56 protein-coding genes, 1 tRNA gene, 3 pseudogenes and 1 other annotated feature (2 of these 61 cut by a window edge) are annotated in these 57,671 nt (G+C 30.6%); of the genes and pseudogenes, 45 read left to right on the plus strand and 15 right to left on the minus strand.

Features of this window, described 5'->3' with window-relative positions; all coding sequences use genetic code 11:
* Both MPTP_RS03190 and MPTP_RS03195 read right to left on the minus strand, forming a co-directional pair.
* Positions 1-488, minus strand: the 5' portion of a protein-coding gene (locus tag MPTP_RS03190; protein WP_013773626.1) for an ABC transporter ATP-binding protein. The gene continues 1,285 nt to the left of window position 1, outside the view; 488 of the gene's 1,773 nt are visible here — the first part of the coding sequence; it begins with the start codon at positions 486-488; the stop codon falls past the left edge of the window.
* Entirely contained in the window at positions 489-2,204 is a 1,716-nt protein-coding gene (locus tag MPTP_RS03195) for an ABC transporter ATP-binding protein (RefSeq protein WP_013773627.1), read from the minus strand. It abuts the gene before it with no gap.
* 650 nt (positions 2,205-2,854) lie between these two features.
* Here MPTP_RS03195 and MPTP_RS03200 point away from each other — a divergent pair.
* Both MPTP_RS03200 and MPTP_RS03205 read left to right on the plus strand, forming a co-directional pair.
* Entirely contained in the window at positions 2,855-4,054 is a 1,200-nt protein-coding gene (locus tag MPTP_RS03200) for a 3D domain-containing protein (protein ID WP_172956375.1), read from the plus strand.
* Positions 4,055-4,184: 130 nt separating this feature from the next.
* The gene (locus MPTP_RS03205; RefSeq protein ID WP_013773629.1) at positions 4,185-4,751 is read left to right on the plus strand and encodes a GNAT family N-acetyltransferase; all 567 of its coding nucleotides are present in this window, start codon (positions 4,185-4,187) and stop codon (positions 4,749-4,751) included.
* A 145-nt stretch (positions 4,752-4,896) separates the two neighbouring features.
* Here MPTP_RS03205 and MPTP_RS03210 read toward each other — a convergent pair whose 3' ends face one another.
* Positions 4,897-5,409, minus strand: a complete 513-nt coding sequence (locus MPTP_RS03210) for an LURP-one-related/scramblase family protein (RefSeq protein ID WP_013773630.1) — start codon at positions 5,407-5,409, stop codon at positions 4,897-4,899.
* A gap of 53 nt (positions 5,410-5,462) precedes the next feature.
* Complete coding sequence (locus tag MPTP_RS03215) at positions 5,463-6,332, minus strand: Cof-type HAD-IIB family hydrolase (RefSeq protein ID WP_013773631.1); 870 nt, start codon at positions 6,330-6,332, stop codon at positions 5,463-5,465.
* 127 nt (positions 6,333-6,459) lie between these two features.
* On the opposite strand from MPTP_RS03215, the gene MPTP_RS03220 reads away from it, so the two are divergent.
* Both MPTP_RS03220 and pta read left to right on the plus strand, forming a co-directional pair.
* Positions 6,460-7,155 (plus strand): uracil-DNA glycosylase, encoded by a 696-nt coding sequence (locus tag MPTP_RS03220; RefSeq protein ID WP_013773632.1) that lies wholly within the window; start codon positions 6,460-6,462, stop codon positions 7,153-7,155.
* A 139-nt stretch (positions 7,156-7,294) separates the two neighbouring features.
* Positions 7,295-8,275, plus strand: coding sequence for a phosphate acetyltransferase (pta, locus tag MPTP_RS03225; protein ID WP_013773633.1), 981 nt, complete (start codon positions 7,295-7,297; stop codon positions 8,273-8,275).
* Positions 8,276-8,486: 211 nt separating this feature from the next.
* Here the strand turns inward: pta and trpS are convergent, their stop codons facing one another.
* On the minus strand, positions 8,487-9,494 hold the full coding sequence (gene trpS, locus MPTP_RS03230) for a tryptophan--tRNA ligase (protein WP_013773634.1): 1,008 nt from the start codon (positions 9,492-9,494) through the stop codon (positions 8,487-8,489).
* Positions 9,495-9,818: 324 nt separating this feature from the next.
* Between trpS and spxA the strand changes: the two genes are divergently transcribed.
* The 4 genes from spxA to pepF all read left to right on the plus strand — a co-directional run bounded on the left by spxA (position 9,819) and on the right by pepF (position 14,355).
* On the plus strand, positions 9,819-10,217 hold the full coding sequence (spxA, locus tag MPTP_RS03235) for a transcriptional regulator SpxA (protein ID WP_015695165.1): 399 nt from the start codon (positions 9,819-9,821) through the stop codon (positions 10,215-10,217).
* Positions 10,218-10,461: 244 nt separating this feature from the next.
* Positions 10,462-11,115, plus strand: coding sequence for an adaptor protein MecA (locus MPTP_RS03240; protein ID WP_013773636.1), 654 nt, complete (start codon positions 10,462-10,464; stop codon positions 11,113-11,115).
* Positions 11,116-11,317: 202 nt separating this feature from the next.
* The gene (locus MPTP_RS03245; RefSeq protein ID WP_013773637.1) at positions 11,318-12,496 is read left to right on the plus strand and encodes a competence protein CoiA; all 1,179 of its coding nucleotides are present in this window, start codon (positions 11,318-11,320) and stop codon (positions 12,494-12,496) included.
* A 41-nt stretch (positions 12,497-12,537) separates the two neighbouring features.
* Positions 12,538-14,355: an oligoendopeptidase F gene (gene pepF, locus MPTP_RS03250; protein WP_013773638.1), complete on the plus strand. Its 1,818-nt coding sequence runs from the start codon at positions 12,538-12,540 to the stop codon at positions 14,353-14,355.
* Between the two features lie 99 nt (positions 14,356-14,454).
* Here the strand turns inward: pepF and MPTP_RS03255 are convergent, their stop codons facing one another.
* The 3 genes from MPTP_RS03255 to MPTP_RS10210 form a co-directional block, all read right to left on the minus strand.
* Complete coding sequence (locus MPTP_RS03255) at positions 14,455-15,105, minus strand: DsbA family protein (RefSeq protein WP_013773639.1); 651 nt, start codon at positions 15,103-15,105, stop codon at positions 14,455-14,457.
* 102 nt (positions 15,106-15,207) lie between these two features.
* A complete protein-coding gene (locus tag MPTP_RS10205) occupies positions 15,208-15,531 on the minus strand; it encodes a CYTH domain-containing protein (RefSeq protein ID WP_013773640.1) in 324 nt (107 codons plus the stop codon).
* Positions 15,524-15,802 carry a CYTH domain-containing protein gene (locus tag MPTP_RS10210; RefSeq protein WP_013773641.1) on the minus strand — a complete coding sequence of 93 codons (279 nt, stop codon included), beginning with the start codon at positions 15,800-15,802 and terminating at the stop codon, positions 15,524-15,526. Before MPTP_RS10210 ends, MPTP_RS10205 begins: the two co-directional genes overlap by 8 nt.
* A gap of 180 nt (positions 15,803-15,982) precedes the next feature.
* On the opposite strand from MPTP_RS10210, the pseudogene MPTP_RS03265 reads away from it, so the two are divergent.
* The 5 genes and pseudogenes from MPTP_RS03265 to MPTP_RS03285 all read left to right on the plus strand — a co-directional run bounded on the left by MPTP_RS03265 (position 15,983) and on the right by MPTP_RS03285 (position 19,547).
* Positions 15,983-16,656, plus strand: a pseudogene (locus MPTP_RS03265) (GTP pyrophosphokinase).
* Between the two features lie 20 nt (positions 16,657-16,676).
* Positions 16,677-17,474 (plus strand): NAD kinase, encoded by a 798-nt coding sequence (locus MPTP_RS03270; RefSeq protein WP_013773645.1) that lies wholly within the window; start codon positions 16,677-16,679, stop codon positions 17,472-17,474.
* A gap of 9 nt (positions 17,475-17,483) precedes the next feature.
* A complete protein-coding gene (locus tag MPTP_RS03275; RefSeq protein ID WP_013773646.1) occupies positions 17,484-18,380 on the plus strand; it encodes an RluA family pseudouridine synthase in 897 nt (298 codons plus the stop codon).
* Positions 18,381-18,550: 170 nt separating this feature from the next.
* Positions 18,551-19,036, plus strand: coding sequence for a tRNA (adenosine(37)-N6)-threonylcarbamoyltransferase complex ATPase subunit type 1 TsaE (gene tsaE / locus MPTP_RS03280; protein WP_013773647.1), 486 nt, complete (start codon positions 18,551-18,553; stop codon positions 19,034-19,036).
* Complete coding sequence (locus MPTP_RS03285; RefSeq protein ID WP_013773648.1) at positions 19,029-19,547, plus strand: GNAT family N-acetyltransferase; 519 nt, start codon at positions 19,029-19,031, stop codon at positions 19,545-19,547. The genes tsaE and MPTP_RS03285 overlap by 8 nt, the downstream gene beginning before the upstream one ends.
* Positions 19,548-19,704: 157 nt before the next feature.
* Here MPTP_RS03285 and MPTP_RS03290 read toward each other — a convergent pair whose 3' ends face one another.
* Both MPTP_RS03290 and spx read right to left on the minus strand, forming a co-directional pair.
* Entirely contained in the window at positions 19,705-20,163 is a 459-nt protein-coding gene (locus MPTP_RS03290) for a DUF441 domain-containing protein (RefSeq protein ID WP_080580425.1), read from the minus strand.
* A gap of 241 nt (positions 20,164-20,404) precedes the next feature.
* Entirely contained in the window at positions 20,405-20,809 is a 405-nt protein-coding gene (spx, locus tag MPTP_RS03295) for a transcriptional regulator Spx (RefSeq protein ID WP_013773650.1), read from the minus strand.
* Positions 20,810-21,224: 415 nt separating this feature from the next.
* Between spx and MPTP_RS03300 the strand changes: the two genes are divergently transcribed.
* The 4 genes from MPTP_RS03300 to rpmA all read left to right on the plus strand — a co-directional run bounded on the left by MPTP_RS03300 (position 21,225) and on the right by rpmA (position 23,313).
* Positions 21,225-21,298, plus strand: a tRNA-Arg gene (locus MPTP_RS03300).
* A 931-nt stretch (positions 21,299-22,229) separates the two neighbouring features.
* Positions 22,230-22,309 (plus strand) — a sequence feature (ribosomal protein L21 leader region).
* 16 nt (positions 22,310-22,325) lie between these two features.
* Entirely contained in the window at positions 22,326-22,634 is a 309-nt protein-coding gene (rplU, locus tag MPTP_RS03305; RefSeq protein ID WP_013773651.1) for a 50S ribosomal protein L21, read from the plus strand.
* A gap of 31 nt (positions 22,635-22,665) precedes the next feature.
* On the plus strand, positions 22,666-23,013 hold the full coding sequence (locus MPTP_RS03310) for a ribosomal-processing cysteine protease Prp (RefSeq protein WP_013773652.1): 348 nt from the start codon (positions 22,666-22,668) through the stop codon (positions 23,011-23,013).
* Between the two features lie 12 nt (positions 23,014-23,025).
* Complete coding sequence (gene rpmA / locus MPTP_RS03315; protein ID WP_013773653.1) at positions 23,026-23,313, plus strand: 50S ribosomal protein L27; 288 nt, start codon at positions 23,026-23,028, stop codon at positions 23,311-23,313.
* A gap of 96 nt (positions 23,314-23,409) precedes the next feature.
* Here the strand turns inward: rpmA and MPTP_RS09920 are convergent.
* Positions 23,410-23,589: pseudogene (locus tag MPTP_RS09920) on the minus strand (tyrosine-type recombinase/integrase); the annotation flags it as partial.
* A 1,838-nt stretch (positions 23,590-25,427) separates the two neighbouring features.
* Between MPTP_RS09920 and MPTP_RS03320 the strand changes: the two are divergent.
* The 12 genes from MPTP_RS03320 (at position 25,428) to recN (ending at position 36,055) form a co-directional block, all read left to right on the plus strand.
* Positions 25,428-25,871 carry a phosphate-starvation-inducible PsiE family protein gene (locus tag MPTP_RS03320; RefSeq protein ID WP_013773655.1) on the plus strand — a complete coding sequence of 148 codons (444 nt, stop codon included), beginning with the start codon at positions 25,428-25,430 and terminating at the stop codon, positions 25,869-25,871.
* Between the two features lie 136 nt (positions 25,872-26,007).
* The gene (locus MPTP_RS09695) at positions 26,008-26,163 is read left to right on the plus strand and encodes a hypothetical protein (protein ID WP_013773656.1); all 156 of its coding nucleotides are present in this window, start codon (positions 26,008-26,010) and stop codon (positions 26,161-26,163) included.
* 894 nt (positions 26,164-27,057) lie between these two features.
* Positions 27,058-28,119 (plus strand): M24 family metallopeptidase, encoded by a 1,062-nt coding sequence (locus MPTP_RS03325; protein ID WP_013773657.1) that lies wholly within the window; start codon positions 27,058-27,060, stop codon positions 28,117-28,119.
* A gap of 439 nt (positions 28,120-28,558) precedes the next feature.
* Positions 28,559-28,984, plus strand: a complete 426-nt coding sequence (locus tag MPTP_RS03330) for an Asp23/Gls24 family envelope stress response protein (RefSeq protein ID WP_013773658.1) — start codon at positions 28,559-28,561, stop codon at positions 28,982-28,984.
* Positions 28,977-29,453 (plus strand): transcription antitermination factor NusB, encoded by a 477-nt coding sequence (gene nusB / locus MPTP_RS03335; protein WP_013773659.1) that lies wholly within the window; start codon positions 28,977-28,979, stop codon positions 29,451-29,453. Before MPTP_RS03330 ends, nusB begins: the two co-directional genes overlap by 8 nt.
* 174 nt (positions 29,454-29,627) lie before the next feature.
* Positions 29,628-30,479 carry a bifunctional methylenetetrahydrofolate dehydrogenase/methenyltetrahydrofolate cyclohydrolase FolD gene (gene folD / locus MPTP_RS03340; RefSeq protein WP_013773660.1) on the plus strand — a complete coding sequence of 284 codons (852 nt, stop codon included), beginning with the start codon at positions 29,628-29,630 and terminating at the stop codon, positions 30,477-30,479.
* A gap of 6 nt (positions 30,480-30,485) precedes the next feature.
* Entirely contained in the window at positions 30,486-31,832 is a 1,347-nt protein-coding gene (gene xseA, locus MPTP_RS03345) for an exodeoxyribonuclease VII large subunit (protein WP_013773661.1), read from the plus strand.
* A gap of 3 nt (positions 31,833-31,835) precedes the next feature.
* Positions 31,836-32,069, plus strand: a complete 234-nt coding sequence (locus MPTP_RS03350) for an exodeoxyribonuclease VII small subunit (RefSeq protein ID WP_013773662.1) — start codon at positions 31,836-31,838, stop codon at positions 32,067-32,069.
* Positions 32,066-32,956 carry a polyprenyl synthetase family protein gene (locus MPTP_RS03355; protein WP_013773663.1) on the plus strand — a complete coding sequence of 297 codons (891 nt, stop codon included), beginning with the start codon at positions 32,066-32,068 and terminating at the stop codon, positions 32,954-32,956. The genes MPTP_RS03350 and MPTP_RS03355 overlap by 4 nt, the downstream gene beginning before the upstream one ends.
* Before the next feature lie 12 nt (positions 32,957-32,968).
* Entirely contained in the window at positions 32,969-33,784 is an 816-nt protein-coding gene (locus MPTP_RS03360) for a TlyA family RNA methyltransferase (protein ID WP_013773664.1), read from the plus strand.
* A gap of 116 nt (positions 33,785-33,900) precedes the next feature.
* Positions 33,901-34,350 (plus strand): arginine repressor, encoded by a 450-nt coding sequence (locus MPTP_RS03365; RefSeq protein ID WP_013773665.1) that lies wholly within the window; start codon positions 33,901-33,903, stop codon positions 34,348-34,350.
* A gap of 25 nt (positions 34,351-34,375) precedes the next feature.
* Positions 34,376-36,055 (plus strand): DNA repair protein RecN, encoded by a 1,680-nt coding sequence (gene recN / locus MPTP_RS03370; protein ID WP_013773666.1) that lies wholly within the window; start codon positions 34,376-34,378, stop codon positions 36,053-36,055.
* 209 nt (positions 36,056-36,264) lie between these two features.
* Here recN and MPTP_RS09245 read toward each other — a convergent pair whose 3' ends face one another.
* Together MPTP_RS09245 and MPTP_RS03380 are read right to left on the minus strand one after the other, a co-directional pair.
* Positions 36,265-36,375: a DUF4044 domain-containing protein gene (locus MPTP_RS09245; protein ID WP_064483989.1), complete on the minus strand. Its 111-nt coding sequence runs from the start codon at positions 36,373-36,375 to the stop codon at positions 36,265-36,267.
* A 72-nt stretch (positions 36,376-36,447) separates the two neighbouring features.
* Complete coding sequence (locus tag MPTP_RS03380) at positions 36,448-37,404, minus strand: magnesium transporter CorA family protein (protein ID WP_013773667.1); 957 nt, start codon at positions 37,402-37,404, stop codon at positions 36,448-36,450.
* Between the two features lie 186 nt (positions 37,405-37,590).
* Between MPTP_RS03380 and MPTP_RS03385 the strand changes: the two genes are divergently transcribed.
* From MPTP_RS03385 to ileS, 16 genes and pseudogenes are all read left to right on the plus strand, one after another.
* Positions 37,591-37,962, plus strand: a complete 372-nt coding sequence (locus MPTP_RS03385; protein WP_013773668.1) for a DUF3397 domain-containing protein — start codon at positions 37,591-37,593, stop codon at positions 37,960-37,962.
* Positions 37,963-38,233: 271 nt separating this feature from the next.
* Positions 38,234-38,665, plus strand: a complete 432-nt coding sequence (gene mraZ / locus MPTP_RS03390) for a division/cell wall cluster transcriptional repressor MraZ (RefSeq protein WP_013773669.1) — start codon at positions 38,234-38,236, stop codon at positions 38,663-38,665.
* Positions 38,666-38,686: 21 nt separating this feature from the next.
* Positions 38,687-39,637, plus strand: coding sequence for a 16S rRNA (cytosine(1402)-N(4))-methyltransferase RsmH (gene rsmH / locus MPTP_RS03395; RefSeq protein ID WP_013773670.1), 951 nt, complete (start codon positions 38,687-38,689; stop codon positions 39,635-39,637).
* 18 nt (positions 39,638-39,655) lie between these two features.
* Positions 39,656-40,054, plus strand: a complete 399-nt coding sequence (gene ftsL / locus MPTP_RS03400) for a cell division protein FtsL (RefSeq protein ID WP_013773671.1) — start codon at positions 39,656-39,658, stop codon at positions 40,052-40,054.
* A complete protein-coding gene (locus MPTP_RS03405; RefSeq protein WP_013773672.1) occupies positions 40,054-41,910 on the plus strand; it encodes a peptidoglycan D,D-transpeptidase FtsI family protein in 1,857 nt (618 codons plus the stop codon). The genes ftsL and MPTP_RS03405 overlap by 1 nt, the downstream gene beginning before the upstream one ends.
* Positions 41,911-42,052: 142 nt before the next feature.
* Positions 42,053-43,017 (plus strand): annotated as a pseudogene (gene mraY / locus MPTP_RS03410) (phospho-N-acetylmuramoyl-pentapeptide-transferase).
* 22 nt (positions 43,018-43,039) lie between these two features.
* Positions 43,040-44,407 carry a UDP-N-acetylmuramoyl-L-alanine--D-glutamate ligase gene (murD, locus tag MPTP_RS03415; RefSeq protein WP_013773675.1) on the plus strand — a complete coding sequence of 456 codons (1,368 nt, stop codon included), beginning with the start codon at positions 43,040-43,042 and terminating at the stop codon, positions 44,405-44,407.
* Between the two features lie 9 nt (positions 44,408-44,416).
* Positions 44,417-45,502, plus strand: a complete 1,086-nt coding sequence (murG, locus tag MPTP_RS03420) for an undecaprenyldiphospho-muramoylpentapeptide beta-N-acetylglucosaminyltransferase (protein ID WP_013773676.1) — start codon at positions 44,417-44,419, stop codon at positions 45,500-45,502.
* Positions 45,492-46,574 (plus strand): cell division protein FtsQ/DivIB, encoded by a 1,083-nt coding sequence (locus tag MPTP_RS03425; protein WP_013773677.1) that lies wholly within the window; start codon positions 45,492-45,494, stop codon positions 46,572-46,574. Before murG ends, MPTP_RS03425 begins: the two co-directional genes overlap by 11 nt.
* Positions 46,575-46,727: 153 nt before the next feature.
* Positions 46,728-48,053 (plus strand): cell division protein FtsA, encoded by a 1,326-nt coding sequence (ftsA, locus tag MPTP_RS03430; RefSeq protein WP_013773678.1) that lies wholly within the window; start codon positions 46,728-46,730, stop codon positions 48,051-48,053.
* Positions 48,054-48,080: 27 nt separating this feature from the next.
* Positions 48,081-49,325 carry a cell division protein FtsZ gene (gene ftsZ / locus MPTP_RS03435; RefSeq protein WP_013773679.1) on the plus strand — a complete coding sequence of 415 codons (1,245 nt, stop codon included), beginning with the start codon at positions 48,081-48,083 and terminating at the stop codon, positions 49,323-49,325.
* A 617-nt stretch (positions 49,326-49,942) separates the two neighbouring features.
* Positions 49,943-50,533, plus strand: a complete 591-nt coding sequence (locus MPTP_RS03440; RefSeq protein WP_013773680.1) for a cell division protein SepF — start codon at positions 49,943-49,945, stop codon at positions 50,531-50,533.
* A 4-nt stretch (positions 50,534-50,537) separates the two neighbouring features.
* On the plus strand, positions 50,538-50,822 hold the full coding sequence (locus MPTP_RS03445) for a YggT family protein (RefSeq protein WP_013773681.1): 285 nt from the start codon (positions 50,538-50,540) through the stop codon (positions 50,820-50,822).
* A 30-nt stretch (positions 50,823-50,852) separates the two neighbouring features.
* Positions 50,853-51,635, plus strand: coding sequence for a YlmH family RNA-binding protein (locus MPTP_RS03450; protein ID WP_041363296.1), 783 nt, complete (start codon positions 50,853-50,855; stop codon positions 51,633-51,635).
* A gap of 136 nt (positions 51,636-51,771) precedes the next feature.
* Positions 51,772-52,500: a DivIVA domain-containing protein gene (locus MPTP_RS03455; RefSeq protein ID WP_013773683.1), complete on the plus strand. Its 729-nt coding sequence runs from the start codon at positions 51,772-51,774 to the stop codon at positions 52,498-52,500.
* A gap of 293 nt (positions 52,501-52,793) precedes the next feature.
* The gene (ileS, locus tag MPTP_RS03460; protein WP_013773684.1) at positions 52,794-55,580 is read left to right on the plus strand and encodes an isoleucine--tRNA ligase; all 2,787 of its coding nucleotides are present in this window, start codon (positions 52,794-52,796) and stop codon (positions 55,578-55,580) included.
* Between the two features lie 177 nt (positions 55,581-55,757).
* On the opposite strand, the gene zwf is transcribed toward ileS, so the two are convergent.
* Both zwf and efaR read right to left on the minus strand, forming a co-directional pair.
* Positions 55,758-57,269, minus strand: a complete 1,512-nt coding sequence (gene zwf, locus MPTP_RS03465; protein ID WP_013773685.1) for a glucose-6-phosphate dehydrogenase — start codon at positions 57,267-57,269, stop codon at positions 55,758-55,760.
* Positions 57,270-57,295: 26 nt separating this feature from the next.
* On the minus strand, positions 57,296-57,671 hold the 3' portion of the coding sequence (gene efaR, locus MPTP_RS03470; protein ID WP_013773686.1) for a transcriptional regulator EfaR. Its footprint extends 272 nt past the window's final position; only the last 376 of its 648 coding nucleotides appear in the window; its start codon lies off the right edge, out of view; its stop codon occupies positions 57,296-57,298.

Genomic DNA, 57,671 nt, shown 5'->3' on the forward strand with positions numbered 1-57,671 from the left:
AAGTAAATCATAAAGATTAAAGAAATAATAACAATTGATAATCCTGAAAATAATTGATTAAATATTTGAACACAAGCAATTGAAATATTATCAATATCATTTGTAAAACGACTAACAATATTTCCATGAGAGGTTTGATCAAAATAACTTAAAGGTAACTTATTTAAATGTGCAAATGTGTCTTTTCTTAATGCCGTTGTTGATTCATAAGCAATTCGGTTTCCTAATAGCTGAATTAACCATTGACTGATTACTGTAACAAGTAAGATTCCTCCTAAAAGGATGAGTAAATGTATAAGTTTATCGAAATTAACATGTCCTTCTTTAACCATTATATCCACCGATTTACCAATATAGTAGGTCATTAGAACAGTGGTTAACCCGCAAATAATACCTAAGATAATGGCACCTGTCAGCTCAATCGGATAAGCAAGTAGGTAAGGAATAAAACGTTTAAAGATAGTAGAATTTTTTTGTTTTGCTTTCACCTAATTTTTGCCCTCCTCTTGTGATGCTACAATTTCTTGGTATTCTTTTGAATTTCTCATTAGTTCTTCATGCGTTCCAAGTCCAACTTGTTTTCCGTTATTTAATACTAATATCTGCTGTGCTTGTGAAAGCGAACGAATACGTTGGGAAATTAGAATAATCGTGATATGTTTTAATTCTCTCTTTAATGCTGTTCGTAATGCCAAGTCTGTCTGATAATCTAGTGCACTGAGTGAGTCATCCAAAATTAGAAGATCCGGTTTTCCAACCAAGGCACGTGCAATCGTTAATCGTTGTCGTTGCCCACCTGAAAAGTTTTTTCCTCCTTCATAGATTGGTGTATCCAATCCATGAGATAGTTGTGCAACAAAATCTTTACATTGAGCAATTTCCAATGCTTGCCAACATTCTTCATCAGAAGCATCTGATTTCCCCCATTGAAGATTTTCACGAATCGTTCCTGTAAATAAAACTGCTGTTTGAGGAACTAAACGAATTTTACTTCTTAAGGAATCAATTGACCAATCACGTACGTTTTTTCCACCAACGAATAAATTACCGTCACTTACATCATAAAAACGAGGAATTAGCTGAGTTAACGTACTTTTTCCACTGCCTGTTGGTCCTGTAATTCCTAAAACTGTTCCCTTAAAAATGGTTAAAGAAATATCATCTAATGTAAGGCCAGCTTCTTTTTCATAACGAAATGATACATGATCAAATTGAATGGCTTCAATAGAATGAATAGGTAGTTTTTTATCGATGGTTTGAGTAGGAATAACATCTAATACCTCATTAACACGTGAGGCAGAAGCAGAAGCACGGGTAAAAATAATGACTAGATTCGAAACAACAATTAATGCTAACAACATTTGATTCATATAATTTATCAAAGCTAAAACTTCACCTTGTTTGAGACTACCTGTATTTACTTTTATACCACCCATATAAAGTAATAATAAGATGCCCAAGTTTAATATAAGTGTTGTTATAGGAGTTAATAAAGCTGAAATATTGGCAACACGTGTATACACTTTGGAAAGATCATTTGAAATATGATCTACTTGTTGCTGCTCGGTTTTTTTTTGTGCAAAAGCACGAATAACACGAACGCCACTTAAGTTTTGTTGGATTTGCAAGTTTAAACGATCTAGTTTCCCTTGAACCTTTTTATACAGGGGAACAGTTGTTTTTATGATAAAAAATAAAAGAATACAAAATATTGGTAACATAACTAGGAAAATCAATCCCATTTGAAAGTTAATATAAAAAGCCATAATGACTGAACCAATACTCAAAAAAGGTGCACGGATAACCAAGCGGATAAGCATAGCAAGTGCATTTTGTAATTGATTTACATCATTTGTTATTCGCGTAATTAATGTATCAGTACCAAAACTATTTAATTCAGAATAGGATAATTGATTGATTTTTTTCATCAACTGGTAACGTAGTTCTGTACCAAATCCTTGTGAGGCAATAGAAGCAAAATATTGGCAGACCAAAACACAGGAAAGGCCGATAACTGACATACCTAGCATCCAGCCAGCAGTTTGAAAAATATAAGCACGATCATTGTGAACAATCCCTTGATCGACTAAACGTGACATAAATAAAGGTAAAACCAATTCAAAGCAAACCTCCAAAAATTTAAAAATTGGCCCCAAGATAATTTGTTTTCGATATTTTTTTGCATAAATTAATAAACCAAACATAAATTTCCTCCTTATCCCTTTTATTATACGTTAAATTTCCTGACAATTAAAGTTGCTGAATCTATTTAAAAAGATCCATAAAAAATTAAATTTTATTCTTTATTCTATTTCATGTTGCTAAATATTTAATTAAAGAACCAAAAGATAATTCTCTTCATTGGTTGTTTTAAAAGACCTAGCAAATCAACAATTTCATAGAGATGGGTAATCCATTAATTTTACTGATGCTTTATTTTTTCAAACAGATGAATATCTAGGAAAATCAAATTTTAAAATTAATTATAAAAGCTGAAAGACCTGATTATTACTAATATATATATATATTTATTAAATAAATAGTAGATAAATTAAAGAATATTAAATAAAAATTACTATTATATTACATTAAATAAATTGAAATATTTGTTATATCTTTGTCTAGTTTATTACAAAATATTAAAAAATTATCGATACATAAAGCGCTTAAATATAGATGCAAAAAATTTTAAGTAACAATTTTATTAAAAATAAGAAAAAGAATATTACAATTATGATATTTTAAAATTTAAATTGTAATGAACTGTAACTATATTGAAATAAAAAATGCTTGTCAAATTAGTATAATAGATTATGTTAGGTGACATGCATAATATTGAATATTGTTAGGAAGGATGTTGGATATAGTGCAAATGAAAAAGTTACTACCCGTTTTAGTAACATTTATATCTCTTCAACTTATTTTCCCTATAACAACTTTAGCGGAATCATTAGATTCTTTAAAGACAGAAGAGAAAAAAGCAACAGAGAATACACAATCAATTACTCAAAATATCAACACAGCATTAACAGAAGTAAATAAAAAATATGCTGAAGTTGAAAAACTCAAAAAAAATATTTCGAAATCTGAAGCAACCTTGAAAACTTTACAAAAAGAAATGGAAACGACGGAAAAAAATATTGATCGCAGAAAAAAAGCCGTTGGAAATCGAATGAAGGATGTACAGTTGAGTGGTTCACAACGTACTTGGCAAGCCTTATTAAATTCAGAAAATTTGACAGACTTTTTTAATAGAGCGTACGCCATGTCCATTTTACAGAATGCAGAAAAAGAAAAGGTAAATCGGTTGATCGATGAAAGAACAAAATTAACTAACTTACAAATTGAATCCAAAAAAACAAAAGATCAATTAAAAGCAAATGAATCGAAAGCGCAAGACGAAGCATCTAGCATGAATGAACAGGTGACGGATTTAAAAGATCAACTCGCCAAAAACCAAAATTTACTTACACAAATTGCTAGTAAAAAACAGCAAGAACAAAAGAAGTTAGCTGAAGAAAAAATTAGACATGATGAATCAATGAAAAAAGTCGCTAAAAAGACAGAAACTGTAAAGCAGGAAGTAGTAAAAAAATCACTAATAAAAGAAGAACCTATGAAAAAAACACCAGAAATTGAACATAATAAAAAGACCGTTGATAAAGAACCTGTCCAATCAAATGCAAAAAAGGAAACAGGGCAACCAACAGATCAAGAAAATATAAAAGAAAAACCAGAGTATAATAACCTGCCAACTGAACATGGAAATAATCACCAAATTATTGTACAAGCAACTGCCTATTCCTGGAGAGAGTCAGGCGCTAGTCCATTTAGTGCTACTGGCATTGATTTAAGAAAAAATCCAAATGTCATTGCTGTTGATCCTAGTATCATTCCACTAGGATCATTGGTAGAGGTAGCTGGCTATGGATTTGCCATTGCTGGGGATACCGGTGGTGCTATTCATGGAAATATTATTGATGTTCATTTTGATACAGTAGATCAATGCCGATTATGGGGAAGAAAATCTAATGTACAAGTAACTATACAATAAATGATTCCTAAACAAATACTTAACTTTAGTTTGATAATTAAAGTTAAGTATTTTTGCTAATTATTTATTTAAAGATGCATTTGAAGTTAAAAAATGATAAACTTTTATATAGGAAAATGGAGGAGATAAAATGATTCGTTTTGCAAGAAAAGAAGACGCTGCTGAGATTGCACCACTTATTTTAGTCATTTTAAAAGATATGGAATTGCCATTATTAGATGAACATTCTGAAAGAGAAGTACTAGATATTCTAGAAGAAGCAATTGCTGATCCAGATTATCGATATGGATACAAGCGTGGTCTTGTATATGAACAAGAAGGAAAAGTTGCCGGTATTGCTTTTGGTTATCCGGAAGAAGATGAACCAATTATTGATAAACCACTTAGAAATGTCATGAAAAATCATGGTTTAAATGAAAATACACAATTATTTATTGATCCAGAAACATTTGAAAATGAATGGTACTTGGATTCTATTTCTGTCAATGAAAAATATCGGGGACTAGGCATTGGTTCTAAACTTTTAAATGCGTTACCACAACTAGCTATGAAAGAAAATAAAAAAATTATTGGTTTGAATGTTGATAAGGTAAATAAAGAAGCAAAAAAACTTTACTTAAGACAGGGATTTAAAGATGTAGATGAAATTATTATTAGTGATCATACTTATGATCATATGCAAAAACCTGTAGATTAGCAAGCTAACTATAGAAAAGCTTAATTATTTTAATTTGTTATTTAATAAAAAACCAATAAACCTAGTTTATTGGTTTTTTATTAAATCATATCTTTATCATCCATTTAAATGACCCAAAACTATAGGTTACGTGACTTTAATACTTTTAGGTAACTTCCCATCCAATAGAAGAAGGGTTAGGTTGTTTTTTCTTATTATACAGCCAATAATCCAAAATAACAGCAATACAAATACAAAGTGGAGCGTTTTCATCTTGTTTTATATCAAGATGAAAATAGTCTCCTGAGAAGAGGATTACCCGATCCATCTTCATGATTTGATGATTCATATGATAAATAGTATAACAGTGATTTTTAATATCACCAATAACTGTCCAATGAAGTTGCTCAATGTAATAAAAATCGGCATATATACTTAGTAATTTTCTTAATACACCAACTTTTTTAAATTCTTTATATAAATCAAAACGTGTACCGAATATAAAAGAAACCTGTCTAATACTTGCAACTAATTCACCATTCATCTGGTAAAGAGATAAGACATCTCCCTTTGTACCCCAATGACCAATTAATAAAAATATAGATTTACCGTTTATATCTTTGACAACTGTACGGGTTAAATTTACTAATTGTTGTTCTTGTATAAAGTATTCAGACATTACGTTCCCTCCTTTCATTGGTAGTAACGAATAGATATCTATATGTAATACGATTATAAATCTTCTTGAATAGCACGTAAAATAGCGACACCTACACCGTTGTCTAAATTGGTCGTTGTTTGATACTTTGCATAATTTTTGACATCTAATTCTGCATTATCCATTGCAAAACTGACACCTGCCCATTTAAGCATACTTATATCATTAAAATTATCACCAATTGTCATTACTTCATCGGTCGTTAGGTTCATATTTTTAGCCAATCGGGAAACAGCAATTCCTTTTTGGGCATTTTTATGATTAATCTCAATGTTATTTTTAGAAGAAGAAGTAACAATTAGATCTGATGATTGTTCAATTTCTGAACCAATTGGACGAAGAACTTTACTGCCATGAATACTAAATCCAATAATTTTTAGTATTTCAATTTTTTCTTCAGAGATTAGAGAATGGATATCCTCAACATAATTAATGTTCAAAAGTGAGAGATGTGCTGCCGCCATTGCAATAGCCATTTTATAAGTTAAATGAGGCATATTAGTTGAAATGTAAGAAGCAACATTTTCAATACGTTTTTCTCGTTGTTGTGAGTAGACACCTGTATTGGTTGAGATTTCAAAATAGATATCATGAGCATCCAAAATATCTAGGGTTTTATGAGCTAATTGTTTTTCAATGCCAGCAGTTAAAATAGATTCTCCTTGTTTATTAAAAACCTGTGCACCATTTAATGTAATCATGGCACAATTAATTCCTGCTTCTTCTAATGGTGGTTTTGCTTCTGAATAAGCACGTCCAGTAGCTACTATAAATTCAATTCCTTGGTGCTCTGCTTCTCTAATCGCTGAAGCATTGTCTGTTGAAATACTCATCTTATCATCTAGTAATGTTCCATCCATATCTGAGGCGATTAATTTTATCATAAATTTCAACCTTTCATTTATTAATTCTTAATTATAGTGTATCACGTTTTCCGCTGTTCATAATAAGAAAAATTGCTTGTTTTGTTAATAAATATTCGCTATGCTATTGATGAGGAGGAAGATAAGAATGAAAACAATTATTCATAATAGCTGGCAAAGCGTTTTAGAAGATGAATTTTCTAAAGAGTATTATATAGCATTACGTCAATTTTTAAAGGAAGAGTACACGCATAAGAAAGTTTACCCAGATATGTATCATATTTTTTCTGCATTAGAGTTAACACCTTTTGAGAAAGTAAAAGTTGTTATTTTAGGTCAAGATCCCTACCATGGACCAAATCAGGCACATGGATTAAGTTTTTCTGTTCAGCCATGCGTAAAAATTCCACCTTCATTAATGAATATTTATAAAGAATTGGAAGCTGATCTTGGATATGCGCCTGTTTCTCATGGTTTTTTAGAAAGCTGGGCAAAACAAGGAGTTTTGTTATTAAATACCGTTTTAACGGTCCAAGCTGGTCAAGCATACTCCCACCAAGGAAAGGGATGGGAAAATTTAACAGATGCAATTATTAAAAAATTGAATGAACGAGAAAAGCCAGTTGTATTCATTTTATGGGGTAGACCTGCTCAAGAAAAAATAAAAATGATCAACACACAAAAACATATTATCATTAAGTCTTCTCACCCAAGTCCTTTATCTTCTCACCGTGGCTTTTTTGGTTCTAAGCCATTTTCAAAGGCAAATCAAGCATTAGAAAAACTAGGAGAAACACCAATCAATTGGCAACTACCTGAAACAGTACAACAAAACAGACCTTAACTGTTACACCTCAGATGAGAAAAAAATTAAAAACAAGACTATATAAGGAATTTTTTATTAATACAGTCAAAAATAACTGTTGTTTTTTCTATTTTTGGTGTATGATTGGAAAGTAAATATTGATATTGGAGGGTATATCGTGGAATTATTCGATAGCTTAAAATTTAAAGTTGTACGCCGTAATATTAGGGTTGTTTTTCCAGAAGCAACTGACCCAAGAATTTTGGGAGCAGCTGCTCGTTTAAAGGCTGAGGAATTATTGGATCCTATTCTAATTGGTAATTCGGACGAGATTGTTAAAGCTGCTCATGCACGTGGAATTAAAACATCCAATTTTACAATTATTGATCCAGAAAGCTATGAAGATTGGGATAAAATGGTTGCTGCTTTTGTTGAACGCCGTAACGGAAAGGCAACAGAAGAAGATGCACAAAAAATCTTAAAAGATGTAAATTATTTCTGCACAATGCTAACCTATATGGGAATTGCAGACGGAATGGTTAGTGGAGCAATCCATGCAACTGGTGATACTGTTCGTCCAGCACTACAAATCATTAAAACAAAACCAGGAATTAGTCGAACAAGTGGTGCTATGATTATGGTTAGAGGACGTGACCAAGAAAAATATTTATTCTCTGATTGTGCAATCAATGTTAACCCGAATGCTCAGGAATTAGCAGAGATTGCGGTGGCCAGTGCTAACACTGCTGAATTATTCGACATAGATCCAAAGGTTGCTATGATGAGTTTCTCAACGAAAGGTTCAGCCAAGGCACCAGAAGTGGATAAAGTAAGAGAAGCAACAGAATTAGCAAAAAAAATGGCACCAGAATATGAAATTGATGGAGAGTTACAATTTGATGCTTCTTATGTTGCATCTGTTGCACAATTGAAAGCACCAGATTCAAAGGTTGCTGGACAGGCAACAGTGTTTGTTTTCCCTGAATTACAATCTGGTAATATTGGTTATAAAATTGCACAACGTTTAGGCAATTTTGAAGCAATTGGTCCAATTCTACAAGGATTGAATAAACCAGTTTCTGATTTATCACGTGGTGCAAATGAAGAAGATATTTACAAGTTATCAATTATCACAGCTGCCCAAACATTAATGAATTAAAAAATATCGAATTGGGTTAAGCTAAAAAATAAGAAGTTGAGAAATTTTTTCTCAACTTCTTATTTTTTAGCTTAACAGTTGGTTGATTAACACAATATAGGAATTGTTCAATCTTTTGAATATTGAATGCTCTTTATAAATAAAACATAAGCAAGATTTCGATACCTAATTTAGTTAATTAAGTAAATTTAATCAATTGAGGTATTTTTAATTAGTTACCATGTCTACCTAGTCCAACAGCATCTTTCATTTTTTGTAGTGTTTTATTTGCGACTTTTCTTGCTCTTTCTGCACCTTCATCAAGAATTTCATCTAATTCATTGGTTTGAAGTAGCTTATAGTATTTTTCTTGAATTGGTTCAAGAGTTGCAACTACTTGTTCGGCCAAATCACCTTTAAACTTTCCATAACCTTGTCCTTTGTAAATTTCGCACAATTCTGCAATAGACTGATCACCTAGAGATGAAAAAATAGTCAATAAATTAGAAATGCCAGGTTTATTTTCTGGATCATATTCAATAATACCCGTTGAATCAGTGATAGCAGATTTTATTTTCTTTCTAATCACAGCTGGTTCATCTAATATAGAAATATATCCCTTATTATTTTCATCTGATTTACTCATCTTTTTTGTAGGATCTTGTAAACTCATAATCCGACTACCATATTCTGAAATTTTAACTTCAGGCATAACAAGAATATTTTCTTCTGATGAAGCATAGCGTTTATTAAAGCGTTCAACAAAATTACGAGCAAGTTCTAAATGTTGTTTTTGATCTGCACCAACTGGAACAAATGTTGTATTATATAAGACAATATCACCTACCATTAGTGGTGGGTAGGTTAATAAACCTGCACTAACACCAGTACGTTCGTTTTTTTGTGATTTATCCTTAAATTGGGTCATTCTCTCTAACTCCCCAATAGAAGTATTGCATTGAACAATCCAGGCAGCTTCTGCATGCGCACTAACTTCAGATTGAATGAATATAGTAACCTTTTTTGGATCTAAACCAATAGCCAAATAAAGCGCTGCTAGGCTTTTAATTTGTTTCTTCAATTCATGTGGGTCTTGTGGAACCGTGATTGCATGTTCATCAACAATACAAAAATAACAAGAATAATTTTCTTGAAGTTCAACAAATTGCCTCATCGCACCAATATAATTACCAATTGTTGGTGTACCACTTGGTTGTATACCTGAAAAAATAGTATCCATTAAATTAATCATCCCTATCTATTAAAATCAATTATTAAAACTATTATACAATTAAATTTCGAAAAATTCACCATCCCATTCGTTTAATAGTTATAATAAAAATACCTAAATAAAAAAGAAATAATATTATTATGTAATTGTTATCATTTATTCATAAAGTTTATTAATATAATCATAATGTTAAATAAAAACGGATAATTAACAAAAAAAATAAAAAAAAGAACTAGTAATTTTATTTGAATTTCGTTATACTAATGTTGAATGGAGTAACAGTAAGCTACTCTATTTTAAATGTGTAATAATTTAAATAAAGGAGTGATGCACATGTTAATACTTTATACTTCCCCAAGTTGTACCTCATGTCGAAAGGCTCGAACGTGGTTACAAAATCATAATATTCCGTTTAATGAACGAAACATTTTTTCAGAGTCCCTAAGTATTACGGAATTAAAAACTATTTTACGAATGACTGAAGGTGGGACAGAAGAAATTATTTCAACCCGATCGAAAGTTTTTCAAAAAATTGGTATTAATTTAGGTGAATTATCATTGCTTGAACTCTTAAGCTTGATTAAAGAAAATCCTGGTTTATTACGTCGACCTATTATGATTGATGAGAAGAGATTACAAATTGGATTTAATGAAGATGAAATTCGTCGCTTCTTACCTCGAAACATTCGTCAGCTTGAACTACGTCAAGCACAATTAATGGCAGGTTTATAATATAAAATAGTTATTATAAAATTTATTTAGAGAAGATAAATATTAATTTTTATCTTCTCTCTTTTTTGATCGGTATACTTTTATATTTAAATAAATTCAGCTAGAATAAATATAGAGTGAGTAATCCAAATATAAAGTTTGAACTATTTGTAATTATTTGAATTTTTTCTTTACTTTTAAAAAGATTTCGTTACAATAAACGTAAGCAAGTTTCCTGAACGAAGCATAAGCGAGGTGTAGCTACATGAAAATGGAACACATCAATGAAAATACAATTCGAGTTTTGATTGGTAATGAAGATTTAGCAGATAGAGGAATTACATTTTTAGATTTGCTTGGTAATCATAAAGAAGTTGAAAATTTCTTTTACAGTATTTTAGAAGAAGTTGATGTAGAAGATGAGTTTCAGGGAAGTGAAGCAGTAACATTTCAAGTTTTACCAAAAAATGATGGGTTAGAACTATTTATTAGTAAAAATGCCTCTATGGATGAACTATCTTCCTTAAATGTAGATGGATTAAATGAGATGAATACTGAAGATACTGAAAGAGTACAAAAGCAATTGATGACAGAATATGATGAAGAGGAAGATTCTAAAGATACCTCTTTGAAAACAATGGTTTTTAAAGCATGTAGTTTTGATGAATTGATTCAATTAGCTGATAACATTGATTTATCGACTGCTTGGACAAGCCTTTATAGTTATAATAATAATTATTATTTACAAGTAATTTTCTCGTTAGAAAATACGGATGAAATAATGTTAAATACAGAGATTTTGCAAATTCTTGAATTTGTTAATCATGCAAAAGTATCACCAGAGATTTTGGGTGAATATGGTAAATGTCTAATCAAGCAAAACGTTTTAGAAACTTTGAATTGCTATTTTAATCACTAATTAAGGCAAATTAATTATTAAAATAGGTGATCAAGCAGAATAAGATTGTTTGTTTTTCGGGTTATGTTATTCATTATAATTCTTATTTATTAAGCATTGAATGTTGTTTTGTTCAATGCTTATTTTTTATTGTCTATATAAAACATGAATAGTAAGAGAAGTAACCAAAATATGCGTAATTAATGATAGGAGGTGATTTTCCTTGTTTCAAGCCTACGATAAAGCAAATCACTCATTAGTATCGCTGATGTTTTTAAATAAGGAAGAAATTAACAAATTAAAGCAAAAGCATTATTTATGTTTAGCTTGTAAGCAACCTGTGATTATTAAAAATGGTTCTGTAAAACTTGCCCATTTTGCCCATCAATCAAAGAAATTCTGTGAATTTTTTAGTGAGCGAGAAACGAAAGAGCATCTTTTACTGAAAGAAATAATGGTAAGATGGTGTAAAAAAGAAGGATTAATCTATCAATTAGAATGTTATTTACCAACAATAAAACAACGTCCTGATTTGTTAATCGGCAATATTGCTGTTGAAATTCAATGTAGTCCATTATCGATTGAACGGCTAAAAGAGAGAACAAAAGCCTACCAGGAAAATGGCTATATTCCATGGTGGATATGTGGTGAAAAATTACTACCAAAAGGCAAACTTCCAATATTAATAAAACATTTTTGTTCATTTTCTAGAAATTTTGGTTTCTATTTTTGGGGAATTGACTGGAAAGAAAAAAACTTAATTTTATATTTTCATATTGAAGAAAGTTATACAAAAAAACTATATTACGAGAAAAAAACTTGGCCATTGTACTCTTTTTCTTTATTAACTATCTTTTTTTATCCAATATTATCAACTTTTTCTCATCAACGTGTCCATAATACAGCAGATTTGATAAAAGATTATATCCAGAATTTAACGAAAAAATTAATGACAAATGATAAATGTATCTATAAATTACAACAAGAATTATATAGTAATCACTTGCATTTGCTAGAATTACCTTATTGGTTTTATTATCCAGGAATTTCCCTATTTTGCTGCAAAGAATCTGAGATACTTATAAAATATTTGGTTTGGAAGATTATTGATAAACATGTAGATCAAAAAATAACACATCATCAATTATTAAAATTAATTAGTCAACAATTAAGAAAACATTCATCTGTATTCTATGCATTTCCATGTATTTCATTGAAAGTCTGCATAGGTTATTGTTCTTATCAATTATATCGTTGGTTGATAGATAGTCAGATTTTATTGCCAACTACCAATGATGAAAGTTGGATGGTTAGACAAGCAGAAAAAAGAAATTTAAAGGTAGATCAATCAATTAGTAAAAAAATGAAAAGCTATATCAGTGCTACTCCGTATCAAGTATGATAAAATTACCTTGTTCAATTCAATGATAGGAGAGAAATGATATGGAGAAAATAAAACAATTACCTAACAGATCTGAGATACCTAAGGAAATGACTTGGGATTTAACAAAAATATTTATGGATGATTCGGAATTTGATCTAGCTTGTCGACAGTTAATAGAAAAACTAAAAGAAGCAGAAACAATTAAAAATACGTTAAAAAATAATGCAACAACATTTTTAAATGGAATTCATTATCTTTTAGATATTTATCGAAAAATTGAAACTATTTATGTATACGCACATTTAAAAAATGATCAAGATACAGCAAATACGACTTATCAAGAATTGGATGCTAAAGCAGGAAATTTATATGCACAAGTAAGTGAAGCTGTTTCGTGGTTTGAACCTGAAGTATTATCAATGCCAGATACACAAATTTGGCAATACTTCAAAGAGGAGCCTCAATTAGAAGAATATAGACATTTTATTGAAGATATTTTAGACAATCGAACTCATGTCTTAGCTGCTGATAAAGAAGCATTACTTGCTGGAGCCAGTGAAATTTTTGGTGCACCTAGCAATATATTTTCTATTTTAAATAATGCAGATTTGGTTTTTCCAGTTATTAAAAATGAAGAAGGTAAAAGTATTCAATTATCCCATGGCATCTATAGTCAACTAATGGAAAGTGTTGATCGTAATGTTAGAAAGGCGGCCTATGAAGGATTTTATAGTGTGTATCGTCAATTTAGAAATACATTTGCATCGACATTAGGAACTCACGTTAAAACTTTTAATTATAAAGCAAAAGTAAGAAATTATTCATCAGCTAGAGAAGCAGCGTTAAAGAGCAATCATATACCTGAAAGTGTTTATGATACATTGGTAAAAGTAGTTGATAAAAATTTACCATTGCTGCACCGATACGTTCAACTGCGCAAGAAATTATTAAAAGTAGATAAACTGCATATGTATGATATGTATACGCCTATTTTTTGTGAGGCACCGATTAAATTTTCATATGAAGAAGCAAAAAATGAAGCATTAGCTGCATTACAACCGCTTGGCAGTGAGTATCTTGATATAGTAAAAGAAGCATTTAGTCATCGCTGGATTGATGTAATGGAAAATAAGGGAAAACGAAGTGGTGCTTATTCATCTGGTTCTTATGATACATTTCCATACATTTTACTTAATTGGCATGATAGTTTAGACCAATTATATACGTTGGTTCATGAGATGGGTCATAGTGCACATAGCTATTTTACAAGGAAAAATCAACCCTATGTGTATGGTGACTATCCTATCTTTTTAGCAGAGATTGCTTCAACAACCAATGAAAATATTTTAACAGAATATTTATTAAAGACAGAGACAAAGCCGCAGGTACGCGCCTATATATTGAATCATTATTTAGATGGCTTTAAAGGGACAATTTTTAGGCAAACTCAATTTGCTGAATTTGAACAGTTTATTCATGTCGCAGATGCAAATGGAACACCATTAACAAGTGAATATTTAAGTGAAAATTATAAAAAATTAAATAGAAAATATTATGGAGACGCTGTTGAACCAGACAATGAAATTGCATTAGAATGGACACGAATTCCACATTTTTATTACAATTATTATGTTTACCAATACGCAACTGGATTTTCTGCAGCATCCACTTTAGCAAATAAAATTATGACACAAGAGCCACATGCCTTGGAAAACTATCTGAATTATTTAAAATCAGGTAGCAGTGATTATCCAATAGAAATAATGAAAAAAGCAGGAGTTGATATGACAAGACCAGATTATATAGAAAATGCTATGTTAATATTTGAAAAACGTCTTACCGAGTTAGAAGAAATAACAGATGAGTTAATAAAATAAACGACAAAATCTACCTCTATTATTTATTTTTGTATAGTATCAAATCTTGTTAAAATAAATTAAAGCAGTTAAAGAATTTTAACTGCTTTAATTTATTTCTTAGTTAATTAGATGGAGATGTCTAGTTGCACATATTTTCTTTTTCTGACTATGTAAAAAAGGATAATGGAAGGATGATAACGATGAGTCTTTTATTTCACATAGACGATTGATCTCTTCAATTGATGAGCAATCTTCTAGTAACACACCAAAGTCTCGTTCACAAGCATAATTATAGATGACGATAGTAGGATGCTTGGCTATTTTCATTTCTTGAGCGATTTTTTGATCTGCTTGAAAAGATTCTTTCACAAATTCAGATTGTCGATCTGCTTTATACATATCCAAGTCAATACCTATTTCGGTTAAAAGCTGTTCAGATAACTTTGTTGAATAAGGAATATGTTTTTGTGTAACCATTTCTTGTAGATGAAGTAAAAAGTAACAACCTTTTTTCTTACCTTGCAATTGTGCTGCTTTATAATCTAATGAAGCTGAATAGATATCCTCAGATAATTTGTTATGTTTATCAATATCATTAAGCGGTATTTTTAAGCGTTTCATCAAATCGTTGATCGTTTTTAAGTTTAATAAAGGAATAATGCGAAATTGTATTTTTGTATTGTTTTCTTCCATTAAACATAAAATATTTTTTTCAACATCTAGGCAAATATCACCTAGGGGATTCACAAAAAGATAAATTTCAACCATTAATATTCCTCCGGTTAGCTATTTTCCAGTCTAGAGCAATTTCTCTAGACCAACATCCCATATGATAACAAAAAAGAAAGAAAAAATGAAATAATTTGCATTTCAGTTATTTAAATTCTGAAAATGGGAAGTAAGCATCATCCGCTCTATCTTATTTGGTGTCTTTTTTTTATGAATATTTAGCTCATTTAGAAAATCATTAAAGGCTTTTTCACCAGTTCTTTCATTTTCTACTTCAATTTCTATTTCATAATCATGATGATTGTTGTACCAATTCTCATCAAGAGCGAGCAACCCAGCAGCTATTTGTTTTTCGGCTCGTTTTGTTGTTAGGTATCCTAGGCAATGAAATTGTCTAGCATCTAGGTTTAGAGCTTGTAATTTATTATGAACTGCACCATAGGTAGGTAATTGGTCATTAGACAATAACTTTTTTTGCTTTCTGGGTAGACAATTTGTCTGTCACCTCAAGGAGACCAGAAGTGGCAGGTAGTTTTAAAGTTAATTCTGCCTTATTGGCAAAACATCTGATTCTCAATCCCATGTTCTGTTTTTTTAAATGAAAATCTTTTGTATCAAAATAATAGTTTGTTTGTATGAAAAATTGTTTTTCAGTTATATTAAAATGGGCAATTAATTGTTGAAATGTTTCTTTATTTATCAAGGTTTTAAATTCTATTTCTCTTGTTTCACTCATAATAAATTTTCTACTTCCTTTCAATCAAGTTAGTTTTTGCATATATTCAAGAGGCTTGTCAATTAAATAAAATTCTATGTAAATAAATTTAAATAAATTGTTTAGCATTTTGTAGATATTTTATTTTCAATGTTTATGGTAAAATAATAAATGAGTAAAGTCTAGAAAATGGGGGATATGATGGAAAAGGAATGGGAACTGTTTTTAATGCCATATGAGCAGGCTGTTAGCGAGATGAAAGTCAAACTTAGAGGAATTAGGAAACAGTTTCATGAGCAAACGATGCATACACCTATTGAGTTTGTCACTGGGCGAGTAAAACCTATTGATAGTATTTTGACTAAGGCAAGGTTAAGACATATTGCAATGGATCATTTAGAATAAGAAATGCAAGATATAGCTGGACTTCGTATTATGTGTCAGTTCGTTGATGATATTTATCAAATTGTAGAATTGATAAGAAAAAGAAATGATATGGAGATTATTCAAGAAAGAGATTATATTACAAACAAAAAAATAGTGGTTATAGATCTTATCATTTGGTAATTGAATATCCAGTTCAATTAACTACCGGTGAGAAAAAAATATTAGCTGAAATTCAAATTCGAACACTTGCTATGAATTTTTGGGCAACCATTGAGCATTCATTGAATTATAAATACCAGGGACATTTTCCAGAAGAAATACAAGATAGATTACAAAGAGCAGCTGAGGCAGCTTATCAGTTGGACGAAGAAATGTCTTCAATTCGTGAGGAAATACAAGAGGCTCAACATTATTTTTCTCATGGCAGGAGGATAATCAAAAATGAATATTTTCCTTATTCAATAACAGACAATCAACAAAATAAGTAAGTATAGGAGTCGAGAAGCTTATGAAGGTTGCAATTGTTTATAATAATAATGATAAATCAAAGCAAATAACCACAAAGTTAATTAAGTTGTTAAAAGAACATGCGATAGAAATTGATGAACAGCATCCTGAATTAATCATTTCTGTCGGTGGTGATGGAACATTACTTTCAGCTTTTCATCGGTTTAACCATCGATTAAATGAGGTGCGTTTTTTAGGCATTCATACGGGGCATCTTGGTTTTTATACAGATTGGCGCGATTATGAAATAGATGAATTGATAGAAAGCTTAAAAAGGCCTCAAGAAAAGAGTATTAGCTATCCTTTATTAGACGTAAGAATTGATTTTTATAACAAACGGCCTTCACAACATTTTTTAGCGTTAAATGAATCAACCATCAAACGGGGCAATCGAACAATGGTAGCAGATATTTTTATTAAGGATGAATTATTTGAACGGTTTAGAGGCGATGGTGTTTCTATATCTACTCCAACGGGATCAACCGCTTATAATAAAAGTGTTGGCGGTGCTGTTTTACATCCGAGTATTAATGCTTTTCAATTAGCAGAAATTGCCTCATTAAACAATCGTGTTTTTCGAACATTAGGTTCACCAGTTGTTATTGCTCATACGGAATGGTTAGAGATTAAACTTCAGGAAAGTCATGATTATTCAGTTACAGTAGATCAATTAGATATTTTCCAAAAGGAAGTTTCCTCTGTCCATTATAAGATATCAGAAGAAAGGATTCACTTTGCTTCCTATCGTCATATGCATTTTTGGCATCGAGTAAAGGACGCATTTATCAGTGAAGATTAACGATTAGGCATGGAATTTAGTTGGATTTATGATGAAAATGAACCTAAGCAGATTAAATATTTTCTAAGAGAATTAGGAATCTCCAAGCGTTTATTGGCAAAGATCAAATTTCAAGGCGGAAAAATTAAAGTTAACCATCAAATTCAAAATGTCCTTTTTTATTTAACAAAAAATGATCAATTGCAAGTAGTTATTCCTAATGAAGCTGAACATGAAACAATGTTGTTAGACACAACACCTATTGATATTATATTTGAAGATGAACACTATTTAGTTGTCAATAAACCAGTAAATATACCTTCTATTCCAGCTCAATACCATCCAAATGGAACAATGGCGAATCGGGTAAAAGCTTATTATAAAGAGAAAAATTATGCTAACCAGGTCGTTCATATCGTTACTAGGTTAGATCGTGATACAACTGGACTAATGCTTTTTGCCAAACATGGCTTTGCTCATGCTTTATTAGATCAGGAATTAAGAAATAAACGAGTTGTCAAAATTTACCAAGCACTTGTTGGAGGTAATATTGCAAATTTAGATTCACATGGCCGGATTGATCTACCTATTGGTAGAGATCATTCATCTTTGATGAAACGTCAGGTGATTTCAACTGGCCAACAAGCAATAACGGAATATTGGATAGAAGAAAAATATACCGATTTTGCAGCCGTTCGTATTCAATTACATACTGGAAGAACTCATCAGATACGTGTTCATTTTTCAGCTATTGGTTGTCCATTGATGGGAGATGAATTATATGGAAGAGAAAAACAAAGGATAAAACGACAAGCACTTCACTGTAGTTGCTTGTATTTTAAGCACCCATTTACAAAGCAAGAAATTGAATTGAAACTTCCTCTACCTTTAGATATGAAAAATATATCTAGTGTCACAAATAATTGAAATGAATTTAGAAGCAAGAAGAAAGAATAGTTTTTTCTTCGCTTTGCTTAGTGATTTGTTATAGTTTTGTTGGTAAGATATTTATGAAATTATCTTTATAAGATAAAACTATAAGTTTATTCAGCTTTTATAGAAAAATACAAAAATTATTTATAGGATAGGTCAAAAATATGGAGATAAAGAATGCAGATCTTGAAACAGTTGAACAGTTGGCCAAATTAATTGGAAAACAAGTACAACCAGGAAACGTTATTTTTTTGGTCGGTGATTTAGGAGCTGGTAAGACTACAATGACAAAGGGAATTGCCAAGGGATTAGATATAAATCGTATGGTAAAAAGTCCAACTTATACAATTATTCGTGAATATGAAGAAGGTCGAATCCCTCTTTATCATATGGATATTTATCGAATAGGAAAAAATACAGAAGATTTATACCTAGATGAGTATTTTGAAGGAAATGGCGTATCCATTGTTGAATGGGGAAATTTATTAGGAGAAGACACAAAACCAGTTGACTATTTAATAATTTATTTAGAAAAGAAAGAAAGTAATCCTACTACTCGTCTTGTTAGGCTACAGGCAATTGGTAGATATTCTAAGCAATTACTTGAGCAAATTCAAGTGAAATGGAAAGAAGAACGATCTGATGAGTGAAGAAATTACTATCCGAGAAGCAATACCAACCGATGCAGCACAAATGCTTACCGTAATAAAAAAAATAAATGCTGAAACTTCTTATTTAGTGATGGATGAAAATATCCAACGTTTAACGAAAGAAGAAGTAGCAGATAATCTTGCTGCTCTTTACTCCTCTTCTAATAATATTACATTATTAGCTTTAAATAATGAAAAAATTATTGGTTTAGCATCTGTAAAAGCTTCATCTGAGCAAGGAATGTCTCATATTGGTGAAATTGGAATCAGTCTTTTAAGTGACTATTGGGGATTTGGGTTGAGTAGTATTTTATTAGAGGAAATTATACAATGGGCAAAAAATACCTATTTGATTCGAAGATTAGAGCTATCTGTTCAAAAGAGGAATCAACGTGCTTTCCATTTGTATAAAAAATTTGGGTTTAAAATTGAAGCTGAAATGCTAAGAGGTTTTCAAACGAAAGATGGAGAATTTTTGCCTGTTTATCTTATGAGTTTGTTAATCGATTAATAGTCATTTTCTAAACAAATAGAAAATGACTATTATATTATACAAAAAAAACAACAAACTAACTTGTTATTAATACATCCACCCATACATCGACCTATTGATAAAGTGATTTTAGTTTGAAATTTAGACATAAAAAATTAATGCTTAAGTGAATGAGTTACTTAACAATAAACTGGATGAACTGTATAAGACAATAGGTAATTCCCGAAGCAATGATTGGACCAGCAGCAACACCTCGAAAGAAAACCACACCAATAATAGTACCAAAAACTAAAGCAACAGTTACCTGTGGATCAGAAGCAATTAATCCTACACCTTTTGATGACAAAACAGCTACTAAAACACCACAAAAAATAGCAATCCAACCTAGTGGTGATTTAAATATAGTAAATAAATCTTTAATTCCAATTTGGCCAGTGGCAATCGGAATAAGAATACTGATAGTTATAATAATTACACCAAAATTTATTCCTTTTGTAGATAAGATAGGAAATATTTTCTTTGATAAGGGAAAAAGTTTAATGATAAGTACAACTGCTGTTGCAATGATTAGACTATTGTTTTTAGCAATTATAGCAATCATTAAAATTAATAATAGAAATAGCCAACTTTCAATGATGAAAAGCTCCTTTCAATAATATTTTATGTACCAAGATTGATATGTTATTTAATAAATAATAAAATGAATATTGTTTTATTTTGTCGTATAAAGAAAAAATTGTCAAATGTTTATTGTCTCTAAACTTTAAATAAATCGACCATTTTGTAAACAGCAGAAAGAAACTATTTATAAAAACTGAACTTATATATTAATCTCAGTTTCAACAAATAGTTTTATTTCTTTTTTATTTATTTTATTAATTATTCATGCCTGTAAATAGTAAGATGTGTGAAAGTTCTTGTTTCCTGACTTCTTTTGGTAAAAAGACTCTAATTTCATCTTCATTAAATCCAATATTTAAACATAATTCATCGATTAATAATGGTCGTCTAAGAAGTGAAGGTGTTTCTTTTAATAAAGTAATCAATTCATTTAAAGTTAGGGCATCAAAATCTATATCCAATTTTTGATAGGCAATTGAACGTGTAGAAATAATATCGGTTGTTCCATTTTCTGTTAGTTCTAATATATGTTTTAATTCATCATCAGACAGAGGTTCACGAAAAATATTTTTTTCAACAAACTCAATATCATGATCCATTAACCATTTTTTGGCTTTTCTGCAAGATGTGCAACTGGGCGTGGTATAAAGTTTTATCATAACAAATTAACCTCTTTCCATTAATTTTATTAATTAATTGTAATTGTAGAATTAATTAATAAAATATGCAATTCATAAGGTATACCAAAAAATAATTTTTTATAAAAAATCATTTTACTTATTAATATTTATCAATTTTAGATAGATTAAACAAACAATATATTTTATAATTAAAACCTAACAATAATTATTTTAATATAAAATTATTATTGTTTTAATAAATAGGTGGCAAGCGAACAGTATAAATGAATAAGATAGGTTTAATAAATTATTTTAATAGTTACTAGATTAATTAAATTTCAAATTAAGAATAAATTAAAAAAATTTTTCTTGCAACAAGGATAAATTTCTGGTATTATTTACCTTGTTACTGAGAGAGCAAAATTAGCTATCGCTTATTGTTTTAAGTACTATTGTCACAATAGCTCAGCTGGATAGAGCATCCGCCTTCTAAGCGGACGGTCGGGGGTTCGAATCCCTCTTGTGACGTAAAAAATTGTTGAATCATCTCTTACAAAGACCAATTTTTATGTGTCTTTATAAGAGATGATTTTTCTCTTGTTAAATAATTAATCTATTATTAACTAGTTAAACAAAAATGAAAACAAACCATATTTGTTTACAATTATAATGAAATAGCTGGTTAGCCATTGATTGACGGATTTAAGAATCTTAGCTAAATTTCTCAACAATTAAATTTATTTTAGTAGTATCGTTAATAATAACTGAACTGACAATGCTACTTGAATGCTATTCAATAGATATTCTTATTTTATATAACAAAATAACTATCAATCTATCCATTATTACCAATCAATAATAGACAAGCAATATTCTTAAAGATGCTAATTAATTGGTCTAATGATATGATTTATATTTTAAAATAGACATTTAATTCAATCATATAGTGTTTTTTAATAATCCGCTATCTCTTGTATTTAAAAAGGATACCGTTAAATTCTGAACAATTATTGTTATCTACCCGAATATTTTATGCTAGCTTATATGAAAAAATATTTCAGTTATTAAATATTACACTTTTTTAATTGACCTAAAAATGAAGCTAAAAATCTTTAATGTTGTTATATGTTAATTAGCTAAAGAGGATAATTTTGAAAGGAAACATCTAGTAAATTCAATTTTTATTTCTTATTTTATTTAATGAATCAATCAATAAAAAACATAAAGGTAGAGATAAATTTAAAAAAACTAAAAAAATAAGGTGACTTATTTTAGTAAACCAATCTTTATTTTTATTATAAATGGATTTCTTGTTTAACTGTGCTTTTCATTTTCCATGAATAAAATAATTGATTTATCAAGTGGATTAATGAAAATCAAAAGTAAAATATGTAATTTTTTGTTGACTCGTTTTTTTGCATTTGGTATGATGGTAGTGTTGTAATTGTGAGATGATTCTTTACAACTACAACCGCACAGAGTAAGTAATTAAGTGTAATAGGTCTATTACCGCTTAGGATGGCGAGTCTAAGTTTATGAAGGAGGTGCTCTAAGCATGTATGCAATTATTAAAACAGGTGGTAAACAATTAAAAGTTGAAGAAGGTCAAGCAATTTACGTTGAAAAATTAGACGTAGAAGCTGGCGAAAAAATTGTTTTTGATGAAGTAATCTTAGTAGGTGGCGATTCTACAAAGGTAGGCACACCAACTTTATCTGGTGTTACTGTTGAAGGAACTGTTGAAAAACACGGAAAACAAAAGAAAGTTGTAACTTTCCAATATAAACCTAAGAAACATTCACACCGCAAACAAGGTCATCGTCAACCATATACAAAAGTTATTATTGACAAAATTAATGCGTAGTCTTTAATTCTTTTTGGAAGAAGGCTTATGAATGATTAAAGGATTGTTTAAACGAAATAGTGCTGGTCAGATTGTTTCATTTAAATTAACTGGACATGCAGAAATGGATACATATGGCAAGGATATTGTTTGTGCAGCTGTATCTGCCTTAGCAATAAGTACAGTTAATGGCATTGATGCACTAGCAGGTTTTGAACCAATTATTGAAACAAAGGATGAGCAAGATGGCTATCTTTATGTTGAAATGATTACAAAAATGACACAAGAACAAGCAAATATTGCTCAAATTCTTTTGGAAAATTTGCTTTTAGGCTTGCAATCCATTGAACAAGAATATACAGAATTTATTCAAATACAAACATTTAATAATAAAGAGTAGGAGGTGTAGCTGATGTTGTTAACTATGAATTTACAACTATTTGCCCATAAAAAGGGAGGCGGTTCAACTTCAAATGGCCGTGACTCTGAATCAAAACGTTTAGGTGCAAAAAGTGCTGATGGACAAACCGTTTCAGGTGGTTCAATTTTATATCGTCAACGTGGAACTAAAATTTATCCTGGAGTAAATGTTGGTATTGGTGGCGATGATACTTTATTTGCTAAAGTTGATGGTATCGTTCGTTTTGAAAGAAAAGGTAGAGATAAAAAACAAGTATCTGTCTATCCAGTAGCTCAATAATCTTAGCAAAATTAAGGCTAGAATCCTTTATTTATAGGGGTTTTAGCTTTTTTTATTTTATGCATTATTTTTTTGACCATACTTTTGACCATACTTTTAAAAATTAACATATTTTATAAATTGCTCGGTCGTAGCTTCTTTTCTATTATCTGTAAGATGGGTGTAAGCGTTCATTGTTGTTTGTATATTCGCATGTCCAAGTCTTTTTTGCACATCCTTAAAATTAGCACCTGACTCAAAGAGTAGAGAAGCGTGTGTATGTCTGAATCCATGTAACCATGTAAGCCTATATTTATGGGTAATTAGTAAGGTGAACCAATTGGAACAGATAAGTAAACCTGGGGAAAGAATAATGATAGATACAATTAAGAAAATTATCAAAGAAAAAATCTGTCAAAATAGCTGATATTATTTATAGTTGCACAGGTTAATTAAAAATCTATGTACCAGTATTAACGTAAGAAATTTTTATTGCTATGCAGTCAGTATAAGTATTTATCTGTATGTTTGTAATTATTTTGTTTATTAGGTAACTATCAACCTAGTGTTTTGTTGAGAAATGAGTAAAATTTGAATTTAAAAGATAAAGCAATATTGCAACGTCGGTGAAATTACCTATATTTTCAGCAGAAAATTACTATGTATTTCCATATAATTGTTATAGCAATTTCATTATATTTAGAGCATATATCAAGGAAAAAGGCTATATTTGTTTGTAGTTAACAATATTGAGGAATTAATAAGGTACTAGCTAAAGATAATTAATCATTATTACAGTAAAATTGGTATTTTTTACAATCGTTGGTTATTTGATGATTTAAGAGACTTGGAAAATCAGAAGTAAAACTTTAGCTAATCGAATGTTTAAATTAGTTAAAATTATCAATGAAATGTTATCTTATGAAGGCTTGAAAAAAGACACAAGATAGTTTGTATCCTTTCGAATGCTATAGGATACATTCATTTACTGAGATTGTACCTACAGCCTAAATGATAAATAATTATTTACATATTTTTCTTAATAAAAATGAATAAATGTGAAAAGAAGTGTAAAGATATCATTTATAAGATAAGAATTTTATAAGATATGAGAAAATAGTAAACACAAATTTCGGAAAAAATATCATAGAAAATATTTTGGAAAAAACCACTTAGAAATTCATGTGATTAATTTCTAATAATTTTATATTTTAAAAGAAGATAATAATTTATAAATTAAAACATATTAATATTAGTGGTGAAGGTATTCAATGAAATGTCTTCACCACTATTTTTTGTTTACTAGTATTTTTGTATATTCCCATAGGAAGATGTAATAAGAATCTTTAAATTAAATTTAAATTTTTGATTAATTTGATAATGACACTACTTGGGTTTCAGCTTTAATAGCAGATATTAATGTTTGGGATACTTATCAATTTAAAAAACTTTTGTCATCAATGATACGAAATTTCTCTATCAATCAATATTGTTCAATACAACTTTTTATTGAAAGGTAATGTCATAGCTATGCAATCATATAGGTATCGGTCTGTCTAGAACAAAGTTAAACGAAATATCTAGTAGTCAATAAAATTTTATATTAAAGATAACATATTGCAAGTAATAATACACATCATTTGGATAGATGAATATTTGGAGATTAATTTAATGCGTTAAAATAAAACTATTCAATGAAATAGACAGTATAATTTTTCATAATCCATTTACTATAACTGATAGATAGCTTTTGATAAATCAATATTGAATTTTTTATCTAATAATCATTTATAATTATTTCTATAAAAGAATAAAAGAAAGTTTAGCTGATTAAAAAATTTTCTATAGTTAAGTTGTTTATTTAAGCTGCCGAGAATTCATTAATGCAAAATTTAAAAAATCAGAAATTGACTAATTCCAAACTCTTCTATTATATAATTGATTGGAGTTAGGAATAGAAGGGCCTAAAGACTAATTTAAAATGTACCTAATTTGTTAGGGATGAAGAATTATGTTGTTGTTCGTTTATTTTTAAGATTGAATTTTATGTTTTTTTTAAAACCCATGATATTATTACAAATAGAAAAAATTTTGAATGATAGATGTGTATTTATTAATAGATAGAAGAAATGATAATGCAAAAAAATTTTATTGAAATTAAAAGATATATTCAACCCTTATTAGATATTATTCTTAGTCTGTTATTTGGTTTACTTTTAATTTTTATGTTACGTTTTTTAATCGATATTGCTTGCTATGTATTAAAACCAATGACTATTAGTAATTTTACAATGATTATGCAAAAAGTGACATCATTTTTTATGTTGTTTGAATTTATGTTAATGATTTTGCGTTATATTCAAGAAGGCCACCATATTCCTATTCGGTATTTAATTTATATTTGTATTACAGCTATATTGAGACAATTAATGATCATTCATGGAGAAGCGGTTCAAACTTTATTGTTGGCTTTGGCAATTTTATTATTGGTGATTGTTTTATATATTCTGAATCTAACAAGACATAAATTTTCCTCTAAAATTGAAATAAACAATAAGGAAAATGAACGATTTAGATAGAAAAGGATATTAATAGCCAATTAATTACTTATTTGCTAGAATATAATTGTTAGATAATAATTTTTGATTGATATTAATAGGATTATTGATTTTTAATGTATTTAGTATAAAAAGAAAAATAAGAGGTGATAAATTTATGTACGCTGTGAAGGTATTCCACGGCTATATTAGTAAAAATGGACGACGTACTAGAGATAAAAATATGATCAAGCAATTTGAAAATCCACGTGAAGCTGAACGGTTTGCCGATAAAATCGGTGGTATGGTAAAAAAATTAGAGAATATTGAGTAAAAATATTCTATTGAAAAAACAGGATAAATAGAATATTAATAATAGATTAAACGATAAAGAAGAGAAAAGGATCTATTAATGTAGATTTATTTCTCTTTTTTATTCATAACAAATATCTGTTATATGTTTAATCGCTACTGAGTTATTTTTATAGAAATGTACTTTTTATCTTACCAATATTAGCAGGTGGTTTTATATTATTTAGAAATTTAAAAATAAAATAAAAAAGTTTAAATACAAGTCATTATAATGAAATACCATATATTTTGAAGATTTATAGGAAGATGGTATGATAAAAATAACCATAAGTTTTGCTTAAAATCAAGCAGATTAGAGTGGAAAGTAAATAGGTTTAGAAATGAATAAACAAAGAATACATCTCATATTTCCAACAGATAGTATTTTAAAGAGCTTAATCATCATTGCTAATTTAATATTAAATAAGGTTAATGTTTTAAAAATATTAACCAATTAATTTTAATTTAGCATTAAATGAAGGGAATATTGGATGACAAAATATACGAATTTATTTTCTTTATAGAAATTCAAATAGAAATAAAATTATATAAAATTTGCTGAATATATGGATATTTATTAAATATGAAAAATAGTCTCATTGTATAAGATATTTAAGCAAAAAAGCAATGGTTTGTGACTGTATAGAAAAGGGTAACTGGTATTTATTTGATGAAATAAATAGCACAAAACTGTTTTATATTTACTGATAGGTTTAATGATGAATAAACAGAACATCGAAATGGCTGGTTTGATTCATTAAATAAAATCGCTAATTTAAAATTAACCAAGCTTATTCATAGACTATTTATCCATTCAGCTCTGCTGTATAATAAAAAATACATATTAATCTATAATTGGAAAGAAGGAATAAATAGGATGATAAGAATAAATAGACTACGTCAATTGATGAAAAAAAACAATTTAGCTGGCTATTTTATTACAGATCCATATAACCTTTATTATTTAACAAATTTTACTGGCACAACTGGTGCAGCAATAATTACTATGGATCAAGCATTTTTTATCACTGATTTTCGCTACACTACTCAAGCACAAAAACAAGCATATGAATATACCATTATTGAAAATAAAGGGCATCTATTTGATGCAGTTACAGATCTCGCTGAAAAAGAAAATTTAGCGAATTTAGCATTTGAAGAACTTCACGTTAGTTTTGCAGAATACAGTATCTTAGAAGAGATTATTCCATGTGATTTGATTCCTGTTTCAGGATTAATTGAAGAATTAAGAGAAGTCAAAGATGAAGATGAAGTTGCTATGATTGAAAAAGCTTGTGAAATTGCAGATGCCGGTTATAAAAATGTATTAGAATTTATTCAACCTGGTATGACAGAAATTGAAGTGGCAAACCGACTCGATTTCTTTATGCGTTCTATGGGTGCTGCTGGTGTTTCTTTTGATACGATTGTTGCGAGTGGTTGGCGTTCGGCAATGCCACATGGAGTAGCTAGTGAAAAGGTAATTGAAAAAGGAGATATGATTACCTTAGATTTTGGCTGTTACTATAAAGGGTATGCATCTGATATGACCAGAACCTTTGCCATTGGAACGCCAGATAGTAAATTAAAAGAAATTTATCAAATCGTTTTAGACGTCCAATTAAAAGTATTAAAGGCGGCACAACCAGGTGTAATTGGCATGCAGTTAGATGAAATTGCAAGGGATTATATTGCTTCATTAGGATATGGTGAAAATTTTGGTCATTCCACTGGTCATGGAGTTGGATTGGAAGTTCATGAGGCACCTGCAATTTCCATGCGATCAGAACAGCAGTTAGTTGTTGGTAATATCGTTACTGATGAACCGGGTATTTATATTGATGGATTAGGCGGTGTACGTATTGAGGATGATTTATTAATCACCAAAGAAGGAAATCGATTATTGACACATTCACCAAAGAAATTAATCATTCTATAAAACTAAAATTTTTTAATTAAAACTTACAGCTAAAGATGAAGTTAAAAAATAGAAGAATTCTATTATTAAGCATAATAAGAGTATAAATATAAGTCAGCAACTATTTTTTATTCATGATTACAAAAATACTAAGTAAGCTAGCCGATATAAAATAATTATATTTATTTAAAAATGAACGATTTTTTCTTAAAATTGTTTTCAGGAGAATTGTTTTGAAAAAGATAGTTTAAATTATTTAATTTTACTAAGTAAAAGTTTTTGAAAATTATTTATTTGTTCTAATTTTTCTGGTGGCAAAACGACTTATTTAATGATACACTAAGTGAGAGAAAATTAGAATTGAATCATTTTCTCAATTTAAAGAATGAACGGCTCATTTTATTAACTGATTATTTGATATAACAGATGATTCTTCTCTATTCAGCAAGGAGGACAAAAGATGATTGATGAAAAAAACCTAGTAATCAATAATAAAGATCTATTAGGTGAAATTGTTATTGCACCTGAAGTTATTGAAGTAATTATTGGAATTGCTGTGTCAAAAGTAGAGGGTGTTTATGGAATGCGTGGTACTTTTACTAGCAATATTACAGAGTTTTTAGGACGAGCTGCACATGGAAAAGGGATTTATCTACATACGGAAGCAGACAAGTTGAAAGTAGATATTTATTGTTACCTAAATTATGGCGTTTCTGTACCTAAAGTTGCTTTAGCAATGCAAGACCAAATAAAACAGCAAGTATTATACATGACTGATGTTGATTTAGCTGAAGTAAATATTCATGTAGCTGCTGTTGTACCAGAGAAAATGCCAAAGCCAAATTTGAATGAATTATTTCCAGAAGATGAGGAAAGAAATGAATAAGCAAAAATTAACACGACGAGAAATTAGGGAAAAAGCATTACAAGCTTTATTTCCTTTGGACTTTAATACAGAATTAACAAAACAAGATGCGATTGACTATGCATTAATGCTAGATAATTATGAAGTAATAAGTGAAGATCAAGAAAATTTGATTCCCACTTATCTTGATTTTTTGGTTGATGGTGTATGTAGTCATAAGAATGAATTGGACCAAGTGATCAAAAGACTTTTAGGGAAAAATTGGACATTTGAACGTTTGTCTAAGATAGATACGGTTATTTTGCGAATGGCTGTTTTTGAAATGATGTATTCATCTGATGTCCCTGCACCGGTTGCATTAAATGAAGCATTGGAATTAGCCAAAAAATATAGCGATGATAATGCAAGAAAATTCACCAATGGTATTTTGGCAAACGTATTAAAAGAAATAGAAAAACATTCTGATAAATTATCTTTATTTGAAGAGTAATTTAGCTATTGTTCATTTTATAGAAATAGTTTAAGGCGAGAAAGTAAGGTTCCTAGGAGTGAACTTGCTTTCTTTTTCGTTTTTTCAGGTGTATCAAGAACCATTATTTTATGCTAAAATAAATGCATTATTATGTGGATACTTTAGTCATGAGAAATTAAAGGAGAAGTAACTGTGGGAATAAGAATGGATGGTAAAAAATTAGCAAAAGAGTTGCAATTAGAATTGACAACAGAAGTATCAGAGATAAAAAAACAAGGGATTCAGCCAGGCATTGTTGTCTTAATTGTTGGTGAAGACCCGGCTAGCAATATTTATGTTAAAAATAAACATATCACAGCTGAAAAAATCGGTATTTACTCTAAAATTGAAAGATTAGCAGAAACAATTACAGAAGAAGAGCTTTTAACATTGATTGATCATTATAATAAAAATCCTTTCTTTCATGGTATTCTAGTCCAACTTCCTTTGCCTAAACACATTAACCAAGAAAAAATTCTTCTTGCTATTGATCCTATTAAAGATATAGATGGCTTTCATCCTATGAATCTTGGAAAACTATTTATTGGAAAGCCAGTACAACTGCCTTGTACGCCTTATGGAATTATTAAATTACTAGAAGCTTATCAGATTGATTTAGTTGGAAAACAAGCAGTGGTTGTTGGTCGAAGTAACATTGTTGGGAAACCTATGATGCATTTATTAACGATGAAACATGCTACAGTTACTTTGGCACATTCGTATACTGAAAATTTAGCAGAAATAACAAAAAAAGCAGATATTCTTGTAGCTGCGATTGGAAAAGGTCATTTTATTACTAAAGAATTTGTCAAAAAAGGTGCCGTTGTGATTGACGTTGGCATGAATCGAACAGACACGGGAAAGTTAATTGGTGATGTCAAGTTTGATGAAGTTGAACCACTTGTTGATTATATTACGCCTGTTCCTGGTGGTGTTGGGCCAATGACAATTACAATGTTAATGAAGCAAACGATTGATGCAGCTAAAAATAGTGAAATAAGGTGAGAATTCATGACGCAACAATATTTAACGGTTACTGCTCTAACAAAGTATTTAAAACGTAAATTTGATGCTGATCCCTATTTAGGTCGTATTTATTTAACTGGTGAAATTTCTAATTTTCGTTTACGAGTAAACGCTCATCAGTATTTCAGCTTAAAAGATGATGGCGCTAAGATTTCAGCAATTATGTTTAAATCGGCCTTTCAAAAATTAAAATTTCAACCTAAAGAGGGAATGAAAGTCTTAGTCGTAGGCAGGATTTCTCTTTATGAAAATAATGGTGCCTACCAAATTTATATCGACCATATGGAACCTGATGGTATTGGAGCATTGTATCAAGCATTGGCAGAATTGAAAGAGAAATTAGCAAAAGAAGGATTATTCAATAAGGTAAAACGTAAACTCCCTTTATATCCTAAACGAATTGCTGTTATTACAAGTCCCAGTGGCGCAGTGATTCGGGATATTATCACAACGGTTCACAGACGTTATCCCATTGCCCAACTTGTTTTATTTCCTACATTGGTTCAAGGTGAACAAGCCGCTGATGATATTGTTAGGAACATTGAGCGAGCAGAAAAAATTGGAAATTTTGATACGATTATTTTGGGACGAGGTGGCGGTTCAATTGAAGATTTATGGCCGTTTAATGAGGAAAGTGTGGCACGTGCAATCTATCAATCAAAAATTCCCATTATATCTTCTGTTGGTCATGAAACCGATACAACGATTGCTGATTTGGTAGCAGATGTTAGAGCTGCTACACCAACAGCTGCTGCAGAAATGGCTGTTCCTGTTCTATCAGAGGAGTTACTAAAAATTAAAGAAAGACAAGAACGATTAGCTCAAGCATTTCTTTATCTAGTACAACAACAGGAGGAACACTTTAAACATTTGAAAAATTCCTATGTTTTTAAGCAACCTGAACGTCTTTATGAAGGGCAAACGTTGAAACTTGATCAAGTAACACAGCGTCTTCAACAACTAGCCGAGGCAATTTATCATCAAAAACAACTACAAACGCAATCTATACTTAACCAACTCTATCAACAAGCACCATTAAATCAAATAAAAGAGAAAAAACAATACACATCATTTTTAAATAAAAATTTAACAACAGCAACACAACAAATAGTGAAAGATAAACGCAAACAATTTATTTCACTGGTTCAGCAGTTAGATTTATTAAGCCCGTTAAAAATTATGGGACGTGGTTATAGTTATACAACAAAAAATGAAAAAGTTATTCGTTCGGCTCAGGAAGTAAAAGTAGCTGATCAGTTAACGATTCATTATACCGATGGTATGGTTAAAGCAGTTGTAGAAAGTAAGACATCTTTAGAAAAGGAGTTTTAATTTATGGCGAAAGAAGAAAAAACATTTGAAGAATCACTTAATATATTGGAAGAAATTGTCCAACAATTGGAACGTGGTGATGTGCCTCTAGAAGAAGCATTAACAGCTTTTCAAGAAGGAATGAAACTAAGTCGTCAATGTCAAGAAACTTTGGAAAAGGCAGAAAAAACCCTAACAAAAATGATGACAGAAACAAACGATGAAGTATTGTTTGAGGAAAGTGAAAAAGAACAATGAATGATTTTACAATTTTTAAACAAAAACATATAGATCGTATTGAAAAAGAGATGGCAAATTTTATTGAAAGTCATACATCTGATCAATCTTTAAAAAAAGCTATGTTGTATTCAATTCAAGCAGGTGGGAAACGATTACGACCACTACTTCTGCTGGCTACAATAAATTCTTTTAATTGTCCAATCGAACAAGGTGCCTATCAAACGGCAGCAGCACTTGAAATGCTTCATACCTATTCATTGATTCATGATGACTTGCCTGCAATGGATAATGATGATCTTAGAAGAGGAAAACCAACAAATCACAAGATTTTTGGTGAAGCTTTGGCTATTTTGGCTGGAGATGGTTTATTAACAGGAGCTTTCCAATTATTAGCACTAAGTACTATTGAAGCAGGTAAAAAAATTTTATTAACACAATTATTAGGACAAACTGCTGGAACTGAAGGAATGGTTGCAGGTCAATCTGGTGATTTACAAGGTGAAAAAAAGGCACTTAATTTGCAAGAATTAAGTGAAGTTCATAGGAAAAAGACCGGCGCATTAATTGAATTTTCTTTTATGGCTGGTGGAATTCTAGCCAATCAATCAGAAGAAATTATCTACCTTTTAAAGCAGTTAGCAAATGCTTTTGGACTTGCTTTTCAAATTCGTGATGATTTGTTAGATGTTATTGGTTCGGAAGAAAAACAAGGAAAAAAAATTGGTAGAGATCAATGTTTAAATAAAAGTACCTATCCAGCTCTTTTAGGAATTGAAAAAGCGAAAGAGGCATTAACACAACAAGTAGCAAATGCCAAAAATATTAGTGCTCAAATTGGGATAATCATTCCTGGTTTTCAACCAAAACTACTTGAACAAATGATTAGTCAACTGAAAATTACCTAGAAAGGTGTAACTATGAAAAAAGAACGGATAGATGTTTTGGCTTTAAATCAAGGCTTGTTTGATACAAGAGAACAAGCAAAACGAGGAATCATGGCCGGTTTGGTTTATAATGATAAAAATGAACGTTTAAACAAGCCAGGAGAAAAAATTTTAATTGAAACTAAATTGCATGTTAAGGGAACACTATCTCCCTACGTTTCCAGAGGTGGTTTAAAATTAAAAAAGGCATTGGCAGTCTTTAATTTACAAATAAAAGATCAAATCATGTTAGATATTGGGGCTTCAACTGGAGGTTTTACTGATGTTGGATTACAAAATGGTATCAAATTAAGTTATGCTCTAGATGTAGGCTACAATCAATTAGCATGGAAGATACGACAAGACAAACGTGTAATTGTAATGGAACGTACAAATTTTCGTTATAGTAAACCTGATGATTTTATATATGGACAACCTGATTTTGCTACGATTGATGTTTCTTTTATTTCTTTACAATTAATTTTACCTCCTTTACATGCCATTCTGAAATTAAATAGCTCTGTGGTTGCATTGATTAAGCCACAATTTGAGGCAGGAAAGTCACAAGTTGGAAAAAAAGGAATTATTAAAGATCCAAAAGTACATCAAGAAGTACTAGAAAAAATTGTTCATTTTGCCCAACAGCATGGTTATACTATCAAGCAATTAGACTTTTCACCAATTACAGGAGGAGAAGGAAATATTGAGTTTTTGATTCATCTAATTACTGTGGATCAATTAGGCACCTATGAAGCAGATAAAACAATAATAGAAGTAGTTCAATCCGCTCATGAACAGCTAGATAAATAAAAGAAAAAACAAGCAAAAATTTATAGTTTGTGTCTTAAGAAGTAGCGTTTTTATTTTTTATTAAATGGTGATCTTAAGAATCAATAAAGAGAAAAACCATAAGGAGAATGGTAAATTTGCGAAAAAAAGAAAGACATCAATTGATTAAACAATTGCTAATAGAAAAAGTAGTTCAAAAACAAGAAGACTTTGTAGTCTATCTTCAAGAGAAAGGCATTTCGGTTACGCAAGCAACAATTTCTAGAGATATTAAAGAGTTAAAATTAATTAAGGTGCCCGCTCAAACGGGTGGTTATCGTTATAGTATGCCTAATGAACAAGCTAAAAATACAGAAGCACGTTTAAAAAAATTGTTACAAGATGCATTAATTTCTGTAGATCAAATGGAAAAGTATGTTATTTTACATACAATACCAGGAAATGCTGCAGCCAGCTCAACATTGATTCAAAAAAACTTTAAACAAAAAATTTTTTCTGCTATTAATGATGATACTGGTGTCCTAATTATTGCACGTAGTGAGGTAGCTGCTGAATGGTTAAAACAAAAATTTATCCAGTATATATAAACATATAAATTTGAGGTGATCAGATATGTTGCAGGAACTTTCTATCAAGAATTTTGCAATTATTTCTTTTCTACAATTGGAATTTCAATCTGGCATGACCGTCTTGACTGGTGAAACGGGTGCAGGTAAGTCTATCATCATCGATGCTATGGCTTTATTGGTAGGTGGAAGAGGTTCTAGTGATTATATTAGGCAGGGAACGTCAAAATGTACGTTAGAAGGATTGTTCAAGATGCCTAAGAATTTGGAATTAATCCATTTATTAGAAGGATTAGGAATTGAAATTGAAGAAGATTCCCTACTCATTCAAAGAGATATTTCCAATACTGGCAAAAATGTTTGTCGTATCAATGGACGAATTGTTACTCTTTCTAATCTACGCAGAATTGGTGAATATTTGGTAGATATTCATGGCCAAAACGAGCACCAAGAATTAATGCAAAGTGATAAGCATATAGAAATGCTAGATGAATTTGGTGGTAAGGAATTAGAGCAAATTAAAAAGCAATATAAAGAATTATACAAAGAATATCGCTTGTTAGAAAAAAAGGTAAAAAATCATCAGAAAAATGAAAAAGAATTTGCACAACGAATGGACATGTTGCAATTTCAACAAAAAGAAATTGCCTCAGCAAAATTGGTTGTTAATGAAGAACAACAATTGTTGGAAGAAAAGAACAAATTAGCCAATTTTCAAAAAATAGCTGATACATTTTCTATTAGTTATGAAGCTATTAATGGTGAAGACAGTAGTTTAGATAAAATTGGATTAGCAATGAATGAATTAACAACAATTGAAACACTAGATCCAGCTTATAAAACAATCGCCGAAACAGTACAAAATAGTTATTATCTTCTCCAGGAAGCTAGTGGGGACATTGCTCATTTGATGGATAATTTAGAATTAAATGAAGAACGTTTAAATGAAGTAGAAAATAGACTTGAATTGATGCGACAATTAAAGCGAAAATATGGTGACTCTATTGAAGCAGTATTAGCTTATTATGAAGAGATTACTCATGAATTGGAAGAAGTAGGTCTACTAGAAGGTAGAGAAGATCAATTGGAAACTGCGTTAAATGAAAAACAGGCTAAGACAATCGAAAAAGGATTGGAACTACGTAAAATTCGCAAAGAAGTAGCTAAAAAATTAGGAAAAAGTATTTTAAAAGAGCTAAAAGAACTCTATATGGAACATTCAGAATTTAGTGTACATTTCACACCACTCTCACCAAATAAATTATCTGATGCTGGTTTAGATTTTATTGAATTTTATATTACAACAAATCCTGGTGAACCGTTGAAACCCCTAGTAAAGGTAGCTTCTGGAGGTGAATTATCTCGTGTCATGCTGGCATTAAAAACAATTTTTTCAAAATCACAAGGAATAACCAGTATTGTCTTTGATGAAGTGGATACAGGTGTGAGCGGACGTGTTGCACAAGCAATTGCAGATAAAATTTATCAAATTTCAAAAAATTCACAGGTCTTATGCATTACACATCTACCACAAGTCGCAGCTGTAGCAGACTATCAATATTTTATTGAAAAAAATATTATAGATGAAAGAACCGAAACGATAGTTAGGGTTTTGAAAAGTAATCAACGTGTGACTGAAATTGCCCGTATGCTTTCTGGTAGCGAAATTACTACCTTAACTTTAAAGCATGCACAAGAATTATTAAATATGGCTAACAAAAATTAAACAGTTAACCAAGAAAAAGAGAATTTTATTCAATAAAATCTATAATTAGTTAATTCATGGAATGAACAGAGATATTTAGCCAATTATTAATCAAATATAGTAATAATAAATGAATATTTTTTATCCACAAAAAAAGCAACGTTCTTAAAATAAGCAAAATTTTAATGTCTTATAAATGACTGCTTATTTTAAGTCGTTAACTCTTAAAATCATATATTTAGTATTGCCGTTAATAAAACAGAACCGACGGTCACAATTAGCATTAACCAGACAACAACTTTTGTTAGCTTAGAAAAAGTACTCTGCTGTTTTTTGTCCATAAAACACACGTCCTTTTTTATTGGTTATTTTATCTACAGTTTACCTCCTTTTTGAAAAATCATCAACCACAATTAAAGTAAATGTTTCTTTTTTAATCCTCGAATGGTTAAAATACATAGTACAACGGTAACTAGGAAGATCCACCAAAAGGTATTTTCACGATCAGCAAATGGAAGTTTAGCATTCATTCCAAAAACTCCACCAATAATTGTAGGAATTGTTAAGACAATAGTCAAGGAAGTTAAAATTTTCATAACGTTGTTAAGATTATTTGAAACAATGGCGGAGAAGGTATCACTAATTTTATCAACTAATTTTAATTGAATTCGAGTCGTTGTAAGTCCCTGTTTAATTTCTACGAGAATATCATGCAATTGTTGACTGTTGTTTTCAGGGTTACTAAATAATTGTTCGCCATATAGCATATTTATGACATGTAAGTTTGCAGATAAAGCTGATTCAAAATAAACGAGACTTTTTTGAATATCCATTATTTGATAAAGCTGTTTATTTTCGGTGGTTACTTTCAACTCACCTTCCAACTTGTCTGTTTGCTTAATCATTTCTTTTAAAAATGAATTATAAGTCAAAGAAATACGCCAAGCAATCTCTAGAAGAATTGCTTCAGCTAGAGGTAGCTGTGTGTTAAGGATTGGTTGACGCCAAATTTGTTTAAAAAAATCTGTTGAACTATTAATAACATTAATCAATTTGTTGTCTGCTGTTATTATTAAGGCAAAAGGATAGGTTTTTAATTGCATGTAACCACTAGGACTTTTTTTAGCATGTGGATATAGTAAAATCATTAGTTCAGTTTTTCTTAATTTTTCTTGTCGTTCTCCTTCGAAGCGAGGATCTTCTTCATTATCTAATATTCCTGTTACATAATCTTTAGGTAAATGATAATTATTGGTTATTTGTTGGATTTCTTCATCAGTAGGTGCTTCAACATAAAGCCATTTAGTTGTATCAGTGCTTACTGGCTCTGATATAAAACTACCGTTCTCAAATTTTAAATAATTAATCATAAAAACACCTCATTGCATTTTTAATCTGCTTAAATATATTATAATTGACTTAAAGCTAAAATGCTTATAATTTAGCCGCATGTTTAAGGAAATTGCCATATTCCTGTAATGAATTTAACAAGAAAATAAGCTATAGTAGATAGAATGTAAAATTAAATCAGGTAGATATGAAAGGATTTGTTGTGAATGAAAGCATTCTCGATTATTATGTTATTTTGGTATGTTTTTCCAGTTATTGTATTGTTTGCTGGAAAATTTATTGTTTCTTCTATTCCCTTATTGAAACGTTATAAAATTAAAGCACCTGATTTTTCTATTCCATTTTTATTTTTAGGGTTAAATGAATTATCAAAAGATACTTATGGGAAATCGATTCTTCCCTACTTAATTTTGTCTATTTTAATCTTGGGAATTATTACAGCTATTTTTCAAGCATTTTCTTATGGCGAACTTTTATACAGTAGATATTTTAAGACCTTTTGGCGACTAACTTTTCTATTTAGTTTATTGTTTTATAGTTTATTTGTTCTTTTAAATATTATTTATTACTTGAGTTGATCTTTTTTATTTTAGTCAGATAAAGCTAGAATGCAAATCACTATAAATATAATTTATTAAAAATATCATTTGCTAAGCTAAAATTATTTCGTGATATACAAATTTTTTCAATAAGTATTAATTTTTACTTATCCTTATACAAAAAAATTATAAAAGTTTACATTTTTTTTAAATCCTATTAAAAAAGAGAGAGATTTAGTTTTTTTAGTGGTAGAAAGTGGTGGATTATGGTAGACTAACTTTATTAAATGAAAAAGCGGGGAAACTATTTATGTTTATGGGTGAATTTCAGCATAACATAGATGTAAAAGGACGTCTCATTGTTCCATCAAAGTTTCGTGAGCGACTAGGTGGTCAGTTCGTTGTTACAAGGGGCATGGATGGTTGTTTATTTGGTTACCCGCAAAATGAATGGATTTTGCTAGAAGAAAAATTGCAAGAAATGCCACTTTCAAAGAAAGATGCTCGGACATTCATTCGCTTCTTTTATTCTGCTGCAACTGAATGTGAAATTGATAAACAAGGACGTATCAATATCCCAGCTAATTTACGTGAATATGCTTATTTGAAAAAAGAATGTGTGATTGTGGGCGTTTCAAATCGTGTAGAAATTTGGAATCAAGAACGTTGGCAAGAATTTTCAACTGAGGCAGCGGCTAATTTTGATGAATTAGCAGAAACAATGATTGATTTTGGTTTTTAATTTTTAGAGATGAGGAAAGAAATGACAGAAACATTTAACCATCAAACTGTTTTATTGAAAGAGACAATCAACGAATTAAATATAAATCCTAATGGTATTTATGTAGATTGTACATTAGGTGGCGGTGGTCATAGTCAGTATCTTCTTTCTAAGTTGTCTGAAAAAGGTCATCTTTATGTATTTGATCAAGATGAAATGGCGTTAACTGCTGCATCTAAACGCCTAGCGCCCTATGTTGAAAAACAAATGGTAACGTTTATTAAAGCAAATTTTCGTTTACTAAAAGAAAAACTTTTTGAGAAACATGTTTTTCAGGTGGACGGTATATTTTATGATTTGGGGGTTTCATCTCCACAATTAGATGAGGCAGAGCGTGGCTTTAGTTATCATCACGATGCGCCACTTGATATGCGTATGGATCAAACAAGTTCGCTGACAGCCTATGAAATTGTCAATCATTACAGCTATGAGAATTTGGTGAAAGTCTTTTTTCGTTATAGTGAAGAAAAATTTTCTAAACAAATTGCTCGTGAAATTGAACGTGTACGTTTAAACCAAACGATTCAAACGACAGGAGAATTGGTTGAAATTATAAAAAAGGTCATTCCTGCGCCAGCACGTCGAACAGGTGGACATCCAGCTAAACGAATATTTCAAGCCATTAGAATTGCTGTAAATGACGAACTAGGTGCCATTGAAGTTTCTTTAGAACAGGCTATTGAATTATTAAACAAAAATGGTAGGATAGGCGTTATTACCTTCCATTCTTTAGAAGATCGTATTGTAAAAAATATGTTTAAATCATATAGTACACCGAAAGATTTACCACCAGGACTACCAGTTGTACCAGAGGAGTATCAACCAATATTAAAAGTAATCACAAAAAAACCAATTATACCAAGTGAAGAAGAACAAAAACAAAATAATCGATCACGTAGTGCGAAATTACGAATTGCTGAAAAAATAATTTAAGTTAGAGGGGGAAAGCAAATGGCTGAGTTAAAGAAGATGAGACATAATCATTATGACGTTCCTGTAATGGACGAGCCAGTCATTGCATCACAAATTAAGAAAACAAATCAGAAAAAAGAATCTTTTCAACTTCCCCAAAAAAAATTAAATAAAATTTCAGTTTTTGAAAAGATCCTTTGTATTTTATTATTATGTTCTATTGTTGGTATTGTTGTTATAACGATTCAGATTAGAACGACTATTTCTGAAACAATGAATAATATTACTGAAGCACAGGTAAAAAATGAACGAAAAAAAGAAGAGATGTTAAAATTAGAGCAAGAAAAAAGTGAACTTTCTAAGGCAGATCGTATTAAATCAATTGGTAAAAAACAAGGCTTATCAGAAATTGATGGTAATTTGAGGAAAGTGAAATAATGAATGTAAAGAGTAAAATTAAGAAATATATTCAAAATAAAAATGTAAATCCGATGAACAATCGTAAAAAAGTAGGCATTATATTATTTGCTACGAGTATTGGATTGTTCTTTTTGTTTGCCTACCGATTGACCTATATCACTGTGACCGGTAAGGTTGCTGGAGAATCATTGGAGAAGAGAGCAAAAGAGTTATATCAGGGAAGCAATGTAATCAAAGCAAAAAGAGGAACAATTTTTGATCGTTATGGGAACCCAATCGCTGAGGATGCTACTTCTTATTCTGTTACGGCAATTTTATCTAAGAAATATTTGGGCGTAAATAAGAAAAAACTATATGTCGAAGAAAAAAATTTCCCAGAAATTGCTAAAATTTTAAATAAATATACCAAACTGACAGAAAGCGAAGTATTAGACTATTTAAATAACAATAAAAATACAGATGGAACAACTAAATATCAAGTGGAATTTGGTTCTCATGGTAAAAATTTAACTTTAGAAACAAAACAAGCAATTGAAAAAGAATTAAAACAAAAAAAGATTAATGGAATTTCTTTTATAGAATACCCGGCACGTCTTTATCCGAATGGTGTATTTTCTTCTCATTTTATCGGCTATACTACATTAACAAATCCAGATAAGGATAGTGAGGGTTTGGTTGGTAAAATGGGACTGGAAAAAATGTATAATGATATTTTAAGTGGCAAAGATGGTCGGCAATATTATCAAAAAGATTTATATGGGAATCCTCTCCCTGGAACTGTGGCCGAAGAAAAAAAAGCAAAAGATGGTCAAGATATTTATACAACTCTTGATAGCCGCTTACAAAGTCGTTTGGAATCTCTTTTAGATCCGATTATGAAAAAAATTGAACCAGAAGACATGACAGCAGTATTAGCAAAGGCAAAAACAGGTGAAATCCTAGCAATGGCCCAACGTCCGACTTTTAATCCAGAAACTAAAGAAGGATTAGATGGAAATACTACCTGGCGAAACATTGTCTCTGAAGATTCTTTTGAACCTGGTTCCACAATGAAAATATTTACAACGGCCGCTGCTATTCAAGAAGGAAAATTTGATCCAAATGCTACATATAGTCGGGATGGTGGTATAAAGGTAGGCGATGTAACGATTAATGATCATGATTATACAAGTCTAGGCAATAAGCATATACTTAACTACAGACAAGCACTCTCTTGGTCAAGCAATATTGGTATGGTACATTTAGAAGAAAGATTGGGTGGAAATAAGTGGAAAGAGTATATGCATAAATTTGGCTTTGGAAAAAGCACTAATTCTGGTTTAGAGAATGAAGGAATTGGTAGATTGCCAGGAAATAATTACGTTGATCAAGCAATGTCTTCCTTTGGACAGGCAACTTCAGTTACTTCACTTCAGATGATGCAAGCATATACAGCAATTGCTAATGACGGAACAATGTTAAAACCTCGTTTTATTAGTAAAATTGTTGATAAAAATACAAACCAAGAAAAAATAACACCTATAGAAAAAGTTGGAATGCCAATTGATGCTAAAACGGCAAGTACTGTTAGAGAATATATGGTTGATACAGTTGAAAATCCAGTTTACGGTATTGCTTATGATATTTTTAAAGTGCCAGGCTATCATATTTCTGCAAAAACAGGAACAGCTGAAATTACAGGTAGTAATGGTTATTTAGCCGGAAAAACAGATTATACTTATTCAGTAGTTGAAATGATGCCATCAGAAAATCCAGAATATATTTTTTATCTAACTATAAAACGACCTAAAACCTATGTTCAAAAAGATTTAGGTGATATTGCAAATCCACTCTTAAAACTAGCTACGGATATTCAAGAACCAAATAATAAATAAAATAATTAGAAATAAAAAACTCCTCTCTTATAATAAGAGAATTATAAGGGAGACAGTTGAATATAAAATTGAAGATGAACATTAACAATTGAAAATTAATTAGAATGAGTAGACTATATCGGAAAAAATTAGGAGAGATCGTATGGAATGGACACAAATTTTTATTCCCTTAGTGTGCAGTTTTGCATTAACAATTGTTATCATGCCATTATTTATTGGTTATTTTCTTATAAAAAAACAGGGACAGGTAACAAGAGAAGAAGGACCTACTTGGCATAATAGTAAAACAGGAACACCGACTATGGGAGGCGTTATTTTTCTGTTAGCTAGTATAATTACTGCACTAATGGTAGGAATTTGGCAAAAAGAAGTGACTCCTTCTCTTTTAATTCTATTATTTACTATAATACTTTACGGATTATTGGGTTTTTTAGATGATTTTATTAAAATTGTTAAAAAACGTAATCTTGGTTTAACTTCTACTCAGAAGATGATTGGACAAATTGCTGGTGCTATTATTTTTTATTTTGTCTTCTTAAAAGAGGGATATCCAAATACGTTAAATTTTTTGGTAGAATAGAAATTCCTTTTGGCTATTTTTATGGTTTATTTATTATTTTTTTATTAGTAGGTTTTTCCAATGCTATCAATTTAACAGATGGCATTGATGGGTTAGTCGCTGGTTTAGCAACAATTTCTTTTTCAGCTTATGCTATTATTGCTTGGAAACAAGCCCAATTTGATGTCTTCATCGTTTGTATTAGCATTATAGGTGGCTTAGTTGGTTTTATTCCTTATAACAAAAAACCAGCTAAAATTTTTATGGGTGATGTAGGTTCTCTGGCATTGGGGGGAGTTTTAGCGGCAATTGCTATTATGTTAAAACAAGAATGGACATTATTGTTAATTGGTTTTGTTTATATTTGTGAAACATTAAGTGTTATATTGCAAGTTAGCTCTTATAAATTAACAGGAAAACGTATTTTTAAAATGTCACCAATCCATCATCATTTTGAAATGTGTGGTTGGTCTGAATGGAAAATAGATATTATTTTTTGGTTGATCAATTTAATTGGCTCTGGCTTGGCCTTATGGATTCTTTTCTAATTTATTAAAGGAGAAATCAGCAATGAAAAAGATTACTGACTATAAAAATAAAAAAATTTTGGTGCTTGGCTTAGCTAAAAGTGGTAAGAGTGTAGCGAAATTGCTCCACAAACTTGGTGCACAAGTTATCGTAAATGATTTAAAACAATTTGATAATGATCAGGATACCCAAGAGTTGATACACTTGGATATTCATGTTGTTACAGGGAAACATCCAATTGAACTTTTAGATGGAATTACTTTAATGGTAAAAAATCCTGGTATTCCTTATACAAATCCCATGATTATAGCTGCACAGCTAAAAAACATACCGATTGTAACGGAAGTAGAATTAGCTTATCAAATTGCTGATTGTCCAATTATTGGGATTACAGGAACGAATGGAAAAACAACAACAACTATGATGATTCAGCAAATTTTAGATGCAGGTAGACAACAAGGAAAAGCACGTCTTGCTGGCAATATTGGTTATCCAGCAAGCGAAATCACCCAACATGCAACCAAAGATGATCTGTTGGTGATGGAACTTTCTAGCTTTCAACTATTAGGAGTTTCTTCTTTTTATCCAACAATGGCAGTAATTACAAATATTTATGAAGCACACCTAGATTACCATAAGACAAGAGAAAATTATGTTTCAGCAAAATGGCAAATTCAACAAAATATGGAGCAAGAAGATCAATTGATTATCAATTGGAATCAACCAGAACTTAGAGAAATGGTAAAAACTACCCGTGCAACTGTTGTACCTTTTTCTACCTATGAAGTAGTTAATGGTGCCTATCTTTTAAATGAAACATTATATTTTAAAGATGAAATTATTATGTCGGTAGATGAATTAGGTGTTCCTGGAAACCATAATATTGAAAATGCCTTAGCAGCAATTTGTGTAGCAAAGTTATATAATATAGCAAATGAATCTATTAGAGAAACACTCCATCGTTTTTCCGGCGTAGCTCATCGAACACAATATATTGATACGATTAAACAAAGAAAATTTTATAATGACTCAAAAGCTACAAATATTCTTGCAACAAAAATGGCGTTAAGTGGTTTTCCATCAAATCAATTAATTTTATTAGCTGGTGGTCTAGATAGAGGAAATGACTTTGACGAATTAATCCCTGTTTTAAAAGATCTTAAGGGAATTGTGTTATTTGGTGAAACTAAAGAGAAATTAAGAAAAATAGCAAAAAATGCAGGAGTCTTAATAATAAAAACTGCCGCAAATATGACAGATGCAGTGAGAGAAGCCTTTGAAATTTCTCAAAAAAATGATACTATTTTATTATCTCCTGCTTGTGCAAGCTGGGATCAATACCCAAACTTTGAAATACGTGGAGAAGCTTTTATTAAAGCAGTGGAACAATTAAAAGAAAATGAAAAGTGAGATAAAACAATGAAGGTATTAGTAACTGGTGGTGGAACTGGCGGACATATCTATCCAGCTTTAGCACTAATTGATCATTTAAAAAAAATTGAACCAGCAACTGAATTTTTGTACGTAGGTTCTACAAATGGATTAGAAAGTAATATTGTTCCAACTCGTGGAATCTCATTTGAACAGATACATACACAGGGATTTAAACGGTCTTTAAGTATACAAAATATAAAAACCGTTTATTTATTTTTTGAATGTATCAGAAAATCAAAAAAGATTTTACGTGAATTTCAACCGAATATTGTTATTGGCACTGGTGGCTATGTCTCTGGTGCAGTTATCTATGCAGCAAAACAATTAAAAATCCCAACAATTATTCATGAACAAAATAGTATTCCAGGAATGACAAATAAATTTTTAAGTAGATATGTTGATAAAGTAGCTACCTGTTTTTCCAATGTTGGTTCATTTTTTCCAGAGGATAAGGTAGTTCTTACAGGTAATCCACGTGCACAAGAAGTTGTTTCAATCAAAAAATCAAATATATTAATGACCTACCAATTAGATCCCTATATCAAAACCGTAGTTATTTTTGGAGGTAGCAGGGGAGCATTAAAAATCAATCAAGCATTTGTTGAAGCTTTACCATTATTTGAAAATAAACCTTATCAAGTCTTATATGCTTCTGGCGAAAGATATTATCAAGAAACAATTAAACTTGTAAAAAGCAAGTTGACAAATGTTAGTATTCAACCGTATATTGATAAGATGGCTGAGGTGATGGCAAATGTAGATTTGATAGTAGGAAGAGCAGGAGCTACTTCTATTGCTGAAATTACTGCTTTAGGATTACCAGCTATTTTAATCCCTAGTCCATATGTAACCAATGATCATCAAACAAAGAATGCACAAAGCTTGGTTGATGTAGGTGCAGCAACAATGATTACTGATCAGGAATTGTCAAAAACGACATTAATAAAAGCCATTGATGATATTTTATTAGATGATGATAAAAAACGACAAATGGCTCAAGCCTCAAAAAAGGAAGGAATTCCTGATGCTTGTAATCGTTTATATGCGGTGATTAAAGAACTTGTTTATTGAAAGGGGTAGAAAAGTTATTAGTAGAAGAAAAAAATCTAAACCAGTCAATAAAGAATATCCTAATTCATCAAAAAAAGTAGAAAAACAAAAGCTCACTCCTTGGCAGAAAGAAAATCTTGATTACTTAAAAAAACAAGGAAAAGAAGTGGCCTGGAAACAATCAATAATTGAAAACACTTCTATGAGTGAAAAATCGGATAAAGATGAATCCATTAGTATTGACGATAAATCTACTTCGCAAAGTTTGTTGCTTACAGAGAAAAAACAAAACACTTATGAATTATTTGTAAATCGTTTACCAAATGTTAAAAAAGAAAGACATAAACGATTATACAAACGGCTTTTAATGATTGTTTCTATTTTTTTATTCGCTATTCTGGTGATTACTTATTTCCTTTCTCCTTTAAGTAGACTAAGTAATATAAGTGTAAAAGGAAATAAGAATATTGAGACACAGCAAATTGTGTCACAATCTAAATTAAAAATAAACGATTCTCTCTGGAAACAATTTAATGATAGAAAAAATTATGAAAAAAATATTGTCCAACACTCTCTACGTGCAAAAAAAGCGACAATTTCTTTAAATGGTCTTAATTCTTTCCAAATAAAAATAGATGAGTACAAAATTATGGCCATAGAAGAACGAGATAATTATTATTATCCAATTCTAGAAAATGGAAAAATTTTGCCGGACAAAACAACGTTGTCTGGCAATGAGAAACCAATTCTAAAGAATTTTGATCATTCAGAAGAAACTATCAAAAAAGTAATAGGGGCATATAACCAACTGCCAATTGAATCCAAAAAGAAAATTGCTAATATTGAATATGCAAGATCAAAAGTCAATAAAGAGTTACTTAGATTGTTTATGAATGATGGTAATCAAGTATTGATTAATATTTCAGAACTAACTAAAAAATTAGCTTATTATTCACAGGTAGCTAGTCAAATGAACCAATCAGGTGTAATTGATATGGAAGTTGGAATATTTTCATATCCTTTTGAAAATAAAGTTCAAAATAATAGTAATAAGAATGCAATAGAAAATTCGCAACCTATTAATGAAAATTAATAAAAATAAAAGGATTAAATTCACAAAATCAGCTTCCTAAACCACTAGAGTTTATGGTAAAATTGGAAGAAGTGAGCAATCATAAAAATATATCTAAACGGGTGAATACCTACCCGCTTACATATTGGAATTAAAAGAGGAGGAGTCCCACTAATGGTAAAAACGGGAATGTATGTAGGTCTTGATATAGGTACAACTTCTGTTAAAGTTGTAGTGGCCGAATTTATTGAAGATCAAATGAATATTATCGGCGTAGGAAATGCAAAATCTGATGGCTTAAATAGGGGAATTATTGTTGATATTGATAAAACTGTCAATGCAATCCAGCGGGCGGTTAGACAGGCAGAAGAAAAAGCTGGAATAAAAATAAAAAATGTAAGTGTAGGATTACCAGCTAACTTATTAGAAGTAGAAAACTGTCAAGGAATGATTGCCGTAAATAGTGAGTCAAAAGAAATTACTGACGAAGACGTGAAAAACGTCGCTTCTGCAGCAATGGTTCGCTCAACTCCTCCTGAACGTCAAATTATAGCTATTTTACCTCAAGAATTTACAGTAGATGGTTTTGAAGGAATTAAAGACCCACGAGGAATGATTGGTGTTCGCTTAGAAATGTTTGGCGTTATTTATACAGGGCCAAAAACCATTATTCATAATACACGTAAATGCGTAGAGAAAGCCGGTTTGATTGTCAACGAATTAGCAATTACACCACTAGCTCTAACAGAAACTGTCTTATCAGATGGTGAAAAAGACTTTGGTACAATTGTTATCGATATGGGTGGTGGTCAGACAACAACATCTGTTATGCATGATAATCAGTTGAAATTTACCCATGTCAATCAAGAAGGCGGAGAATTTGTAACAAAAGATATCTCGATTGTGTTAAACACATCATTTAATAATGCAGAAGCCTTAAAGATAAATTATGGTGATGCGTATCCGGATCGAACATCTGCCAGTGAAGAATTCCCAGTAGATGTTATTGGTAAGTCTGAACCTGTGAAGGTGGATGAAAGATATTTATCCGAAATTATTGAGGCACGGATTGAACAAATCTTTAAAAAATCCAAAGAAGTTCTTGATGAGATAGATGCTTTAGAATTGCCTGGTGGTGTTATTTTAACTGGTGGTAATGCAAGCTTACCGGGTGTAGTCGACTTAGCTCAGGAAATTTTTGATGTCAATGTCAAACTGCATGTGCCAAATCAAATGGGATTACGTAATCCTATATTTACAAATGTAATTAGTGTTATTGAATACTCTACACAGTTAAATGATATCTATCAAATTGCAAAACAAGCAGTTCCAGGACAAACTAAAATGAGTACACAACCTGTTTCTGTACAGCAAGAAATCAAACAAGAAACATATATAGAACAACCACAAGATACCTATGAAGCTTATGAGGAACATAGTGGAAATGGTGAAAAGGTTACTGGAAAAATAAAAGATTTCTTTGCAAATATCTTTGACTAATCTAAATAAATAGGAGGATACATGGTTATGGAATTTTCTTTAGATAATAATATTAACAATGGCGCCATTATCAAAGTTATCGGTGTTGGTGGTGGTGGTGGTAATGCTGTAAATCGTATGATTGAAGAAAATGTTAAAGGCGTTGAATTTATTGTTGCAAACACAGATGTTCAAGCCTTGAAAAATTCAAAGGCAGAAACGGTGATTCAGTTAGGACCTAAATATACAAGAGGATTAGGTGCTGGTTCTCAACCAGAAGTTGGACAAAAAGCGGCAGAAGAAAGTGAACAAGTCATCTCTGATGCTCTGCAAGGTGCAGATATGATTTTTATTACTTCAGGAATGGGTGGCGGTACAGGTACAGGAGCTGCACCTGTTGTAGCTAGAATAGCAAAAGAAATTGGTGCATTAACAGTTGGCGTAGTTACTCGACCATTTAGTTTTGAGGGACCAAAACGTGGACGTTTTGCAGCAGAAGGAATTGCACAATTAAAAGAACATGTAGATACTTTGTTAATTATTTCTAATAATCGCTTATTAGAAGTCGTGGATAAAAAAACACCTATGTTAGAAGCATTTAGAGAAGCAGATAATGTATTAAGACAAGGTGTTCAAGGTATATCTGATTTGATTACAGCTCCTGGTTATGTAAATTTAGATTTTGCTGATGTGAAGACTGTAATGGAAAATCAAGGAACTGCTTTGATGGGAATTGGTGTTGCTAGTGGGGAAGACCGTGTAGTAGAAGCAACGAAAAAAGCTATTTCTTCTCCTCTTCTTGAGACTTCTATCGATGGAGCAGAACAAGTATTATTAAACATTACTGGTGGTTTAGATATGACTTTATTTGAAGCTCAAGATGCTTCAGATATTGTTACAAATGCAGCAAGTGGAGATGTCAATATTATTTTGGGTACATCTATTAATGAAGATTTAAATGATGAAATTCGTGTAACAGTGATTGCAACAGGTATTGATTCTTCGAAAAAAGAAAGAAAACCACACCGCCAACAAAGACAGCAATCACAAACACAATCAACATCACAAGCACCTATGCTAGATATGGAAAAAACAAAATCTCAAACAGACGAAAAAAATGCATTTGGTGATTGGGATCTTCGTCGTGAACAAAATACACGTACAAACAATGATAATGCATCTTTTGATAATGTTGAAAAGAAGGAATTTGAAACGTTCCATCCAGATGAATCATCTTCAAACCCAAATGATGATGAATTAAATACACCACCTTTCTTCCGTAGAAAACGATAGAGAAATTTGGAATACATGTTAATTGATAATTAAAGATAACAAATAAAATCGGTTAATATGAATTAGTATAGTGATGATGTCATATAAATATACTTAACAAGATCAACAGAAAAAACCAGAAAAGTAGTATGTTATCTTGATATAGATAATATAACTTGAAAATTAACGAAATAAATGGATTCATAACACATCAAAAAACTTTCTATATTATAAATTAGCATTTGATTGGTAATTTATAATATAGAAAGGTAAAATTAATAAGTAACCAGATGTATTTTTCAATCTATTAGTTAATTTGAAATTAGCTGAATAAATTGAAAGATAATTGTTAGCAGCAATTTCTTTGCTTTATTAACATAAATATTTAAACAGAAGAAATCTATTTAAATTGTTGATAATATTTTGATATTTATTTGGCTAATGGGTTTCTGTTTCATTCTGATAAGTAAGTCATGAAATAATTGCTGTAATAGGTGATTGATCATCGTTATTGCTGAATGTTGTATATGCATATGAAGTGGAAATGAATTTCTATTGTATTATGAGAAGTAGGTACAATAAAGTTATGCATATTGGAACAGCAATATTCAAAGGTGTACAAATGGAGGAAATTATCTATGTCAATTTTTAATAAAAATTTTCTATCAAACTTTTTTGGTCTTTCTAGTGATGAAGAAGATTATTATGAAGAAGATGGTCATAACGAATACAATCAGCAAGAGAAGATAAACACACAATTTAATTCGGTTGAAAACCATACTAGAAAAGAAGGACAGCCACCTTTAACTGAAAGACCTTCTGCTCGTTATCGTACGACTGAAAAAGAAGAACCGACAGACAGACCAACTAGTGAGAAAAAGGTTGTCTCAATGCATGCTACTCCTGGTTCATTAGGAAATAAACATTTAAGAGAGTCCTCAATGACAAGGTCGTCAAATAAAATTTCAATTATTGAACCAAGAATTTATTCTGAGGCAATGAATATTGCAAAGCATGTACTCGCTCAAGAAGCTGTATTAGTTAATTTTAATTTAATAGAAGAATATCAAGCACGTAGAGTTGTTGATTTTTTGACAGGGATTGTTTATGCAGTAGATGGAGATATTCAAAGAGTTGGTAATGAAATTTTTCTTTGTACGCCATCAACTGTTGAGATAGATAGTGCTACGGCTCAATCTTTAGCAAATAAACAATTGTTTGATTTTTAGAATTATGGAGGGAAATTTTATTTTAGCAATAATTATTACATTCTTGTATAAAGCTGTTCAAATTTATTCAGGTATTTTAGTTATTTATGCTCTATTATCCTGGTTTCCCGGTGCTTATGATTCAAAACTTGGGCAACTAATTGCACGAATTTGTGAAACTTACTTAAGTCTTTTTGATCGATTGAATCTTCATATTGGGATGATAGGGTTTAATGTTATAATTGGTATTATTGTACTTAACTTAGCTGCTGGTGGCTTAGGAATTATTCTTCAATCCATTGCATACTAGAATTACTTTATATAGAAAGGATGATTTATCATAGATGTAAATGTGTATCAACATTTTCGAAAAGATGAACATCCTTTTATTGATACCGTAAATTCATGGTTATCAAAAGTTGAATTATACTATTCACCTTATTTGACTAATTTTTTAGATCCTAGGCAAGCTTATATTTTAGAAACACTTGTTCACCAAAATAATGATCTTTTGTATAAATTTTATGGTGGATATGAAAATGCTGAACGACAACGTTGTATGATTTATCCAAGTTATTATCAGCCATCCGAAGAGGACTTTAAAATTTCGTTAGTTGAAATTACTTATCCGATAAAGTTTGCAACATTATCACATGGAAAAATTTTAGGTACATTGGTAAACATGGGCATTAAAAGAGAATATTTCGGCGATATTATATCAAATGGTACAAAATGGCAAATATTCATTGGAAACGAAATTGAAAGTTATATTATAAACCAATTAGACAGAATTGGAAAAACTTCTGTTTATTTATCTAAAAAAGAAGATACAGAGTTAATTGTTCCGAAAGATAATTGGATTCAGGAAATAGATACTGTGAGTTCCCTAAGACTTGATAATTTAATATCTGCTGTCTACAATATATCTAGGCAACATTCAAAAAAATTAATTGAATCAGGGAAAGTTAAGGTAAATTGGATGGAAAATGGACATCCTGATTTTATCATTGGTTTGCAAGATATTATTTCTATTAGGGGATATGGACGCATTCAATTACAAGCTATTGAAAATAAGACAAAAAAAGGTAAATATCGAATAAACTTAGGTGTCTTAAAAAAATAAGTATTTTATTGATTTAAGAAACTTCTTAGTAATAAACTATTTATCTAGACGCTAATTTGTGTTATTTTAAAAGAGAACATAAAAGATATGATTTGTTAGTGATTGATGTGGGAATAAGCTGAAGAGGTGAAGGAATATGGCATTAACTCCATTAGATATTCAAAATAAAAACTTTGCTACAAAAATGAGAGGTTACAATCAAGATGAAGTCGATGATTTTTTAGATCAGATCACAAAAGATTATGAAGAATTACAACAACGAAATAAAGAAATTGAAAAATCATTAAAACACTCAGAAGAAAAACTACAATATTTTAATGAATTGAAAGATGCCTTAAATCAATCAATTATTGTGGCCCAAGATACAGCGGATAAAGTTAAAGATAGTGCAACAAAAGAATCCGATATGATTGTTACTACGGCTGAAAATACAGCAAATGAATTAATTAGTTCAGCAGAAAGGAAATCAAATGATTTAATTTCTGCAGCTGAGAAAAAAGCTACTGAAATTTTAACGCATGCTACAGAAAATGCACGTCATTTAATTTTAGAAACAGATGAATTAAAGAAAAAAACACGTGTCTTTCATCAGCGATTGAGTCTTATGTTAGAAACACAACTAGAACAAGTGAAGAGTGATGAATGGGACGATATTTTAAAACCAATTTCTGGTTACATAAATGATGCTGATACAATTATTCAGGAAGTACTGGCTGGTGAATTGAATATTTCTGAGAATGATACAACATTCAATACTCCAAAAGAGACGCAAGAACACGAGGAAGAGGAAGTTGTTCAATCAGAAGCTTCAATTGATAATGCAGAAGAAACCTTGATCTCTGATGAAATCAAGGTTGAAAGTTAATCTATTCTAATTATTTTAATCAAGATAGACTAGAAAATTCAATAATCATTCTTTAGAGCGAGTCAATAATGGTGAGAGATTGATAGACCCTGATATTGAATAGATCCTCTATCTTTCATTGGATCTGAAATAAAATCAGTAAGATTCAACGCCTGATCTCGTTATCGGTTTAAAAGGAGACTTCATTGGTCTTAAATCTTGGGTGGTACCGCGAATACTTTCGTCCCTTTTGGACGAAGGTATTTTTTTATATAAAAATTATTTTTTTATAAAAGGAAGGAAGTGCTGATAATATGAAAATAAAAGATACATTACAACTTGGAAAAACAGCTTTTCCCATGCGTGGAAATTTGCCAACTCGTGAGGTTGAATGGCAAAAAGAATGGGAAGAAAAAAAACTATATGAAAAACGGCAACAATTAAATGAAGGAAAACCTTCTTTTGTTCTACATGATGGACCTCCTTTTGCAAATGGAAATATTCATTTAGGACATGCATTGAATAAGATTAGTAAAGATATCATCGTTCGTGCAAAAGCCATGTCTGGATTCCGTTCTCCCTATGTTCCAGGTTGGGATACTCATGGACTACCTATTGAACAAGTGTTAGCAAACAAGGGAGTAAAACGTAAAGAATTATCTTTGGCTGAATACCGAGAAAAATGTAAAGAATATGCATTATCTCAAGTTGATAAACAACGTGAAGACTTTAAACGTTTAGGAATTTCTGGTGATTGGCAAAATCCCTATTTAACATTGGATCCTGTTTATGAAGCGGCAGAAGTACGTGTATTTGGTAAAATGGCTGAATTAGGTTATATCTATAAGGGATTAAAACCGATTTATTGGTCACCTTCTAGTGAATCATCATTGGCAGAAGCAGAAATTGAATATAAAGACATCAAATCACCTTCTATTTATGTTGCTTTTAAAGTAGTTGATGGCAAAGGTCTTTTAGATACAGATACATCTTTTGTTATTTGGACAACTACACCTTGGACCTTGCCAGCAAATGAAGGTATCGCTGTAAATCCTGATTTTGATTATGTGGCCATTGATGTAAACGGCAAAAAATATGTAGTAGCAAAGGATTTATTATCAACCGTAGCAGATACAATTGGCTGGGAAAATCCAAGGATCATTAAAACATTTAAAGGTAAAGAACTAGAATGTATGACAGCACAACATCCTTTTTATGAAAGAACATCACTTGTTGTCTTGGGAGATCATGTCACTTTAGATGCTGGTACTGGACTTGTTCATACAGCACCTGGTCATGGAGAAGATGACTATCTTGTGGGGAAAAAATACAATTTAGAGATTCTCTCACCTATTGATAGTCGAGGCATGTTAACCAAAGAGGCACCAGGTTTTGAAGGTGTTTTTTATGATAAAGCCAATCCAATGGTTATTGAACTTTTAAAAGAGAAAGGAACCTTGTTAAAACTTGATTTCTTTACACATAGTTATCCACATGATTGGCGAACAAAGAAACCGGTTATTTATAGAGCAACGCCACAATGGTTTGCGTCAATTGATAAATTTCGCCAAGATATTTTAAATAATATTAAAACCGTTGATTGGATTATTCCTTGGGGAGAAACACGTTTGTATAATATGATTCGTGATCGAGGCGATTGGGTAATTTCTCGTCAACGTTCTTGGGGAGTACCACTACCCATTTTTTATGCTGAAAATGGTGAGGCAATTATCACTTCTGAAACGATCGATCATGTAGCTAATTTATTTGCAGAGTATGGTTCTAATATTTGGTTCCAAAAAGAAGCTAAGGAATTACTACCTAAGGGTTTTACACATCCAGGTTCTCCTAATGGTGAATTTACAAAGGAAAATGATATCATGGATGTTTGGTTTGATTCTGGCTCCTCTTATGCAGCAGTCTTACAACAACGGCCAGAATTAAGTTTTCCAGCGGACATGTATTTAGAAGGTTCTGATCAATATCGAGGATGGTTTAATTCAAGTTTAACAACAAGTGTTGCCGTTAATAAGCAAGCACCTTATAAATCAGTTATTTCCCAAGGATTTGTTTTAGATGGTGAAGGAAGAAAAATGAGTAAATCGCTAGGAAATACCATTCTGCCAGAAAAAGTCATTAAACAATTAGGTGCAGATATTTTAAGACTTTGGGTAATAAGTGTAGATTATGAAGCAGACGTAAGAGTATCAATGGATATTTTAAAACAAGTGGCTGAAATCTATCGTAAGATTCGTAATACAATGCGTTTCTTATTAGCAAATACAGATGATTTTGATCCAAATAAAAATAAGGTTCATTATAATGAACTACGTTCTGTCGATAAATATATGATGATTCGTTTAAATCAGGTCATCAAAGAGATCCGAGAAGAAGGATATGAAAAATATAATTTTCTAAGAATTTATCGTCAAATCACGAACTTTTTGACTGTTGATTTATCTTCTTTCTATTTAGATTTTGCAAAAGATGTTGTTTATATTGAAGCTGAGAATAATTATCAACGTCGTTGTATGCAAACTGTTTTTTATCAAATTGCTGTTACTATCACTAAATTGTTATCACCAATTTTTCCATTTACATCTGAAGAAATTTGGCAATATGTAAAAGAACCAGAAGAATATGTTCAATTATCTGAATTTCCCGGATTTGAAGAGTTTACTAATCAAGATGAATTGATGGATACTTGGACTGCATTTTTATCATTTAGGGATAAAGTATTAAAAGCATTAGAAGAAGCAAGAAATAGCAAATTAATTGGAAAATCTTTAGAAGCAAAAGTTACTATTTATCCTAATGAACAGGTACGTTTATTATTAGAAGCTGTTGATTCCAATGTTGCTCAATTATTAATTGTTTCTGAATTTGTTGTTAGTGAGAATGAAGTAGATACCTCTAAAAATATTATTGAATTTGATGATATGAAAGTATTGATTGAAAAGGCTGAGGGTGAAACTTGTGAAAGATGTCGCTGTGTTCGTAAAGATTTAGGAATAGATGCTAAATTGCCTCGACTCTGTGGACGCTGTGCAAAAATTGTTGAAGAAAATTATCCAGAAGCAATTAAAGAAGGATTAGAATAATTCAATACTGCTTAATCTATGAATGCCTATATTAAATAAAAAAGATGAGTAGTTATTTTTAGTATGTGTCGTTTTTTACAATGATATAAAAGGTTATTGTATTTATATTTAACTGCCAATGAAAAAGAGAGCAAAATGACTAGTCATTTTGCTCTCTTTTTTAATAAAATTTGTTTATTAAAGTTGTCCTCTTTCTCGATACCACATATCTGGCTGCCATTGCCAAAGAAAGCCATCTTTATTAAGTAGTTCAAAAGCAGAAGAAGGGCCCATTGTTCCTGCTGCATAATTTGGGAATTTTACTTCCGTTTTATCCCATACTTGTCGAATAAGATCAACGATTTTCCATGATTGAGCAACTTCATCCCAATGAGAAAAGTTTGTTCTGTCACCCTTTAAGCAATCTAACAAAAGGCGTTCATAAGCTTCTGGACTATTACCAGCCATTTTTGCAGGTTGACGATAGTCTAATTTAATGGGTTCTGTATCAAAATTCTGTCCAATTTTTTTTCCATTTAAAGTTAGAGAGAAACCTTCTGTAGGTTGAATATAAATCGTTAAAATATTTGAAGGTAGATTGGTTTTATGTTCATCTGTTCTATTTCGAAACATATCAATTGGAACTTGTTTAAAGACAATATTAATACGAGTTCCTTTTTCAGTCATCCGTTTGCCAGTTCGAATATAAAAAGGTACGCCAGACCAACGGAAATTATCAATTAAAAATTTTCCTGCTACAAAGGTTTCGGTGTTAGAATCTTTTGCTACGTTTGATTCATCACGATAACTTGTGAATGTTTTATCGGCTAGCTGTCCTTCTGCATATTGTCCACGAACAAAGTTTTTCAGAACTTCATCTTCTGAATATAGTCGGATAGCTTTTAAAGCCTTAACTTTTTCAGAACGAATTTCTGTTTCTGAAAAGGTAACTGGCCATTCCATTGCAAGTAATGAAACTACCTGTAAAATATGGTTTTGTACCATATCTTTTAAAGCACCACTATGATCATAATATCCACCTCGATCTTCAACACCTATACTCTCTGCAAAGGTAATCTGGATATTATCAATATAACGATTGTTCCATTGAGATTCAAAAATATTATTGGCGAAACGAATAGCAGAAATATTTTGAATCATTTCTTTGCCTAGATAATGGTCAATTCGAAAAATAGCTTCTTCTGGAAAAACAGCTCGAATTTTTTTATTTAAATCATAGGCGGATGAATAATCAAAACCGAATGGCTTTTCAATAATTAAACGATCAAATCCATTATCTGTTAAAATATTTTGCGATTTTAAATGTCTAACAATAGTATCAAAAAATTGAGGAGACATAGCTAAATAATAAATACGGTTTCCTTGTAGTTGATATTTTACATCTAATTGATCAGAAAGCTTTTTTAATGTATTGTAGTGTCCTGAGTCATTTACATTATGTGATTGGTAATAAAAATGATCAGTGAAAGAATTTGCCTCATCTGTTGTTGGATGTAATTCTTTAATCGTTTCTTTAACAATTTCTCGATAATGGTCATTTGTCCATTCTCGACGAGCTGTTCCAATGACAGCAAAATGGTCTCTCAGCAATCCTTTTCGGTAGAGACGAAAAAGTGAGGGATATAATTTTCTTTTTGCTAGGTCACCTGTACCACCAAAAATAGTAAATAAAGCAATACTTTCATTCATATGACAATACTTCCTTTCTTTTTTGATTACAATGGATCAACAAAAATCATATTAGCTGCTTTGTGACTGACAGATAATTCTTTATTGTTATTTTGAATAATGATTGGTCCTTCAAAAGGAATAATAGTTTTAATTGTGTAATCTTCATTAATATTTAAATTGATTGATACGAGATAATCCAAAAGTTCCTTTTCATCTAACACTCTTGCAATTCGTATATGTGTTTTTACTGGAAAGTCAGCTAATGTTCTCCATTTTTTTTCATGAAATAATTGATTTTTTTTAGGAATCATTCCACCATGTGGACAGAACTCTGGCTGCTTTAAAAAATCAGATAAACGATCAGCAAGTGTTTCAGAGGTAACATGTTCTAATACTTCTGCCTCTTCATTGACATCTTTC

This window comes from Melissococcus plutonius ATCC 35311 (genome assembly GCF_000270185.1).
Classification (GTDB): Bacteria; Bacillota; Bacilli; order Lactobacillales; family Enterococcaceae; genus Melissococcus; species Melissococcus plutonius.

Coding starts and splice junctions, on each gene's coding strand:
- MPTP_RS03385 (WP_013773668.1), top strand. CDS start 37,591: ATGAAAGCATTCTCGATTATTATGTTATTTTGGTATGTTTTTCCAGTT.
- ileS (WP_013773684.1), top strand. CDS start 52,794: ATGAAAATAAAAGATACATTACAACTTGGAAAAACAGCTTTTCCCATG.
- spxA (WP_015695165.1), top strand. CDS start 9,819: ATGTTAATACTTTATACTTCCCCAAGTTGTACCTCATGTCGAAAGGCT.
- MPTP_RS09695 (WP_013773656.1), top strand. CDS start 26,008: ATGTACGCTGTGAAGGTATTCCACGGCTATATTAGTAAAAATGGACGA.
- spx (WP_013773650.1), bottom strand. CDS start 20,809: ATGATAAAACTTTATACCACGCCCAGTTGCACATCTTGCAGAAAAGCC.
- MPTP_RS03405 (WP_013773672.1), top strand. CDS start 40,054: ATGAATGTAAAGAGTAAAATTAAGAAATATATTCAAAATAAAAATGTA.
- MPTP_RS03360 (WP_013773664.1), top strand. CDS start 32,969: ATGAAAAAAGAACGGATAGATGTTTTGGCTTTAAATCAAGGCTTGTTT.
- MPTP_RS03310 (WP_013773652.1), top strand. CDS start 22,666: ATGATTAAAGGATTGTTTAAACGAAATAGTGCTGGTCAGATTGTTTCA.
- pepF (WP_013773638.1), top strand. CDS start 12,538: ATGGAGAAAATAAAACAATTACCTAACAGATCTGAGATACCTAAGGAA.
- MPTP_RS09245 (WP_064483989.1), bottom strand. CDS start 36,375: ATGGACAAAAAACAGCAGAGTACTTTTTCTAAGCTAACAAAAGTTGTT.
- murG (WP_013773676.1), top strand. CDS start 44,417: ATGAAGGTATTAGTAACTGGTGGTGGAACTGGCGGACATATCTATCCA.
- MPTP_RS03330 (WP_013773658.1), top strand. CDS start 28,559: ATGATTGATGAAAAAAACCTAGTAATCAATAATAAAGATCTATTAGGT.
- rpmA (WP_013773653.1), top strand. CDS start 23,026: ATGTTGTTAACTATGAATTTACAACTATTTGCCCATAAAAAGGGAGGC.
- MPTP_RS03355 (WP_013773663.1), top strand. CDS start 32,066: ATGAATGATTTTACAATTTTTAAACAAAAACATATAGATCGTATTGAA.
- murD (WP_013773675.1), top strand. CDS start 43,040: ATGAAAAAGATTACTGACTATAAAAATAAAAAAATTTTGGTGCTTGGC.
- mraZ (WP_013773669.1), top strand. CDS start 38,234: ATGTTTATGGGTGAATTTCAGCATAACATAGATGTAAAAGGACGTCTC.
- MPTP_RS03220 (WP_013773632.1), top strand. CDS start 6,460: ATGAAAACAATTATTCATAATAGCTGGCAAAGCGTTTTAGAAGATGAA.
- zwf (WP_013773685.1), bottom strand. CDS start 57,269: ATGAATGAAAGTATTGCTTTATTTACTATTTTTGGTGGTACAGGTGAC.
- MPTP_RS03285 (WP_013773648.1), top strand. CDS start 19,029: ATGAGTGAAGAAATTACTATCCGAGAAGCAATACCAACCGATGCAGCA.
- MPTP_RS03240 (WP_013773636.1), top strand. CDS start 10,462: ATGAAAATGGAACACATCAATGAAAATACAATTCGAGTTTTGATTGGT.
- MPTP_RS03205 (WP_013773629.1), top strand. CDS start 4,185: ATGATTCGTTTTGCAAGAAAAGAAGACGCTGCTGAGATTGCACCACTT.
- MPTP_RS03320 (WP_013773655.1), top strand. CDS start 25,428: ATGCAAAAAAATTTTATTGAAATTAAAAGATATATTCAACCCTTATTA.
- MPTP_RS03440 (WP_013773680.1), top strand. CDS start 49,943: ATGTCAATTTTTAATAAAAATTTTCTATCAAACTTTTTTGGTCTTTCT.
- MPTP_RS03455 (WP_013773683.1), top strand. CDS start 51,772: ATGGCATTAACTCCATTAGATATTCAAAATAAAAACTTTGCTACAAAA.
- nusB (WP_013773659.1), top strand. CDS start 28,977: ATGAATAAGCAAAAATTAACACGACGAGAAATTAGGGAAAAAGCATTA.
- recN (WP_013773666.1), top strand. CDS start 34,376: ATGTTGCAGGAACTTTCTATCAAGAATTTTGCAATTATTTCTTTTCTA.
- MPTP_RS10210 (WP_013773641.1), bottom strand. CDS start 15,802: ATGAGTGAAACAAGAGAAATAGAATTTAAAACCTTGATAAATAAAGAA.
- MPTP_RS03270 (WP_013773645.1), top strand. CDS start 16,677: ATGAAGGTTGCAATTGTTTATAATAATAATGATAAATCAAAGCAAATA.
- rsmH (WP_013773670.1), top strand. CDS start 38,687: ATGACAGAAACATTTAACCATCAAACTGTTTTATTGAAAGAGACAATC.
- ftsL (WP_013773671.1), top strand. CDS start 39,656: ATGGCTGAGTTAAAGAAGATGAGACATAATCATTATGACGTTCCTGTA.
- MPTP_RS03200 (WP_172956375.1), top strand. CDS start 2,855: ATGTTGGATATAGTGCAAATGAAAAAGTTACTACCCGTTTTAGTAACA.
- MPTP_RS03255 (WP_013773639.1), bottom strand. CDS start 15,105: ATGGTTGAAATTTATCTTTTTGTGAATCCCCTAGGTGATATTTGCCTA.
- trpS (WP_013773634.1), bottom strand. CDS start 9,494: ATGGATACTATTTTTTCAGGTATACAACCAAGTGGTACACCAACAATT.
- xseA (WP_013773661.1), top strand. CDS start 30,486: ATGACGCAACAATATTTAACGGTTACTGCTCTAACAAAGTATTTAAAA.
- MPTP_RS03325 (WP_013773657.1), top strand. CDS start 27,058: ATGATAAGAATAAATAGACTACGTCAATTGATGAAAAAAAACAATTTA.
- MPTP_RS03195 (WP_013773627.1), bottom strand. CDS start 2,204: ATGTTTGGTTTATTAATTTATGCAAAAAAATATCGAAAACAAATTATC.
- MPTP_RS03210 (WP_013773630.1), bottom strand. CDS start 5,409: ATGTCTGAATACTTTATACAAGAACAACAATTAGTAAATTTAACCCGT.
- ftsZ (WP_013773679.1), top strand. CDS start 48,081: ATGGAATTTTCTTTAGATAATAATATTAACAATGGCGCCATTATCAAA.
- MPTP_RS03215 (WP_013773631.1), bottom strand. CDS start 6,332: ATGATAAAATTAATCGCCTCAGATATGGATGGAACATTACTAGATGAT.
- tsaE (WP_013773647.1), top strand. CDS start 18,551: ATGGAGATAAAGAATGCAGATCTTGAAACAGTTGAACAGTTGGCCAAA.
- ftsA (WP_013773678.1), top strand. CDS start 46,728: ATGGTAAAAACGGGAATGTATGTAGGTCTTGATATAGGTACAACTTCT.
- MPTP_RS03445 (WP_013773681.1), top strand. CDS start 50,538: ATGGAGGGAAATTTTATTTTAGCAATAATTATTACATTCTTGTATAAA.
- MPTP_RS03275 (WP_013773646.1), top strand. CDS start 17,484: ATGGAATTTAGTTGGATTTATGATGAAAATGAACCTAAGCAGATTAAA.
- MPTP_RS03350 (WP_013773662.1), top strand. CDS start 31,836: ATGGCGAAAGAAGAAAAAACATTTGAAGAATCACTTAATATATTGGAA.
- rplU (WP_013773651.1), top strand. CDS start 22,326: ATGTATGCAATTATTAAAACAGGTGGTAAACAATTAAAAGTTGAAGAA.
- MPTP_RS03380 (WP_013773667.1), bottom strand. CDS start 37,404: ATGATTAATTATTTAAAATTTGAGAACGGTAGTTTTATATCAGAGCCA.